Origin of the sequence: Kocuria sediminis (assembly GCF_009735315.1) — a bacterium.
GTDB lineage: Bacteria > Actinomycetota > Actinomycetes > Actinomycetales > Micrococcaceae > Kocuria > Kocuria turfanensis.
Genome location: NZ_WOGU01000009.1, coordinates 109,521 through 164,696, shown reverse-complemented (window position 1 = coordinate 164,696; position 55,176 = coordinate 109,521). Strand labels below are relative to the sequence as shown.

The window sequence follows — 55,176 nt, the reverse complement described above, 5'->3', positions numbered from 1 at the left end:
GACAGAAGGTTTGAACCCCATGAAGACTGACATCCACCCGGACTACCACCCGGTCCTCTTCCGCGACCTGGCCTCCGGCAAGACCATCCTGACCCGTTCCACCGCCACCTCGCAGAAGACCGAGACGTGGGAGGACGGCAACGAGTACCCGATCATCGAGGTCGAGATCTCCTCGGAGTCCCACCCGTTCTACACGGGCAAGCAGCGCATCATGGACTCCGCCGGCCGCGTGGAGCGCTTCAACGCCCGCTTCAAGAACTTCGGCAAGTCCGGCAGCTGACGCCCCTCCCGCACGCGGGACCCCGCAGCGCCGCACGCAGGCCCGGACCGGATCGGTCCGGGCCTGCGTCGTGCCCGGGGCCGGCTCGCCCCCTCCCGGGACCCGGGTGCCCTCCGGGCGACCGGCGTAGGCTGGCCCGGGACCAGCGGCACGCAGGACGGGAGAGCACGGATGGAGCAGCACGAGCGGCGGCACGGGGAGTTCAAGGTGATGGGCGGCAAGCTCGTGGTCGCCGACCTGAGCGTCGTCGACGGCCGCCTGGCCGACGTCTCCGTCAACGGGGACTTCTTCCTGGAGCCCGACGAGGCCCTCGAGGACATCAACGCGGCGCTCACCGGGCTGGAGGAGGACGCGACCCCGGAGCGGATCGCCGGAGCCGTGCGGGCGGGCCTGGCGGACGACGTCGTCCTGTTCGGCTTCTCCCCGGAGGCGATCGCCACGGCGGTGCGCCGCGCCCTGGCCCGGGCCACCACGTGGGACGACCACGTGTGGGAGGTCATCCCGCCCGCGGTCCGGCCGACCGTGGAGAACCTGGCCCTGGACGAGGTGCTGGCCCGGGAGGTGGGGGCCGGCCGGCGCCGGCCCGCCCTGCGGCTGTGGGACTGGGACGAGCCGTCCGTGGTGATCGGCTCCTTCCAGTCCCTGCGCAACGAGGTGGACGCGGAGGGAGCCCGGCGGCACGGCATCTCGGTGGTGCGGCGCGTGTCCGGCGGCGGCGCCATGTTCATGGAGGCCGGCAACTGCATCACCTACTCCCTCTACCTGCCCCAGACGCTCGTGGACGGGCTGAGCTTCTCGGAGTCCTACCCGTTCCTCGACCAGTGGGTGATGCAGGCGTTCCAGGAGATGGGCCTGCAGGCCTTCTACGTCCCGCTCAACGACATCGCCACGGAGCACGGCAAGATCGGCGGCGCGGCGCAGAAGCGCTTCGCCGGCGGCGGCATGGTCCACCACGTGACGATGAGCTACGACATCGACGCCCAGAAGATGACCGAGGTCCTGCGGATCGGCCGGGAGAAGCTCTCGGACAAGGGACACCGCTCGGCCAAGAAGCGTGTGGACCCGCTGCGGCGCCAGACCGGCATGGCGCGGACCGACGTCGTGGACAAGCTGATGGAGGTCTTCACCGGGCGCTACGCGGCCGTGCCCGGCGCGGTCGGCGAGGACGAGCTCGCCGCGGCCCGCGAGCTCGTCGCCACGAAGTTCGGCACCCCGGAGTGGCTCACCCGCGTCCCCTGAGCGGCGGCGCCCCCGCTCCCAGGGATCCCGCAGCGGCGGGGGCCTAGCATGGGCGGCGGGGGAAGAGGCGCCGCCCGGCGCGGCACCCCCGCCCGCCGTCCCGCCGATCCCGGAGCAGCCCATGTCCCGCGCCGACCACGACCGCGCCCCCGCGCCCCCGCGCCCGTCCCGCCCCCGGCACACCGTGCGGCGGGTGCTGCTCGTGCTGCTGGGCCTCGTGCTCGTGCTGGCCCTGGCCGCCGCACTGTTCCTGTGGAACCTCGGGCGGACCTTCGACGCCCGGAAGCAGACCCTGGAGGACGCCTTCCCGGCCGAATCCACCCGGCCCGCCGTGGGCTCGGCCCAGGACCGCGGCACCACCGTGCTGGTGCTGGGCGCCGACACCCAGCCCGGCGGACGGGCGGACGTGGGCGTGGAGGGGCAGCGGGCGGACACCATCATGCTCGTGCACCTGCCCGAGGACGGCGGCGAGGCCTACGTGCTCTCGATCCTGCGGGACACCTGGGTGCCGATCCCCGGGGCCGGGGAGGCCAAGATCAACGCGGCCCTCGACATCGGCGGAGTGCCCCTGATGGTCGAGACGGTCGAGGAACTCGTCGGCACCCGGGTCGACCAGGTCGCCGAGGTGGACTTCGCCGGCTTCCAGGCGCTCACCGACGCCCTGGGCGGGGTCACGGTCGACGTGCCCCAGGACTTCGTCTCGAACGAGGGCATGACCTTCCAGCAGGGCCCCGAGCACATGGACGGGGAGCGGGCCCTCGAGTTCGTCCGCGAGCGCAAGGCCTTCGCCGACGGCGACTTCCAGCGCGTGGCCAACCAGCGCACCTACGTCCGGGCGGCGCTGGAACGGGCCCTGGCCCCGCAGACGCTGCTCAACCCCCTCCGGCTGCACGCCGTGGTCGACGACTTCTCGCCCTACCTGGTGGTCAGCGAAGGACTCGACGCCCGGTGGATCACCGGGCTGGTGCCCGACCTCGTCGGCCTCTCCGCCGGGAGCCTGCACATGGCCACGGCCCCGCAGCAGGGCCTCGGCTGGTCCCCGGACGGGCAGTCGGTGGTGGTGCCGGACCTGGAGGCGATGGCCGGCGTCGGCGAGGCCATTTCGGAGGACAATCTGGGCGGATATCTTGCTACGCTGAGCCCCGACGATCAGTAGTGCCCCGCCGGATCCCCCGCTCCGGCGGGTTCTCCTTCCCCGCCCGCAGCACGCCCCGTGATCGACCGGGACGGCCCCTCTTGACCCCCACGAGAGAGCCATGCCGCACACCCCCCGCCCCCTTCCCCCGGACGACGGGACCGCGCCCCCACGGCGGTCGGCCGCCCGTCTGCTGACCACCCTCGCCGCCCGGCCGGCCGCCCGGGCGCTGCTGCGCAGCCCCTGGCCCGAGGCCGGTGCCGCGGTGGCCCGCGGCCCGGCCGCGGGCCCGGGCATGGACCGGCACCTCGCGGCCCGGCTGCGGCGCGCCGAGCGCGGCCGGCCCACGCCGCGCGCGGCCCACCGGCTCGCGGAGCTCGCCCTCGCGGCGGGCAGGGTGGCCGAGGCGGACCGCTACCTCGCCCTCGTGCCCCCCGGCACCCGGGGCCTCGCCGGGACGCGGGGCCGGCGGCACCGGCACGTGGGACGGGTCTCCGAGGCGGTGGTCGGGCTGCGCCGCGCGGTGTCCGCCGGCCGGGCCACTGCGCGCGAACGCCGGCAGCTGCACCGCTACGAGGACGAGCTGCGGTTGCTCTCCGGCTGGCGTCCCGCCCTGACACCGGTGGTCGGCTACCGGCCGGACCCGGCCTCGGTGCTGCACGTGCTCGCCGGGGCCCGGCCGCACCGCCGCGCCCCGCGGGCCCACTCCCTGCTCACCGCGACCGCGGCCGCAGGCTGGCACGTGACCGCCGTGGTCCGCCCCGGCCCGTTCCCGGACTCCGCTGCCCGGCGCCCCGCGGGCGCATGGACCGTGGACGGCGTCGCCTACCACCGCATCCTCCCGGCGGACCGGACGGGCACGGCCACGGGCCGGCTGCAGCAGGAGGCGCAGGCGCTCCTCGAGCTGGCGCTGCGGGCCAGGCCCGCGGTGCTGCGCACCACCAGCCACGCCGGCAATGCCCTCCTCACCCGGGCGGTCGCGGAGGCCCTGGGGATCCCGTGGGTGTACGAGGTGGGGGAGCTGCCGGCCGACCGGTGGGCGGCCACCCGTCCCGCCGAGGCCGCCGCGAGCGAGCGCTTCCGGATGTGCTGCGCCCGGGAGGCGGAGCTCCTGTCCGCCGCGGACGACGTGGTCGCCCCGAGCCGGGCCATGCAGGAGAGGGTCCGGGAGCTCACGCGCGCCCTGCCGGGCGGCCCGGTCCCGGCCCGCGTCGCGTCCCCGGCCGTGGACGGGCCCTACCTCGCCGACCCGCGCCCCGGGCCGGAGGCCCGCAGGATCCTCGGGCTGCCCGCGTCCGTCCCGGTCGTGGGCGCCGTCGCGGACCTGATCGAACGCGAGGGCCTCGACGACCTGCTGCGCGCCGCGGCGCTGGTGGCCGAGCGGGTCCCCGAGCTGCTCGTGGTGATCGTCGGCGACGGCCCCGCCCGGGCGGAGCTGGAGGCCCTGGCCCGGCGGCTGGGGCCGGCCGGGCGCGTGCGGTTTCCCGGGCGGCTCACCGACGAGGAGGTGCTGCTCCACCACCAGGCCTTCGACGTGTTCGTGGTCCCGCGCAGGGACGGGCCCGTCACCCGCTCCGCGGTCCCGACCGCGGCCGTGCAGGCCCTGGCCACCGGGACCCCGGTGATCGCCTCCCGGCTGCCGGCGCTCGCCGAGACGGTGGCCGACGGGATCACCGGGCTGCTGACCCCGGCGGGGGACCCGGAGACCCTCGCCACGGTCCTGCAGATGATGCTCGAGTGTCCCGCGGTGCGCCGGTGCCTGGGCGGGGAGGCCAGGCGCCGGGCGGTCCCGGGGCGTACCTGGCAGGCCGTGGCGGCCGACGCCGCCGAGGTCTACGACCACCTGACCGGCCGGGCCGGGCCGCAGGAGGCCACCGCCTGAGCCACGGCCCGAGCCGCGGCGTGAATCGCCGACGGGATCACGGCCGGGCTCGCGCCCGGGGGCACGGTGCGGTCATAGCAGGCCCAGGCGCCGGAGCCGCCGCCGGGCGGCGGCCTCGCTCGGTCCGGTCTGCCCGAGAGCCCGGCCGACGACCGCGAGGGTGAGCCCGGCGGCCCCCCGGGTGGGCAGGGGGACGGGGCCGAGCCGGGGACGGCGCAGGCCCAGCAGGGCCAACCGCTCCTCGGGCAGGGAGTCGACGACGGCCGCGAAGAGCGCCCGGTAGCCCGGCAGGAGCAGGGGGTCCAGGGGCGGGCGGCGCAGGAACCCCACGACGTCGTCCACCCGTGGTCCGCCCGCGAGCTGGGGGCCGAACGCGCGCATCCGGGCCTCGAGCGCCGCCTCGGTCCGCGGCGGGTCCACCACGCCCATCAGCCGCCCGGCCACCGCCCACTCCCGCACGTAGGCGTCCGGGCCGCCCGGGATCGGCCCACCCCATCGCTGGTGGGAGCGCAGGAACGCGTCCGTGAACGCCAGGTGCACCCACTCGGTGAGGTCGGGGTCGTTGGCGCAGTAGGGCCGCCGGACGCCGTCGGCACCGGTGTAGGTGCCGCGCACGCTCTCGTGCAGCCTCCGCACGTGGCCGGAGGCGCGCTGCGCGGCCGTCGTGTCCCCGTAGGTGACGGTGAAGATCCAGCGGATGGTCCCCGCCAGGCGTCCCAGCGGGTCCCGCCGGTAGTCGGAGTGCTCCACCACGCCCGCCAGCGCGCCCGGGTGCAGCGCCTGGGTGAGCAGCGCGCGCACTCCGGCCGGGATGGTGGCCATGGAGCCGTGCACCGCCCACACCGCCGAGCCCGGCCGGAAGTGGCCGGCGTCCTCGCCGTCGGCCAGCGCCAGCTCCCACGCGGGGACGCCCTCCGCCTGGCCCGCGAAGGTGGTCCGCAGCCGCTCCTGCAACGGCGCCATCAGTCCCACGTGCGCGTCCTCCCGTCCCGTGCGGTGCCTCGGCCCCAGTATGCGCCCCGGCTCCGACACCCGGTGCGCCGGACCCGGGCGTGCACCGGGGTGGGCGCGGGAGCGAACGGCGTGCCACCGACGGGTCCGGCCCCGTCCGGCGCGCAACCCGTGCTCGAGGCCCGTGGGACGGTGCGGCGGCCGGGGCAGGCGGTCAGCTCCGCTGCGGGTCGGCGCCGACCGGCGGCGCGCCCTCCAGGAAGCGCAGCAGGGCGGGGGAGCGGGAGACGACCGACTCGTGGTAGCGGCCCAGCATCTCCGGGTCCCTGCCGATCACCAGCCGTTCCACGTCGTCGTCCAGGAACATCACCAGCACTCCCCGCAGCGACTCCAGGGCGGCCTCGTCCCGGAGCAGCGTGCGCACGGCGGCGGGCACCCGGACGGTGTGCACGCCGTCGAGCTCGACGTCGGCGAAGTCCGGGTTGTCGCTGTCGGTCCACCGCGCCTCGGCCGCCGAAGAGAGCACCCCCAGGGTGTCCACGGCGCCGGCCACCACGAGCGCCGCCTGCGTCAGCGCGGTCTGGCTGTCCCGGGCGCGGCCCCGGGCCCGGCGCCGGCCGCGGACCCCGCGGCGGGGCCGGGCGCGGTCCACCACCAGGTACTCCAGCTGCAGGCTCCCGTCCTGCTCCTCGAGGAAGGACACCGTCAGCTCCTCGGTGGGGGCGTCGCCGCGGACGCCCGTGTAGGCCCTGCGGAGCAGGTCCTGCAGCTGGGTGGAGGAGCGGCTGAGGGTGCGCCCGGAGAGGCTCACGGGGCGCCCGTGGGCGTCGAGGCAGCGCACGACGCGCGGCAGGCCGGCCACCGCGGTGACGAGGGGAGTGTCCACGGTGGGATCGTGCCTTTCTGCCGGGACGGGGGATGATCCCCATTCTAGATGCGCATGCATCCGCCGCGCCGCGGGATCTGTGGTCGGTTGTGGGGACAACACCCGTCTCATCAGCGGCGATGCGGCGGCCGCAGGGCACAGGGGAGCGTGCCCCGGACCCGGCGGCCGCCGCACCGGCTCAGCCGGTCACGGCCAGGAGCCCTCCTCGGCGTGGGCGATGAACAGCTCGCGGATCTCGCAGCCGGCCGGCTGGGCGAGGGCGAACAGGACCGCGTTCGCCACGTTCTCCGGGTCGTTGAGCTGGGAGTCGTCCTGGGGCTTGTACTGCTCGTCGCGGTCGTCGAAGAACCGGGTCTTCATGCCCCCCGGGATGAGCTGGGTGACGCCCACCTCGCCCTTGAGCTCGGCGGCCAGGGCCTGGCTGAAGCCCAGCACCCCGAACTTGGACGCGCAGTAGGCGGTGGCGTCCGAGACGCCCTTCAGCGCCAGGGTCGAGGCGACCGTGATCACCCGTCCGCGCGACTCCCGCAGCGCGGGCAGCGCCGCCCGGACGGTGGACACCGTGCCGAAGAGGTTGACCTGGACGACCTTCTCCCACTCGGAGGTCTCCACGTCCTCGAGCCGGCCGCAGCGGTCGATGCCGGCGGCGGTGACGACCGCGTCCAGGCCCCCGGCCTCCTGCACGGCCCGCTGGACCGTCGCGGTGACGGCGGCGGTGTCGGCGACGTCGACCTCGTAGGCGGTCACGCCGCTCAGCGCGCTGATGTCCCGGTCCAGGACGATGGGGGTGCCGCCGTTGTCGCGGACCGCCTCGGCCACCGCGGCGCCGAGCCCGGAGGCACCACCGGTGATCAGGACGCGCCCGGGGTTGGTGGGCTGGAAACTCATGCAACTTCCTCTCTGCTGGGCACTGCTCCGCCCGCGGACGGCGCCGCGGGCGGACGTGCTGCTCCTCGTCGGAACAGGGGGCAGGCCCCCGCGGGTGCGGCGGCCTGGTCACTGCTACCGTAACCGGTCCCGGGCCGTCGGTAAGTATGCTCATCGGGACAGCCCCGGACCCCCGGCTCCTTCGCGGCCGGAGGGCGTCCGCCCGACGGAACAGGAGATCCATGACCACCGCAGCACCCACCACCGACCCCACCACCGACCCGACCGCCGAGCTCACCGTGCTGGACCCGCGGGACGGGTCCGTGGTCGGCACCGTGGCCGCGGCCACCGAGGACGAGGTCCGCGCCGCGGTCGCCGGCGCGCGCGCCGCCGCCCGGGACTGGGCGCGCACGGCCCCCGAACAGCGCGGCAAGGCCCTGCGCGCGGCCGCGGACCACCTGGCCGAGCACGCCCGGGAGCTCGCCGAGCTGAACACCCGCGAGACCGGCAAGCCCTTCGAGGAGGCCCTGGGCGGGGTCGAGGCCGGGATCGGCACCCTCTACCAGTACGCCGAGCTCGGTCCCGTGCACCGGGGCCGCAGCCTGCGCGGCGACGTGCTGGCGTCGGACTACACCGTGGCGGAGCCGCGCGGCGTCGTCGTCGCCCTGACCCCCTGGAACGACCCCGTCGCCGTGGCCGCGGGCCTGCTCGGGGCCGCGCTGGTCTCGGGCAACACCGTGGTGCACAAGCCCAGCGAGCGCTGCCCGCACGTCGGCGCCCGGCTGGGGGAGATCCTCGCCGAGGCCCTGCCGGCCGGGGTGCTGGGCACCGTCAGCGGCGGGGCGGCCGTCGGTCAGCTCCTCACGGGTCTGCCGGACGTCGACGTCCTGGCCCACGTCGGCTCCACCGCCACCGGGGAGGCCATCGCCCGCGCCGCCGTGGGGACCGGGGCCCACGTGATCCGCGAGAACGGCGGCAACGACGCCCTCGTGGTCGACGACGACGTCGACCCCGCCTGGGCCGCCGAGCAGGCGGCCCTCGGGGCCTTCGCCAACGTGGGGCAGATCTGCGTGGCGGTCGAGCGCATCTACGTCCACCGCGCCGTGGCCGAGCCGTTCCTCGCGGCGCTCACCGAGCAGGCGCGCCGGCGCAACGCCGAGGGCTCGCTCGCGCCGCTGGTGGACGAGCGGATGCGGGAGGAGGTCCACCGCCAGGTCGCCGAGAGCGTCGCCGCGGGCGCCGTCGTGCTGGAGGGGGCGCGGGTGCCCGAGGGGCCCGGGGCCTTCTACCCCGCCACCGTGCTGCGCGAGTGCGGCCCGGGCATGACCGTCATGGCGGAGGAGACCTTCGGGCCCGTGGCCCCCGTCCAGGTGGTGGACAGCTTCGCGGAAGGCCTGCGGCTGGCCGCGGCCGACCGCTACGGGCTGGCCGCGACCGTCCTGACCGGCCGGATCGCCCACGCCCAGCAGGCCGTGGCGGAGCTGCCGGTCGGCACGCTGAAGGTCAACAACGTCTTCGGCGGCGCCCCGGGCGGTGCGGCGCAGCCGCGGCGGGCCAGCGGTGCGGGCTTCGGCTACGGGCCGGAGCTGCTGGACGAGATGACCCAGGTGAAGGTCGTGCACATCGAGATGCCCCCGGCCCGCGGCTGAGCCCGCGGGCGGTCCCGGGGCGGGAGCGTCACGGTAGCTGCGGACGGCGCCCCGGGCACACCCGTGCCCGGGGCGCCGGGGCGTCAGCCCCGGCGCAGCGGCTGGAGCAGCCCGCGGACGCGGTCGGAGGGCTGCTCGCCCAGCTCCCGCGCCACGAGCGCGCGGTAGCCCTCGAACGTCCGCCGCGCCTCGGTCTCGTTGCCCAGGACCAGGTGCGCGCGGATCAGCAGGCACACGGCGCTCTCCCGCAGGGGAGCGGCGTCACCGGCGGTGCGGGCCAGGGCGAGGGCGTGGTGGACGTCGCCGTGCGCCAGGCAGAACTCGGCCCGCTCCTCCACGGCGTTGACGTAGAGCTCCTGCAGCCGCGCCTGCTCGGCCAGGACCCAGTCGTCGTACCAGCCCGGCAGCAGCTGGACCCCGGGGCGGTCCAGCACCCACGCGTCGTCCCGTGCCGCGGACCAGGAGGCCACCGGGCGCACCACCAGCTCGAGCAGGCGGTGCAGGTCCACGTCCACCGTCTCCGACAGCGACAGGGCGCCTCCCTGGCACACCACCGCCCCCGGCAGGCGGCGGGACAGTGTGAAGACGGCCGCCCGCAGACTGCCCAGCGCGTGGTCCTCCGGGACCTCCGGCCACAGCAGTCCGGCGAGGTAGGCCCGGGACCGGGGGCCGTGGATCGCCAGGGCCGCCAGCAGCCGCTGCTGCCGCGACCCGGTCTGCACCCGGGTGCCCCGCACCGTGGCGTCCCAGTTCCCGAGCAGCCGCAGCGCGATCGTCCCCCGCTCGGCCATGAGCTGTCTCCCCCCGGCTGACCAGGCGCGATGTCCGCGCCGTGGGCTCACCGCCATGCTGGGCCGCGGTCCCGGGGGAAGTCAACGACATGTCGCGCCCCGCATCGAGTGCGACCGGCCCGGCCCGGGCCCCGCGGGCGGGGCCCGGGCCGGGCCGGTCAGGAGGAGTCAGTCCCACCACTTGTGGTAGAGGCGGTCGTCGCTGCCGATCGCGCACACGTCGACCCGGTCGCGGGCCCAGGAGACCGCCGAGGGGTTGTGCTTGACCCGCCCGCCGAGGCTCTCCCAGCCGCTCCAGCCGCGGTCGTACCACTGGTGCCACACGGCGTCGTCGGTGCCGACCACGAAGCAGTCGAGCCGGCCCCTGGCCCAGGACGAGGCGCCGGTCCCGCCCCGGCAGTCGCCGCCGAGGCTCTCCCAGTTGCTCCAGCGGCGCCCGTTCCACCACTTGTGCCACAGGGCCCGGTCCGTGCCGATGCCGAAGCAGTCGATCCGGTCCCTGCCCCAGGACACCGCGGAGGGGTTGTACCGCAGCCGGCCGCCGAGGCTCTCCCAGTTGCTCCAGCGGCGCCCGTTCCACCACTTGTGCCACAGGGCGTCGTCCGTGCCCAGCACGAAGCAGTCCAGCCGGTCGCGGCCCCAGGAGGAGAGGCCCACGCCGCCGCGGCACCGCCCGCCCAGGCTCTCCCAGTTGCTCCAGCGGCGCCCGTTCCACCACTTGTGCCACAGGGCGTTGTCGCGGCCGATGCCGCAGACGTCGATCCGGTCCCGGCCCCAGGAGACGGCCGCGGGATTGGACTTCAGCCGGCCGCCGAGGCCCTCCCAGTCGCTCCAGCCGTCTTCGTACCACTTGTGGTAGAGCGCCTCGTCGGTGCCGACGACGAAGGCGTCGAGCCGGCCCCGCGCCCAGGAGGACACGCCGGTGCCGTACCGGCAGACCCCGCCCAGGTCCTCCCAGCCCGACCAGGCGGTGGTGGTGACGGTCGCGGCGGAGCTGGCCGGGGCCGGGCCCAGGGCCACTCCTGCGCCCAGCACCGCCCCGGCCGTGATGAGGTTCCTCCGTGAGACGCCGCCGGGGGCTGCGGCAGCGGTCCGGTCGTGCGGAAGGTCCCGTGTGGTCATGGTGTGCTCCTCGACGCGGGGCGGGGCCGGCCGGTGGCACGGCGCTCCCGCCACGGTGGACGGTGGCCGCGACCGGGACGGGACGTCGGGTCCGTCCGCCGGGGCGGGCCCGGGGCCGCCGGTCGCACGGCCATGATCCGGCCCGCGGTGTTATCCCGGTGTGACTACCGCCGGGACACTTCACCGGGCCCCGGCCGGCGCCCTGCTGGGGCCCGTCCGGGCGCGCCGGCCGGTGGGTGATCCCGGAGGCGGCCGTCCGGGCCGGCCGGGCTCAGAAGCGGCGCCGGACCCGGATGGTGTTGGCCAGGCGCCGGACCTTGGGCACGTTGGTGGAGAGCACCAGGTAGCCGGTCAGAGTGCCCACGGTGGTCGCCCCGCCGGCGATGAGCGGCGTGTGGTACCGGCGCCACCGCTCCGGGTCCGAGGCCAGGATGTGGGCCATCCCGTTGATGGACGCGGCGATCACCGCCCCGGCGATCACCTGGTGGCCGATCTTCTCGCCGCGCTTGAGCAGCGGCTCGAACTCGTCGGCGCGCAGGTGCACGTCGAAGCCGCCCCGCTCCAGGACCACGATCAGCCGGCGCAGGTACTCCGGGGCCTCCACGCCCATCTGCACGGCGTCCTCCACGGTGTCCCGCAGCCGCTTGACGAGGACCTCGGGGGAGAGCCGGTGCAGGACGAAGCGCTGGGCGTAGGGGGTGAGCACCGTGACCAGGTCGAAGTCCGGGTCCAGGCCCGTGCCCACGGACTCGGCCGTGACGAGCATCCGCAGGAACAGGGCGGACTCGCGCGGCAGGTGCATCCGGTAGCGGCGCAGCAGGCCGATGAGGTCGCCCATGAGGTGGCCCACCCGCACCTCCTGCAGCGGCTTGTTGGCGTAGCGGCGCAGCAGGATCCCCACGTCGCGGTCCAGCTCCCGCTTGTTGACGTCCTCCTCCTGGGACGTCATGCCGAGCAGCCCGGCCGCCGCGCGCCGGGGGTTCTGCTGCACCACCCCGAGCATGAGGGTGACCAGGTGGTCGCGGAACTCGTCGGTCAGGGTGCCCATCATGCCGAAGTCGATGATGCCGATCCGCCCGCCGGCCTCCACGAAGAGGTTGCCCGGGTGCGGGTCGGCGTGGAAGAAGCCGTGCTCGAAGATCATCCGGCAGATGGCCTCGGTCGAGTCCACGGCCAGCAGGTGCCGGTCGAGGCCGGCCGCCTCGAGCGCGGGGTAGTCGTTGATCTTGATCCCGCGGACCCGCTCCATGGTGAGGATCCGGGAGGTGGAGGCCTCCCAGAAGATCTCCGGGATGTGCACCCGCGGATCGCCCCGGAAGTTCTCCGCCATCCGCTGGGCGTTGCGGGCCTCCGTGAGGTAGTCCAGCTCGTCCCGCAGGGACTGCGCGAACTCGTCCGCCAGCCCCGCGAGGTCGAAGTGCTCCACGGCCGGCCAGTAGGTGGACAGCAGCTTGGCGAGCTCCGCGAGGATCTCCAGGTCCCGGTTGACCTCCTCGACGACGCCGGGACGGCGCACCTTCACGACGACGTCGACGCCGTGGTAGACGGCCGCGTGGGCCTGGCCGATCGAGCCGGTGGCCAGCGGGGTGGGGTCGATCTGGGCGAGGATCTCCTCCGCGGCGGAGTCCGGCTCGGACTCGATCATCGCGCGGATCTGCTCCGGCGGCACCGGCGGCGAGTTGTCCTGCAGCCGGGTGAGCTCCTGCACGTAGCGCGGCGGCAGGAGGTCCGGGCGCGTGGAGACCAGCTGCCCCAGCTTCACGAACGTGGGACCGAGCTCCTCGAGGGCCTGCCGCAGGTGCACCGGCTGGCTGTAGAGCTTGTTCGGGTCGATCAGGCGCACCCGGGCCAGCGGCGCCCGCCACTCCTCCTTGATCCCGCCGAGGGCGAAGCCGAAGCCGTGCTTGGAGAGCACCTCGAGGATCTGCAGGAAGCGTTCGCGGCGGCTGATCATCGGCCGGCCACTCCGGTGCTCATCCGGGCCAGGTAGAAGGACATGAAGCCGGTGGCGACCGCCACGATGAAGCACAGCGCGCTGACCAGCGGCTCGATCCCCAGGAACACCGCCCCGACCCCGGCCAGCAGCACGGTCACCGCCAGCAGCGCCCAGACGGCCACGCCGACCCGCCCCGCGGCGCCGGAGCGGGGCCGGGCGGAGGAGCGCTGGGCGGAGACGGCCTCGTCCTGCCCCGGGCGCTCGGCGCCGGCGGCCCCCGACCCGGACACGGTCAGGCCCTTGCGCCACTTCTTGGCGTTGCGGGAGCGGTCGGCCTCGGCCGGGACGTAGGCGTCAGGCACCGGGTGGGTGTCCGCGGGCGGGAGCAGCTCGGGGACGTCGTTGGGCAGCCGCTCGAACCACTCCGCCGGGATCTCCTCCGGGCGGGCGGCCTGGATGGTCATCGACACCTCGAAGGCGGAGCCGCGGATCGTGCCCCACACCGCGGTGAGCAGCTCGTGCTGGAACGCGTGGTTGATGATCGGGATGAACTGCTGGGACATCTGGGTGGAGAGCCGTCCCACCTGCCGGCGCTCGTAGAGCACGTCCACGGTGTCCACGACCTGCCCGTGGTGGTTCTTGACCTTGTTGGCCTCCAGGGTCAGCATCACCCGGCCCTCGCCCGACGGCGGCACCACGCTGTGCAGGTACTCGGCGAACTCCTGCTCGTCCAGGACCTTGATCGAGGGCCCCTGCGGCAGCACGGTCGCGTGCGTCGGGGGCGTGTTGAGCGGGAACAGCAGGTCGGGGGCCGCGATCGACAGCCGCGCCGTCGCGTCGACCTCCGCCTGCCCGTCCTGGCGCAGCACCGTGGCGTCGAGCTTGAGCGGGGCCACCGGCGTGAACCCGGAGGCGATCACCCGGGCCAGGTAGGGCCAGTACCGCTGCGCGTCCTGCTGGGCGAGGTGGCCGACCTTGTTGGGGCCGATCCGCACCGAGACCGTGTGCGGGTCGAAGGGGTTGTCCGGCTCCGGCACCAGGGCCGCGTTGCCCGTCCAGGTCCGCAGCTTGCCGAAGGACAGACCGCCGAACACCCGCATGATCTCGGTGTCGTAGAAGTTCTCCGTGACGATCTCCAGAGAGCCGCGGTCGTTGAGCGCGTAGTCGGTCATGGTCTCCCTCGGTGGAGCTGGGGCGGCAAGTCGTCAATAGCTTCTCACGATTCCCGGATCGGCCGGTTCATCCCCCGGCCCCTACGGTGTCCGGGCCGACTGGTGCAATGAGCACTGATCAGGACACCGATCAGGGCACCGGGACGGGCCCCGGTGCCCGCCCCGGGACGAGAGCCGGACCGGGGCCGGAGAGGAGGTGCGGATGCCCCAGGGCCAGGTCCCCCCGCCCGAGCCCGCCCGCACGGCCGTGGACGTCGACGTGCTCCGCACGCTGTTCCTCAGCCCCGGCGGCTGGATCCACCGCCGCGTGGAGTCCGTGCTCATGAGCCCCGACGGCGTCACCCGGCGGAAGGTCTCCCTCGACGTGGACCTCGCCGCCCACGACCCGTGGCCGGCCGACGCCGCCGGCCGGCTGCTGGTGCCGGTCACCATCCAGGCCAAGCAGCCCCTGCGCAACTTCGACGCCGTCTGCGAGGGGGAGCCCGCCCCCGTGCTCGGCACCGAGGACAACGGGGCGCTCGCCGAGCTGCTGCTGCGCGGGCTCATCCCGGAGCAGCTGCCGCTGGCCGAGGCCGCCCTGCTGGCCGAGCAGCACGTGCCCGCGATCGTGCACGTGCCGGAGCTGCTCGTGGAGGACGCCCTCGACCGGTTCTGGGCCCACTGCGAGCACCTGCGCGCGGTCGTGCACGAGCTGATCGCCCTGGGCCGGCTCTCGGCCGAGGACGCCGAGAACTGGGACGGCGACTTCGCCCTGTTCACCACGGTGGCCGATCAGCTGGCCCGCGGGTTCCTGCTGACCTTCGCGCTGCCGGCCGAGCTCGCGGGCCGGCGGCTGGTGCTCAAGTACGCCATGGACGAGCAGTACGCCGCCGGCCGCCGGCCGCGGGCGCGGGACCGGCTGCGGCACTGCTGGAAGCCCTGGGTCGGCCGGGTGGGCCTGCACGACCTCGCCTCCTGCCGCAGCTTCCACCTGGAGCTGACGGTGCCCGCGGAGGTCCGGCTGCACGAGTTCACGGTCCTCTCCGCCGAGGACGACCGGAGCGGCCCGGGCCCGGACCGGGCGGTGGACCGTGTCCTCGCCGAGGACCGGATCGTGCAGCGGTGGCCCGGCGCCGTCCGCGGTCACCTGGCGCTGCGGCCCACGTCCCGGTTCGACGACGCCTTCTGCGAGATGGTGATCCTGCCGGCCCGGCAGGGCATCACGGCGTTCGCGTCCGTGGCGGTGAGCCTGATCACCGCGGTCCTGCTGCTCGTGGGCGTCGTGGCGGCCGTGCCCGACCGGGTGCTGGGCCCGGGCTGGCAGGTGCCGTCCGCGGCGGCGTCGATCGTGATGTCGGTGGTCGCGGTGCTGCTGTCCTGGATCAACCGGCAGCCCGAGCACGACCTGTCGGTGCGGGTGATGCGCCCGCTGCGCTACGCCCTGAACCTGGAGGCCTTCGTCATGCTGATGCTCGCCGGCGCGGCGTCGGTGCCCTTCACCCCGGGGGCGGCCGGGGCCTACTGGGCCCTGCTGCTGCTCCTGCACGCGCTGTCCCTCGTGCTGGTCGTGCGCACCTGGTGGGTGCGCCGGTCCGTGGACCGCGGCCGCTACACCGCCCGGGCGCGGCGGCGCGGGCCGTGACCGGCGGCGCTCTGTTCAGTGGGACGGTGGCCTCCTACACTGGAGAGGTCACGGAAAGGATCCACCATGGCCTATGACGCACGGACCGGCCCGCAGGAGCCCCAGCCGCGCCGCACGCGCCCCAACGACTCCAAGGTGAACGTGCTGCAGATGGGCAACTCGTCGATGTCCCTCGGTCAGAGCCTGGACCGGCGGGTCTTCAAGTCCAACGAGGACGCCCAGCGCGCGGTGGAGCGCGTGCTGCGCCGGGCCGCCCGCCGCGCCGGCTGAGGCGCCGCCGCCGGACCGAGCGCACACCGGGCGGCGGGCCTCCGGGTCCCTGCCCGTCGAGATCCTGACTCCGCAGCCCCTCCGCCCGCGGGACCCTGTCCCAGGGATGGCCGATCAGCGTGTCCGTGGAACCGCCCTCAGAGCGCAGCGCCGCCGGCGGAGGGGTCCTTGCCGGTGCCCGGCGCCGAGAGGGCCGGGGCGTGCAGCGGCAGGGTGAGCGTGGGGTTCGGGCGCCAGGGCACGTCGATCACCGCGCGCAGGGCCCACCGGATCCGCAGCCCCGGCAGCCGCAGGGTCGGGGCGGGCAGCCGGTCCGGCACCGGCAGCGTGAACGCCACCTCCCGCACCTGCCCGCCCGGGATGTCCCCGCCGCGGACCACCGTGCGGGACACGACGGTCTCCACCTCCCGGCCGTCGTCGGCGGGGCTGCGCGCCGGGTCCGCCCCCGCGCCGGGGCCGTGCGCCACGCGCTCCTGCAGGACGAGCTCGACGCGGAAGGAGCGGGCGGGCACGCCGGTGAGCGCGGCCAGGCGCAGGGTTCCGGTCAGCGGGCGTCCCGGGACGAGGGTGCGCGAGGAGAGCCGGTCGAGGTCCATGGCCGCGTAGGCCCGCGAGCTCTCCTGCGGCGGCGTGTGGGCGTCGGCGATCCCCTCCCGCGCTCCGGCGCGGACCTCCACGGGCCGTTCCCGCACGACGTCGCGGCGCCCTCGGCGCGGCAGCCGGACCCGCACCGCCCAGCGGACCTGGATCAGCTTGCCCTCGGCGCTGCCCGGCGCCCCGGCCGGGACCGTGAGCTCCGCGCGGAGGGCCTCGGGCTCGCCGGGGTCCGCCGTGACGGCGTCCAGGGCGGCAACGTCGAGGGCGGCGGCGTCCACGGTGACGGTGTCCTCCGCCCAGGCGGTCTGCACCGCCCCGTAGAGGTTGCCGCGGCGGTAGCCGTAGCGCAGCGTGCGCAGCAGCTCCACCACGGCGCCGTCGCCCGCCGCGTGCCCGTCCGCCGTACCGCGCACCCGCACGACCACCCCCAGGTGCGCGCCCGCCTCGACGGGCCCGCCGGGGTCCACGAGGAGCTCCACGTCGAGTCCTGCCCGGGTTCCGGTGCCGGTTGCCATGCCGTCATGGTCGGGATCCGGCGCGGGCGGTGTCAACGCCCGGGCCGGACCGGGACGGTTGATGACGCGACGGGCCGGGGCGGGCCGTCAGGGGCGAGCGGCCGCCTGGGCGCGCAGGGCCCGCAGCAGGTGGTCCTGCTCCTCGGCCAGGATCCGGCGCAGCGCGGCCGGCGCCCCGGCGTGGTTGTTCAGCCACAGCGCCGTGCGCGCCACCACGGGGTGGTGCCGCGGGTCGCGGCCCGGCTCCAGATCGGCGTCCGAGGGGTAGAGGCCCTCGACCGTGCGGGTGGCCATCCCGATGGACCGGCGCGCCCAGACCTCCTCCAGCATGGCGAAGTAGGGCTCCCGGTAGGGCTCCACAAGCTCCTCCGGGCCGAGCCGGAACCCGGCGATCGTGGCCGTCAGCAGGTCGTTGGACAGCCCCTCCCCGGTGATCGCCTCCCACGCCTCGGCCTTGGCCTCCGGGGTGGGCCGGGCGGCGCGGGTGCGGACCCACCCGATCTGCCCGGTGCGGGTGCGGTCGGCGGTGTGCTCCCGCTGCACGGCGGCCTCCAGCTCCGGGTCCGGGCCGTGGGCGGTGGCCACCAGCGCCGTCCACAGCGCCCAGCGCAGCTCCGAGCCCAGGGCCAGCCCGGGCAGGGCGTCCGCCCCGGTGAGCAGGTCCCGCAGCCAGCCGTCGTGGGAGCGGTCGCGCCGGGCCAGGCGCGCGGTCTGCCGGGCGAGGGCGAGCTGACGGTCGCTGCCGGGGTCCGCCCGGCGCAGCTCGCGCACGGCGACGTCGAGCAGCCGCCCCCGCAGCCGGTCCCGCCGCGCCGGCGGGGTGAAGCGCTCCACCGCCTGCACGGCGTGCTCCACGGCGTTGGCGAACATCCCCGGCTGCGGCTCGGCGAACCCGTGGTCCAGGACGGCCCCCACCCAGTCCCCGGGGTCCAGCTCGGCGTCGCGGGCGGCGTTCCACAGCCCGGACCACAGCTGGGCCCGGGCCATGGCGTCCTCCACGGAGGACAGGGAGCTCAGCGCCGTGGTCAGCGACAGCGGGTCCAGGCGGGTCTTGGCGTAGGTCAGGTCCTCGTCGTTGACCACCAGCAGCGTGGCGGTCGAGCCCACGAGCTCCGGGACCTCCACGCAGGCCGCCGCGGGCAGGTCCACGCTGACCGTGCCGGTGCGCACCAGCACGTCCCCGGGTCCGCGCTCGTAGCCGCCGAGCAGCAGCCGGTGCGGCCGCAGCACCCCGGGGCCGGGCTCCTGCAGCAGCGCGGCGAAGGTCACCACCCCGTCGTCGTCCCGGGCGAGGTCCAGGCTCAGGGTGCCGACCCCCGAGGTGGCCAGCCAGGAGTCCGCCCATCCGCGCACATCGCGACCGGAGGCCTCCTCGAGCACGGCCAGGAAGTCCTCCAGCGTGGTGGACCCGTAGGCGTGGCGGCGGAAGTAGGCGCGGCACGCGTCGACGAACGGGCCGTAGCCCACGAACGCGACGAGCTGCTTGAGCACCGCCGCGCCCTTGGCGTAGGTGATGCCGTCGAAGTTCTGCCGGGCGGCCTCGAGGTCCGGGATGTCGGCGACCACCGGGTGCGTGGTCGGGAGCTGGTCCTGCTGGTACGCCCAGGCCTTGCGCCGGTCGGCGAAGGCGATCCACGCCTCCTCGAAGTCGGTGGCCTGCACCGACGCGTGGGCGCCCATGAACTCCGCGAAGGACTCCTTCAGCCACAGGTCGTCCCACCAGCTCATGGTCACCAGGTCCCCGAACCACATGTGGGACATCTCGTGCATCAGCGTGTTCGCCCGGCCCTGGAACTGGGCACGGGTCGCCCCGTCCGGGAACAGGTACTCCTCGGTGAACGTGACCAGCCCCGGGTTCTCCATGGCCCCGAGGTTGTACTCGGGCACGAACGCCTGCTCGTACTTGCCGAACGGGTACGGGTGGTCGAAGAGCTCGGTGAAGAACGTCAGCCCCTGCCGGGTGAGGTCGAACAGCTCGCGGGCGTCGAGGTGCTCGGCCAGCGAGGCCCGGCAGTACAGGGCCAGCGGCACGGTCATCCGGCTGCCGTCCTCGAAGGAGTGCCGCCACTCGCTCGCCACCCGGTGGTAGGGACCGGCCAGGACGGTGGTGATGTACGTGGAGATCCGCTCGGTGGGGGAGAACTCGTGCCGCAGCGCCCCGCCGCGCTCCGCCTCCGGGGCGGGGGAGGCCGCCATCCGCACCCCGTTGGACGAGACCTCCCAGCCCTCCGGGGCCAGGACGGTGAACCGGAACGACGCCTTGAGGTCGGGCTGCTCGAAGCCGGCGAAGACCCGGCGGGCGTCCGCCGGCTCGTACTGCGTGTAGAGATAGGTGCGCCCGTCGGCCGGGTCCACGAACCGGTGCATGCCCTCGCCCGAGCGGGAGTAGCGGGCCCGGCCGGCCACGGTGACCTCGTTGCGCGCCGCGAGCGAGGGCAGCCGGATCCGGGAGCCCTCCACGACGTCGTCCGGGTCCAGGGCCTGGCCGTTGACCGTCACCGCGTCCACCGAGTGACCGATGAAGTCCAGGAACGTCTGCGCGCCCTCCTCGGCGCGGAAGCGCACCGTGGTCGCCGACCCGAACGAGTCCTCCGCCGGGTCCTCGGCGGCGGAGAGGTCCAGCAGCACCTCGTAGTCCTCCACGGTGATCAGCGCGGAGCGGTCGGCGGCCTCACGGCGGGTCAGGTTGTCGTTGCGCACGGTGCCATTGAACCATCCGGGCCGCCGCCCCGCCCTGGACAGCAGGCTGACGGTGCCTAGGCTGGAGGCGACCGCCGCCCTCGACGCCAGGAGGCCCCCCATGGCCGACGCCCCCGCCGCCCGCAGCGGGCGCGCCCCCGAGCCGGTGGGTCCCGCCGGGCAGGACCGCCGCACCGTGCTGGCCGGCGCGCTGCTGGGCGCGGGCATCGCCGCCTCCGTGGTGGACCTCGCCGTGTTCCACCTCATCCTGCACTGGCACCACTTCTACGACCTGTCCACCACCGGCGTCGCGCTGTTCTCGGACGGGCTCTTCCACGCCTTCGGCTGGTTCGTGACCGTCGGCTCGCTGTTCCTGCTCGCCGACGTGCGGCGCCGCGGGCCCCTGTCCTGGGGGCGCTGGGCCGGGGCCCTGCTGATAGGCCTGGGCGGCTTCCAGCTCGTCGACGGCGTGGTGCTGCACAAGGTGCTCCGGATCCACCAGATCCGCTACGACGTGGACCTGCTGCTCTACGACGTCAGCTGGATCGGCACGGCCGTGCTCGCGCTCGCGGCGGGGCTGGGTCTGCTCCACCGCGCCCGGCCCGTCCGGGCCGCCCGGTGAGCCCGCACCACGGCGGCCCGGGCTGGGCCGCCGTCGAGGCCGCGGCCGTGCTCGTCCTGCTGGCAGGCGCGGCCGGGTACGCCGCGGCGCTGTGGGCGGCGCGGCGCCGCCGCCCGTGGCCGGCCCGGCGGACCGTCCTGTGGGTCGCCGGGCTCGGCTGCGCCGGGGTGTCCCTGACGGGCCCCCTGGCCGCCGCCGCCCACGGCAGCTTCCCCGCCCACATGGTGGTGCACCTGCTCCTGGGGATGGCGGCGCCGCTGCTGCTGGTCCTCGGCGCGCCCGTGACCCTGGCGCTGCGGGCGCTGCCCGTGGCCGGCGCCCGGTCCCTGAGCCGGCTCCTGCGCAGCCGTCCGGTCCGGGTGGTGAGCCACCCGGTGCCGGCGGCGGCGCTGAACGCCGGGGGCCTCTGGGCGCTGTACGGCACCGGCCTGTACGCCGCCATGCACTCCTCGGCGCCGGTGCACGCCGCCGTGCACGCCCACGTCCTGCTCGCCGGATACCTCTTCACCGCGGCGGTCGTCGGCGTGGACCCCGACCCGCACCGGGGATCCCTCCGCCTGCGCGCGGCGGTGCTGGTGGGGTTCCTGACCGTGCACGCGGTGCTCGCGAAGCGGCTCTACGGGGATCCGCCCGCCGGGGTGGGCGCCGCCGACGCGCAGCTGGGGTCCCAGATCATGTACTACGGCGGGGACGCCGTGGACGTGGCCCTGCTCGTGGTCTTCTTCGCCCAGTGGTACGCCGCCGGACGGGCACGGACGGCTCCGGCGGCGGCGTGAACGGCCGGGCTCAGTCCGCCGGCGCGGAGCCGCCCCGGGCCTCGAGCTCGGCGACGAGCTCGTCGTGCCGGTCCTGGGTGACCGGGTGCGGGCCGTCCGGGCCGGTCAGGTACTCGTGTTCGAGCTGGCACACGACCCGGCTGTGCAGCACCTGCAGCTCCACCAGGGACAGCGCGGAGAGCTCGGCGGGGAAGGCGCAGTCCGGGCCCAGGCACGTCTCGCACCCGGGCGTTCCCCCGGCGGCGGGGCCGGCCGGCGACGGGACGGTGTCGAGGCCGCTCATGCCGCCACCCCCTGCGGGTCGGCGCCGACGGCGGGCCGGGCGACGGGGACGAGGGCGGCTCCGGTGCGGCACCGGGCGACCGGGTCGATCGGCACGACGACGGTCAGCTGGGAGTCCATGGAGGATTCCTTCCACAACGGGATGACGTGGCCGGCTGCTTGACCCGTGAGATCGAGCTTAGACCGGTGCGTCGCCTCCGACCAGGGGGGATGCGCGATCGTGCTCGGGCCGGGGAGGGAACGCCCCCACTCCGCGGTGTGCCGGACGGGGACCCGCCGCCCGGTAGCCTCGGGGACATGCACACACTCGTGGTCGGTTGGTCCAGCGTCCTGCACGGCGAGGCGACGGCCGGTGACGTCCTCGCCATGGACGCCGTCGCCGACGCCCTCGGCGCGGCCGGCATCCCGCACGACGTCGCCTGGAGCGCGGTGATGTGCCCGCCCGGCGGGCTGCGCCTCGACGACGCCGACCCGCGCCGGTACACCGACCTCGTGTTCGTCTGCGGGCCGGCCACCGGCCGCTCGATCGCCGAGCTGCACGAGCGCTTCGCCCACTGCCGCCGGATCGCGGTGGGGGTCAGCGTGCTCGACCCCGGAGACCCGGTGACCGCCGGGTTCCACCGGGTGATCGCCCGCGACCGTCCTGGGGCCGGGGCCCACCGCGACCTGGCGGCCCGCCCGGTGCCGCAGGCGGTGCCCGTGCTGGGGGTCTACCTCACCTCCGGGCAGCAGGAGTACGGTGCGCGCCGCCGGCACGAGACGACCCGGGCCGGGCTCGAGGCCTGGCTGGGCGGCCTGGACGCGGCCCGGCTGCCGCTGGAGACCCGGCTGGACCCGCGCGACTGGCGGCTGCCCGCCACCGCGGCGCAGGTCGGCTCCGTCATCGCCCGGCTCGACGCCGTCGTGACCATGCGCATGCACGGTCTCGTCCTGGCCCTGCGGGCCGGGGTCCCCGTCCTGGCCGTGGACCCCGTCGCCGGCGGCGGGAAGGTCACGGCCCAGGCGCGGGCCTGGGACTGGCCGGCCGTCGTCGGGCCCGAGGAGCTCGGTGCCGGCCGCCTCGAGGAGCAGCTGCACTGGTGCCTCTCGGCGGAGGGACGCAAGGCGGCCCAGGCGCGCTCCGCGAAGGATCCCAGCGGGACCGAGCAGCTGCACGACCTCGTCCGGGAGCTGGGCGGCACGCCCCGTCCCGACCCCGCGGGCCGACTCGGCGCCGAGGCCTCCGAGGGGCTCCTCGAGAGCGCCGGAACCCCCGCGCACCAGCGGTGACACGCCCCCAAGATCAGCCGCCTGATCAGTCTGTGTAATACTCCGCACTATGAACTACCTGGGCATCAACGCGATTTTTCACGACCCCGCGGCGGCTCTCGTCGTGGACGGCAAAGTGGTGGCGGCGGCGGAGGAGGAGCGGTTCTCCCGGCGCAAGCACGGCAAGCGGCCCGTGCCGTTCTCCGCGTGGGAGCTGCCCGAGCAGGCGATGCGCTGGTGCCTCGCCGAGGCCGGGCTGACCCCGGCGGACCTGGACGCCGTCGGCTACTCCTTCGACCCGGCGATCGCCGCCGAGATGCCGGACGACCCGTACGACCCGGTCCGGGTGGACTACGCCCGCCGCGCCCCGGGCTTTCTCGCCGAGGCGCTGCCCGGCCTGGATCGGGACAAGGTCCGCTTCGTCGAGCACCACGTCGCCCACGCGGCGTCGGCGGGCCTGGCCGCGCCCTCCCGCACCAGCAGCGTGCTGGTGGTCGACGGCCGCGGCGAGGCGCACTCGCACCTGGCCGGCCGCTACCGCGACGGCGAGCTGGAGATCCTGCACCGCCAGGCCCTGCCGGAGTCCCTGGGCCTGCTCTACGAGTCCCTCACCGACCACCTCGGCTTCCTGCGCTCCTCCGACGAGTTCAAGGTCATGGCCCTGGCCTCCTACGGCGAGCCCCGCTTCCTGCCCGAGCTGCGCGAGATCGTCCGCGCCACCGGCGACGGCGGGTTCACCGCCCAGGCCCCGGACTGGACCCGCTTCGCCCCCCGCCGGATCGACGACGGCACCTGGGGCGGCGACCACGCCGACCTCGCCGCCTCCGTGCAGGCCGTGGTCGAGGAGGTCCTGGTGGACCTCGCCACCTGGCTGCACGGGCAGACCGGCGACCGGGTGCTCACCATGGCCGGCGGCACCGCCCTGAACTGCGTGGCCAACTCCCGCATCTGGCGGGACACCCCCTTCGAGGAGGTCTGGGTCCAGCCCGCCTCCGGCGACTCCGGCACCGCCCTCGGCGCCGCCCTGCACCTGGCCCAGGAGGCCGGTGACCTCGGGGAGCCGCAGCCCACCGCCGCCCTCGGGCGCAGCTGGTCCGGCGAGGAGCTCGCGCAGTGGCTGCGCACCGCCCAGGTGCCCTTCACCACGCCCGAGGACCTCGCCGGGGAGGTCGCCGACGTCCTCGCGGACAACGGGGTCGTCGCCTGGTTCGACGGCCGCAGCGAGTTCGGTCCCCGCGCCCTGGGCCGCCGGTCCCTGATCGCCAACCCGATGCACCCGGACAACCTCGAGCGGCTCAACGACGTCAAGGGCCGGGAGCAGTTCCGCCCCGTGGCGCCCATGGTGCTCGAGGAGCGCGCCGCCGAGATCTTCAGCGGCGGGCCGATGCCCAGCCCGTTCATGCTCTTCGTGCACGACGTGGCCCCGGAGTGGCGGGAGAAGATCCCCACGGTCACCCACGTGGACGGCACCGCGCGCATCCAGACCGTCACGGACGAGGACAACGCCGGGATCGCGGCGCTTCTGCGGGCCTTCGACGAGCGCACGGGCGTGCCCGTCGTCGTGAACACCTCGCTCAACACCGCCGGCCGCCCCATGGTCGACGACCCCCGCGACGCCCTCGAGCTCTTCGGCTCCGCCCCCGTGGCCGCGCTCGTGCTGGGCCCGCACCTGGTCCGCCGCGCCTCCTTCTTCCAGGAGGCCCGATGACGCCGGCGCCCACCGAGCCCGCCACCTACGCCGTCGTCATCCCCTCGGTGGGCCGGCCCACCCTGCAGTGGCTGCTGGACACCCTCGCCGCCCAGGACGTCGACGCCCGCCACCCCGGCCCGCTGGAGGTCGTCGTGGTCGACGACCGCCGCGGGGACGTGGCGCCGCTGCGGCTGAGCGTCCCGGACACCGTCGCCTGGACCGTGCGCACCGTGCGCGGCTACGGGCGGGGACCCGCCGCGGCCCGCAACCGCGGCTGGCGCGCCGCCCGGCGCTCGGGCGCCGAGTGGATCGCGTTCCTCGACGACGACGTCGAGCTGCCCGCCGGCTGGGCGCAGCGCCTGGCCGAGGACCTCGCCGCGTGCGGACCGGAGATCGGCGCGACCCAGGGCCGCATCGACGTGCCGCTGCCGGACACCCGCCGGCCCACGGACTGGGAGCGCAACACCGCCTCCCTCGAGGACGCCGACTGGGCCACCGCCGACATGGCCTACCGCGTGGCGGCCCTGGAGGCCGTCTCCGGCTTCGACGAGCGGTTCCCGCGCGCCTACCGCGAGGACGCCGACCTCGCCCTGCGCGTGCGCCGGGCGGGCTGGCAGCTCGTGCGCGGCGAACGGCGGATCACCCACCCGGTGCGCCCGGCCGACGACCTGGTGAGCCTGCGCGTGCAGGCCGGCAACGCCGACGACGCCCTGATGCGCCGGCTGCACGGGCCGGACTGGCGCGTCGCGGCCGAGGCGCCCCGCGGCGGCTTCGCCTGGCACGTCGCCACCGTCGGCGCCCTGGGGGTCACCGCCGCCGGGGCCGCAGCGGCCGCCGGGGCCGCGGCCCTCGGCCGGCGCTCGGGCGCCCGCACCGCCGTGGCCGCGGCCGGCACCGGCGCCGCGGCCTGGAGCTGGCTCACCGGCCGGTTCCTGATGCTGCGCATGGGCCCGGGCCCGCGGCCCGGGGACCCCGAGTTCCTGCCCGAGCTCAGCCGCATGGCCCGCACCAGCGCCGCGATCCCCGTGGCCGCCGTGCGGCACAAGCTGCGCGGCCGGTGGCGGCACCGGGGCACCGGCCCGTGGCCGGTCCCGGTGCGGGCGGTGCTCTTCGACCGGGACGGCACCCTCGTGCACGACGTGCCCTACAACGGCGACCCGGCGAAGGTGGAGCTGGTGCCTGGGGCGCAGGAGGCCGTGGCCGCCGTGCGCGCGGCCGGGCTGGCCGTGGGCGTGGTCTCCAACCAGTCCGGCATCGGCCGCGGCCTGCTCACCCGCGCGCAGGTCGACGCCGTCAACGCCCGGGTGGCCGAGCTGCTCGGCCCGTTCGACACCTGGCAGCTGTGCCCGCACGCCCCCGAGGACCGCTGCGCGTGCCGCAAGCCGAGCCCCGGCATGGTGCTCGCCGCCGCCGCGGAGCTGGGCGTGGACCCCGGCGAGTGCGTGCTGATCGGTGACATCGGCGCCGACGTCGAGGCCGCCCAGGCCGCCGGGGCCCGCTCCGTGCTGGTGCCCACGCCCGTGACCCGCGAGGAGGAGGTCGCCGCCGCCCCCGCGGTGGCCGCCACCCTGACCGAGGCGGTCGCCTCCGTGCTGGGTGCTCCGACCGACCGCCCGGCCGTGCCGGCCGGGGCCCGGGGCTGAGCGTGGGCCGCATCCTCGCCGTCCGCCTCGACTCGGACGGGGACGTCCTGCTGACCGGCCCCGCGATCCGGGCACTGGCCCGGACCGGGAGCCCGGTGGACCTGCTGGCCTCGCCCTCCGGGGCGGCCGCGGCCCGGCTGCTGCCGGACGTGGAGCACGTCCTCGAGCACGCGGCGCCCTGGTCGGGCTTCCGGCCGCCGCCGGTGGACCCGGAGGCCACCCTCGGCCTCGTCGCGGAGCTCGCCGCCCGCGGCTACGACCTCGCCGTGATCTTCACGTCCTTCCACCAGAGCCCCCTGCCCATGGCGCTGCTCGCCCGCCTCGCCGGGATCCCCCGGGTGGTGGCCACCAGCGAGGACTACCCGGGGTCCCTGCTCGACGTCCGGCACCGCCGCGCCGACCCGCCCGGCGGCGGGCACGAGGTCGAGGCGGCCGTGGAGCTCGCCGTCGCCGCCGGCGCGCCGCCGGCCACGGGGGACGAGCTGCGCCTGGCCGTGCGCCGCCCGCTGCCCCCGCTGCCGCCGGAGCTCGCGGCCGCCGTCCCCGGCGGGGGACACGTGGTGCTGCACCCGGGCGCCTCCGTCCCCTCCCGCGGTCTGACCCCCGAGCACGCCGGGTCCCTGGCGGCCGGTCTCGCGGCCGCGGGGCACACCGTGGTCCTCACCGGCGGGCCGGGGGAGCGCGAGCTCACCGCGGCGACCCGGGCCGCGGCGCTGCGCGCGGTGCCCGGGGGCGCCGTGCTGGACCTCGCCGCCCGCACGGACCTGGCGGGCCTGGCCGCCGTGCTGGACGCCGCGGCCTGCGTCGTCGTCGGCAACACGGGCCCCGCCCACCTCGCCGCGGCCGTGGGCACCCCGGTCGTGTCCCTCTTCTCCCCGGTGGTCCCGCCCGAGCGGTGGGCCCCCTACGGGGTGCCGGTCGTGCTGCTCGGGGACCAGACCGCGGCCTGCCGCGGCTCCCGGGCCCGCGACTGCCCCGTCCCCGGGCACCCGTGCCTGTCGGAGGTCCCGCCCGCGGCCGTGCTCGCCGCCGTCGAGGACCTCGTGCGCCGCCCCGCGGGCGCCCCCGCCCCTGTTCCCGCACCGGAAGGAGGACCCCGATGCGCGTCCTGATCTGGCACGTCCACGGTTCGTGGACCACCTCGTTCGTCCACGGCCCCCACACCTGTCTGCTGCCCGTGGTCGAGGACCGCGGCCCCGACGGCCGGGGCCGGGCCCGCACCTGGGACTGGCCCGCCTCCGCCGTGGAGCTCGGCCCGGCGGAGCTGGCCGACGCCGACATCGACGTCGTGGTGCTCCAGCGCCCGCACGAGCTCGAGCTCCTCGAGCGCTGGACCGGGCGTCGGGCCGGGACCGACCTCCCGGCCGTCTACGTGGAGCACGACACCCCGCGCGGGCCCGCCGTGGCCACCCGCCACCCGCTGGCGGAGCGCTCCGACATCCCCGTGGTGCACGTGACGCACTTCAACCGGATGATGTGGGACAACGGGCAGGCGCCCACCGAGGTGGTGGAGCACGGCATCCTCGACCCCGGCCCGCTCTACACCGGGCGCACCGCGAGCCTCGCGGCCGTGGTCAACGAGCCCGTCCGGCGCGGGAGGATCGCGGGCACCGACCTGCTGACCGCCCTGGCGCGGGAGCTGCCGGTGGACGTGTACGGGATGGGCATGGACCAGTTGGCCGAGCACGCGCCCCACATGGCCGGGCGGTTGCACGAGAACTATCCTCAGGAGAAGCTGCACGGGGCCCTCGGCGAGCACCGGGCCTACTTCCACCCCTACCGGTGGACGAGCCTGGGGCTGGCGCTGCTCGAGGCCATGACCATCGGCATGCCGGTGCTCGGGCTCTCGACCACCGAGGCGCCGCGCGCGGTGCCGCCGGGGGCGGGGCTGCTCTCCAACGACCCGGAGGCCCTCGCCGCGCAGGCCCGGCACTGGCTGAACGACCCCGACGCGGCGGCCGCCGCGGGCACCGCCGCCCGCGAGCACGCCCTGAGACACTACGGTCTGGACCGCTTCCTCGCGGACTGGGACCGCATCCTGGAGAAGGTGACAGCATGAGAATCGCAATGGTGTCCGAGCACGCCAGCCCCCTGGCCGCACTCGGCGGGGTCGACGCCGGGGGGCAGAACGTCTACGTGGCCGCCCTCGCCACGGGCCTGGCCCGCCGCGGCCACGAGGTCGTCGTCTACACGCGGCGAGACGCCGTGCGGCTCCCCGACGTCGTGGAGCTCGCCCCCGGCGCGCGCGTGGTGCACGTCCCGGCCGGGCCCCCGAGCCCGCTGCCCAAGGACGACCTCGCCCCGTACATGGACGAGTTCGGCCGCTGGCTCGCTCGGGACTGGGCGCGCACCGGCGCCCCCGACCTCGTGCACGCGCACTTCTGGATGTCCGGGATCGCCGCCCGCCGGGCCGCCGAGGCCCTGCAGATCCCGGTGGTGCAGACCTTCCACGCCCTCGGCGCCGTCAAGCGCCGGCACCAGGGCGCGGCGGACACCAGCCCGGTCGGCCGGCTCGCGGCGGAGAACGAGATCATCGCCGCGGCGGACCTGGTCCTGGCGACCTGCCGGGACGAGCGCGCGGAGCTGCTCGCCCTGGGCGGGGACGACTCCCGGATCGACGTTGTGCCCTGCGGCGTGGACCTGGACGCCTTCGCCCCGGCCCCGCGGCCTCCAGGCCGGCGCCGGCCCCGGATCGTGGCCCTCGGCCGGCTGGTGGAGCGCAAGGGCGTCGACGTCGTCGTGCGGGCCCTGGCCGAGCTGCCCGAGGCGGAGCTCGTCGTGGCGGGCGGCCCGGACCGCGCCGACCTCGACCGCGACCCCGAGGCCCTGCGGCTGCGCGCCCTGGCCCGCGAGCTCGGCGTGGACGGCCGCCTGGAGCTGCTCGGCCGCGTGGACCACGACGACACCGCCGCCCTGCTGGCCACCGCGGACGTCGTGGCCTGCACCCCCTGGTACGAGCCCTTCGGCATGGTCCCGCTCGAGGCGATGGCCTGCGCCCGCCCCGTGGTCGGCACCGCCGTGGGCGGACTGCTCGACAGCGTGGAGGACGGCGTGACCGGCCTGCACGTGCCCCCGCGCGACGTCGCCGGCACCGCCGCGGCCCTGCGCGCCCTGCTGGAGGACCCCGAGCTGGCCGCCCGGATGGGCCGCGCCGGCCGCGATCGCGTCGAACGGCTCTTCGGCTGGGAGCGGGTCGCGGAGGAGACGGAGCGCTCCTACGCCCGGGTGCTCGAGCGCCACCGGCGCGAGCACCCGCCGTTGCGCGAGCAGACCGAGCTGTGGCTGGAGACGCATGCGCACGAGCTCGCCGTCGCGGCCCGCGAGGCCGCCCGGCACGCCGACGTGGTGGACCGCTGGGGCGCCCGCCTGGCCGGGCTGCTCACCGACGGCGGGCGCGTGCTCGCCGCCGGCAACGGCGGCAGCGCCGCGGAGGCCCAGCACTTCACCGCCGAACTGGTGGGCCGCTTCGTCGACGAGCGCCGCCCGCTGTCGGCCCTGTGCCTGTCCGCCGAGACCTCCAGCCTCACCGCGATCGTCAACGACTACGGCGCGGAGGAGGTCTTCGCCCGCCAGGTGGGCGCGCACGGGCGTCCCGGGGACGTCCTGGTCGTGCTCTCCACCAGCGGGCGCAGCCCCAACGTGCTGGCCGCCGCCGAGCGGGCGCGCGAGCAGGGGATGCACGTCTGGGCGCTCACCGGCCCGGGACCCAACCCGCTGACCGAGCGGGCGGACGAGTGCCTCACGGTGCCCGCCGCCAGCACCTCGGTGATCCAGGAGGTGCACCTGATGCTGCTGCACGCCGTGTGCGCGGCGGTCGACGCCCGGCTCGTCCCCACCGAGGAGGAGCCACCGCGCGGGGACGAGCGGACCGGCGAGCTCGCGGCGCGCGACGCCGTGCGGGCGGGGGTCGCATGAGCGCGGCACGCATCGTGGTGGTCGGCGACGCCCTGCTGGACCGGGACGTGGCCGGCACCTCGACCCGGCTCAGCCCCGACGCCCCGGTCCCGGTGGTGGACGTGGACGCCGTCTTCGCCAGCCCGGGCGGGGCCGGCCTGGCCGCCCTGCTGTGCGCGGAGCCCCCGGCGGTCGGGGCCGTCCCGGCCCGGGTGACGGTGACGCTGCTGGCGCCGGTGGCCGAGGACGACGCCGGCCGGCAGCTGGCCGACGCGCTCGGGGACGTCCGCCTGGAGCGGCTCGGCCACGAGGGCGGGACCCGCACCAAGACCCGCGTCCGCAGCGCGGGCCAGACCCTCGTGCGCGTGGACGAGGGCGGGCCCGGCACCCCGGTCGGCGTCACCACCGCGCAGGTCGCCGCCGTCCTGGCGGAGGCCGACGCCGTCCTGGTCTCCGACTACGGGGGAGGCACCACCACCGACCCCGCCGTGCGGGCGGCGCTCGAGGAGCACGCCCGCACCGGCGTGGTCGTGTGGGACCCGCACCCGCGCGGCGGCGCCCCGGTGCCGGGCTGCACCCTCGTCACCCCCAACGCCGCCGAGGCCGCGGCCGCCCTCGGCGCCCCGGGCACGCCCCGGGACCTCGCCGGCGGGCTGCGCCGGCACTGGGCCGCCTCCGCCGTGGCCGTTACGGCCGGGGCGGACGGCGCGTACCTGGCCACGGCCACCGGCGTGGAGCTGGTGCCGGCGGCGCCGGTGCAGAACACCGACCCCTGCGGCGCGGGGGACCGGTTCGCCTCCGCGGCGGCGCTGGCGCTGGGCGGCGGCGCCCACGTGACCGCGGCCGTGGAGACCGCCGTCGAGGCCGCGGGCCAGTGGGTCGCCGCCGGCGGCGCGGCCACCTACCGCACCCGCCGCGCCGCCGGGGTGCACGCCCGCCCGGCCCTGCACCCGGGCGCCGAGCGGCTGCCCCGGGAGGTGCAGGAGCTGCTGAGCGAGGTGCGCGGGCGCGGCGGGACCGTGGTCGCCACCGGCGGCTGCTTCGACGTGCTGCACGCCGGGCACATCGCCTCCCTGGACGCCGCGCGCCGCCTCGGCGACGCCCTCGTGGTGCTGCTGAACGCCGACGACTCCGTGCGCCGGCTCAAGGGACCGGGCCGGCCGGTGGTCGGCGAGGCCGACCGCGCCCGCGTGCTGGGCGCGCTGCGCAGCGTCGACGCGGTCGTGGTCTTCGACGAGGACGACCCCCGCGCCGCCCTGAACCTGCTCCGCCCCGACGTGTGGGTCAAGGGCGGGGACTACACCCCCGAGCAGCTGCCCGAGGCCGCCGACGTGCGCGGCTGGGGCGGGCGGGTCACCGTGCTGCCCTACCTCTCGGGGCGCTCCACCACGGCCATCCTGCAGAAGGCCGGCCGTGAGGGCTGAGCCGGCCACCGCGCAGGACCGTCCCGCACCGGAGCGGTGGACCGTGGATCCGGCCACGATCGGGTCCGGGGACGTGCTCGTGCTGCGGGCGCTGGGCCTCGGGGACACGCTGACCGCGGTGGCCCCGCTGCGCGGCGTGCGCCGGATGCTGCCCGGCCACCGGATCGTGCTCGCCGCCCCGGAGCCCCTGGGCTCGTGGATGGCCGAGCTGGGCGTCGTCGACGGAGTGCTGCCCCAGTCCGGGCTGGTCCCGCTGCCGCCGGTGCGCGGCGGGCACGTGGCCGTGAACCTGCACGGGCGCGGCCCGCGCAGCCACGAGCTGCTCCTGGCCTCCGGGCCCGAGCGGCTCGTCGGGTTCGCCGCCCCGGAGGCCAGGCATCCCGGCCCGGCCTGGCGGCGGGACGAGCACGAGGTGCACCGCTGGTGCCGCCTGCTGAGCGAGGCCGGCGGCCCCTGCGGGCCGGAGGACCTGCTCCTGCGCCCCCACCGCCCCGCGCCCGCCGGGGCCCCCGTGATCATCCACCCGGGCGCCGCCTCCGGCTCCCGCCGCTGGCCCGCCGCGCGCTGGCGGGAGGTCGCCCGGGCGCTCGTCGCCGACGGCCACCGGGTCGTCGTCACCGGCTCCCCGGCCGAGTCCGAGCTCGCCGCCGCCGTGGTGGACGGCGTGGACGGCGCCGAGGACCGCTGCGGCACCCTGAGCCTGGCCGGGCTGGCCGCGGCCGTCGGGGACAGCGCCGCGGTGCTGAGCACGGACACCGGCGTGGCGCACGTGGCCACCGCACTGGCCGTGCGCTCCGTGGTGCTGTTCGGCCCGACCCCGCCCGCGTGGTGGGGCCCCGCCGTGGACCCCGGGCTGCACACCGTCCTGTGGCACGGCGACCCGTCCGCGCCGGCCTGGGGCGACCCGCACGCGGCGGAGCTCGACGAGCGCCTCGCCGCCGTCACCCCGGACGAGGTCCTGGCCGCGGCCCGGACCCAGCTGGCCGCCGCCCGCCCCTGAGCCCGGCCGGCGCCGGCCCCACCACCCCTTGTCGATCCAGAGGAGCACCGTGAACCCCACGCCCGACGTGACCACCCGCCCGATCCGCCGCGCCGTCGTGACCGGCGGCGCCGGCTTCCTCGGCAGCCACCTGTGCACCGAGCTGCGCCGCCGGGAGGTCGAGGTGGTGTGCCTCGACAACTTCCTGACCGGCTCCGCGGGCAACATCGAGCACCTCGTGGGCGACCCCGGGTTCCGGCTCGTCCAGTGCGATGTCACCGACTACGTGCACGTGCCCGGCGACGTGGACCTGGTCCTGCACTTCGCCTCCCCGGCCTCCCCGATCGACTACCTCAAGCTGCCCATCCACACCCTCAAGGTCGGTTCCATCGGCACCCACCACGCCCTGGGCCTGGCCAAGGACAAGGGCGCGCGCTTCGTGCTCGCCTCCACCTCCGAGGTCTACGGCGACCCGCAGGTCCACCCCCAGCCCGAGAGCTACTGGGGCCACGTCAACCCGGTCGGCCCGCGCGGGGTGTACGACGAGGCCAAGCGCTTCGCCGAGGCCCTCACGGTGGCCTACCGCGCCGAGCACGGCGTGGACACCGGGATCGTGCGGATCTTCAACACCTTCGGCCCGCGCATGCGGCCCTTCGACGGCCGGGCCATCCCCACCTTCATCCGGCAGGCCCTCGCGGGGGAGCCGCTCACCGTGGCCGGCGACGGCGAGCAGACCCGCTCCGTCTGCTACGTCTCGGACTTGGTGCGGGGCATCCTCGCCCTGGCCCAGAGCGGGCACAGCGGGCCGATGAACATCGGCAACCCGCACGAGCTGTCCGTGCTGCAGATCGCCCGCGACGTCATCGCCGCCACCGGGTCCTCCTCGGCCGTGGAGTTCGTCGACCGCCCGGTCGACGACCCCAAGGTGCGCCGGCCCGACACCGCGCTGGCCACGGACGTGCTCGGCTGGGCGCCGGAGGTGCCCTGGAGCGAGGGCCTCGAGCGCACGGTCGAGTGGTTCCGGCAGAGCGCCGCCGCCCGCCCGGTCTCCGCCGCCCCGGGTCTCGGCTGAGCCGCGCCCGGACCGCTCCGACCCGGGTGCCGGGCACCGGGCGCCTCCCAGCGCGCCTGCGACCGGTGTCCGGCGTGCGCGCCCGGGGCGCGGAGCAGGGGCCGCCGGGGCGCCTACGGCCGGGCGCGCAGCTGGATCCGCCCGTTCTGGACGCGGGTCTCGTAGCTCGGCTGCGGAAAGCTCGCCGGCCCGCGCACGACCCCGCCGTCCGCCAGGCGGAAGACGCTGCCGTGCCAGGGGCACGTCACGCACCCCTCGGCGATGCCGCCCCGCTCCAGCGGGCCGCCCAAGTGGCTGCACACGCTGTCCAGGGCGTGGATGCGGTCCCCCTCGCGGACCAGCAGCACCGAGACCCGCCCGGCCGGCACCCGCCGGGGCTCGCCCTCGGCGAGCTCGGCCTCGGCGAGGACGTCCGTCCACTCGGCGGGGCCCCGGCGCCAGGCGGTGCGGTTCACGTTGACCCCCATCGCGAAGCTGAGGTGGCCGCCGAGGAAGCCGCCGCCCGAGAGCGCGCCCAGCCCCGCCAGCGCGAGCGCCTTGCCCGCCCCGCGGTGGCCGCGGCGGCGGGCCAGCAGCGAGGCCGCGTACAGGCCCAGGGCGGTGCTGTTGGCGGCGGCGTGCACCAGGCCCACCCGGCTCGCGGCGCCCTGGGTGTCGGACCAGTCGTGCAGGCCGGTCGCGGCGGTGGGGACGGCGGCCGCGAGCCCGGTGGCGATCAGCAGATCGGCGGCCGGCTCCGCGGCCGGGCCACCGGCGAGGTCCAGCAGCGTGGCCATGCTCCACGCGCCGATCGGCACGTCCGTGAGCGGCGGGTGCAGCGGATGGCCGACGGCGGCGCCGCCGAGCAGGTTGCGGACCGGGCGCGGGCGCACCGCGCGTCCCACCCCCGCGGCCAGGGGACGGGCCAGCGTGTCGAGGGCCTCCCAGTTCTCCAGCCGTCCCGTCAGATTCCTCAGCGCGCTCATGCCGGCCTCCCTCACAGGACCACGGTGCCCGCCCGCGGCGCCGGCCGGTGCCGGGCGTCGCACCCGGCGGGTGTGACCGGCCGGGCCCGGGCCGAACAGTCTCCCACCGTGGTGCTCCCGCTCACAAGACCGGACGGGTTCGTGTCGGCGCCCGCGCCCCGCGCGGGCGGGCGTCCCGGGGCCCCGGCCGGAGCGCGTCCCCGGGCGGTGCGGCCCCGCCCGGGGAGCGCCGCTCAGCTGACGTAGCGGCGGGCGGCGCTGCTGCGCTGGGAGTCCTCCAGTGCCAGGAAGCGCCGTTCCACCCGCTCGGGGAGGGGGCGCCGCTCGCGCAGCACCCACGGTGCCCCGCGCAGCGCGTCGAGCAGGGCCAGGGCCGTCACCCGGTCCCGCGGCGCGCCGCCGACGACGTCCCGGGTGCGGCGCAGCGCGGCCCGCAGCGGCCGGCGCAGCCAGATGAACCAGAGCGTGTTGCGCAGCCCGTGCCGGCGGCGCAGGTGCGGGTCCCGGACCGTGGAGGCCTGGTGGTGGACCACCACGTCGGGCAGGTGCACGAGCTCCCAGCCGGCGGTCGCGAGGTCCGCGGCCAGCAGCTCCTCCTCGCCGCCCAGCCACAGCCGCTCGCTGAAGCCGCCGACCTCCTGGAACGCCGTGCGGCGCACCACGGAGGCGCCGGCCAGGAAGCTGCCCAGCGCCGGGCCCGGCAGCCAGGCGGGGCCCTGCACGGGGGAGTGCAGCAGCTCCGCGTTGATCGCGTCCTCGCGGGCGCCGGGCTCCACCAGGATCCGGCCGGTGACCACACCCAGGCGCGGATGGGCCTCCAGGGCGTCGGCGGCCCGGCGCAGGGACCCCGGCTCCCACCAGGTGTCGTCGTCGCAGAAGGCCACGTACGGGGTCCGCACCCGCTCCATGGCCACGTTGCGGCCCACCGCCCCGAGGTTCACCGGGCTCGCCACCAGCTCCGCCCACGGGTGCTGCTCGCGGATCGCCTCCGCGGTCCCATCCTGCGAGCCGTTGTCGACCACCACCACGTGCGGGCGCTCGGGCAGCTCGTGCAGCCGCGCCAGCGCCAGCAGCGCCTCGTCCCGGCGGTTGTAGGTGATCATCACCACCGCCACGCGCTCGTCGGGGCCGGCGCCGGTCGCGGGGGTGGGGGCGGTCTCGGTCACGGGCTGTCCTCCGGTGCAGTGGAATCGGTGGTGGCGGGATCGGTGGTGGTCGGGTCGGTGGTGGTGGGGTCGGTGGTGTCCTGGTCGGTCACGGTCCGCCCGGTGCCGGCGGGTCCGGGGGCCGGGGCGTGCAGCAGCGCGAGCGCGGCCTCCGTGGTGGGGGAGACGCGGCGGCGGGCCCGCAGGGCGGCCGGGGCCCGGCGCAGGGCCCCGAGCGCGCCGCGGCGCCCCGTGCGCCCGGCGCGCAGGGCGTCCCGCAGCTCCCGGCCCACGGCGCGCCAGGGCCGGCGCATCAGCGCGGTGAGCAGGCGGCTGCGCACGAGCTCGGTCCGGCGGCGGTCGCTGGTCTCCCGGTGCGGGGAGGGGTGGTGGTGGGCCCGGATCTCCGGGACGTAGGCCAGCCGCCAGCCGGCGTCGAAGAGGTCCAGGGCCACCCGCTCCTCCTCGCCGGGGAAGCGCACGACGTCGTCGAAGCCGCCGACCTCCAGGAACGCCGAGCGGCGCACGATCGCCCCGCAGCCCACGAAGCCGAGCAGCGCGGGGCCCGGGCACCCCGGGGGGATGCCCAGCGGGGACGCCGCCAGCACGGCGTTGAGCGGATCGGGACGCTCCTCGGGTCCCACGGCGATCGACCCGGCGAGCAGGCCGAGCCGGGGATGGGCGTCGAACACGGCGGCCGCGCGGGCGAGGGCGCCCGGGGCCCACCAGGAGTCGTCGTCGGCGAAGGCCACGTAGGGGGTGCGGGCCAGGCGCACGCCCACGGTCCGGGCCACCGCGCCGACGTTGCGCGGCAGAGGGACGACCCGCACGTGCGGGTGCGCCGCGCGCACCGCCTCGACCGAGCCGTCCGTGGAGGCGTTGTCGACGACGATCACGGGCCCCTCGTGCCGTCCCAGGTGCTCGACGAGCTCCTCCCGCCGGTTGCGGGTGGCCACGACCACGGTGACGCGGTGCTGGGGGTCCGGGGCGTCCATCGGTTCCTCTCCGCTCGGGCCCGCCGCGCCCGGCGGCCGGGGCGGCGTCGCGTCCGCGTCGGGCGGGCGCGCCATCCCATCGTAGGGGTACGTCCTGCCGGGTCCTGCGGCACGGCGCGTGACAGAATCGGAAGCACGCTCGGCAGCCCGGTTACCACTGCGAAATACGGCGCGTCCATACTGCGGGTACAGACCGCCACGATCCCGAAAGGCGTGTGATCGCCCGACATGCCCGACCTGCCCGACCTGTTCGACCACTACGCCGCCGACATGTCCGGCGCGGCGGCCTACGACGAGATGTTCACCGAGGATCAGCGGGCGCGGCCCGGCTACGAGCGGGTCGGCGGCGTGCTGGGCGAGCTGTCCCTCAGCGACGTCAACACTCGGGCCGATTCGATGGCCCGGTCCTTCCTCGACCGCGGCGTGACCTTCGACTTCGCCGGGGAGGAGCGGCCCTTCCCCCTGGACATCGTTCCGCGCGTGCTCACCGCCGAGGAGTGGGACGTCATCGAGCGGGGCGTGAAGCAGCGGGTCCGGGCGCTGGAGTGCTTCCTCGACGACGTCTACGGGGAGCAGCGGGTGGTGGCCGACGGGATCGTGCCGCGGGCGCTGATCACCTCCTCCGCGCACTTCCACCGCGCGGTGTGGGGCTTCCGGCCGCCGGGCGGGGTGCGGATCCACGTGGCCGGCATCGACGTGGTCCGCGACCAGCAGGGTGTGTTCCGGGTGCTCGAGGACAACGTGCGCGTGCCCTCCGGGGTCTCCTACGTGATCGAGAACCGGCGGGCCATGGCCAAGGGCCTGCCCGAGGCCTTCATGTCCCAACCCATCCGCGCCGTGGAGGCCTATCCCCGGCACCTCTACCGGGCGCTGCGGGCCACCGCCCCCGAGGCGGCCGAGGACCCGGTGGTCGTGGTGCTCACCCCAGGCGTGTTCAACTCCGCCTACTTCGAGCACACCCTGCTGGCCGGGCTGATGGGCGTGGAGCTCGTGGAGGGTCGCGACCTCGTGGTGCGCGGGGACAAGGTCTACATGCGCACCACCGACGGCGAGCAGCGCGTGGACGTGATCTACAAGCGCATCGACGACGACTTCGTGGACCCCCTGCACTTCCGCTCCGACTCCGCGCTGGGCTGCTCCGGGCTGGTCAACGCGGCCCGGGCCGGCAACGTGACGATCGCCAACGCCATCGGCAACGGCGTGGCCGACGACAAGCTGACCTACTCCTACGTGCCCGAGCTCATCCGCTACTACCTCGGCGAGGAACCGGTGCTGCCCAACGTGGACACCTACCGGCTGGAGGAGGACGAGGCCCGCGCCTACGTCCTGGACCACCTGGACGAGCTCGTGGTCAAGCCCGTGGACGGCTCCGGCGGCAAGGGCCTGGTGATCGGCCCCCAGGCCACCGCGGCCGAGCTCGAGGAGCTGCGGGCCAAGGTGCTCGCCGACCCGCGCGGGTGGATCGCCCAGCCCGTGCTGCAGCTGTCCACCGTGCCGACGTTCGCGGACGGGGAGTTCAGCCCCCGCCACGTGGATCTGAGACCCTTCGCGGTCAACAGCGGCGAGGACGTGTACGTGCTGCCCGGCGGGCTGACCCGCGTGGCGATGCAGAAGGGGTCGCTGATCGTGAACTCCTCCCAGGGCGGCGGATCGAAGGACACCTGGGTGCTGGGCCAGCCCCAGACCCAGGACCTCGACCCCGGCCAGGCGCCGCCGCCGGACGTGGATGCCTCGGTGCACACCTGGCCGGTGTCCGCCTCCTGGCAGGACGAGGCGGACAGCGGCCAGCAGCAGCAGCAGCAGCAGGGGCGGGCCGCCGCTCCCACGACCCGCACCGGAGAGGAACCCGCATGCTGAGCCGGATCGCCGAGTCCCTGTTCTGGATCGGCCGCTACGTCGAGCGCGCCGACGGCGTCGCCCGGATCCTGGACGTCCACCTCGAGCGCATCACCCAGCTGCCCGTGGGCGAGCAGGAGGCCGAGGTGCGGCGCATCATGGCGGTCATGGGCGTGGAACCCGCCGACGGGGACTACAGCGTCCGGTCGATGATCCACGAGCTCGCCTGGAACAAGGACTGCCTCACCTCGATCTCGGGCTCCCTGCACGCGGCCCGGGAGAACGCCCGCCGCGCCCGGGAGACCGTCTCCTCGGCCATGTGGGAGTCGCTGAACTCCACCCACTACGGCCTGGGCCAGCACCGCCGGGACGTGGTCGGCACCTTCCGCGTCTGCCACTGGACCGTGGAGCGGATGGCGACCGTGCGCGGGCAGGTGCAGATGACCATGTCCCACGACGAGTCGTGGATGTTCCTGTCCCTCGGCGCCGCGATCGAACGGGCGGACATGACGTCCCGGCTGCTGTGGACCCGCTCCACCTCCGCCTCGGGCATGTCCTGGGTGTCGATCCTGCACTGCGCCGGGGCCTACGAGGCGTTCCTGCGCACCCGCTACGGGACGTTCAGCGACGAGTCGGCCACGCAGTTCCTGCTGCTGGACCGGCTCTTCCCGCGCTCCATCCTGCACGCCCTCACCACGGCGGAGGAGATCCTCGTGAACCTGGAGCCGGGCATCCAGCGGGTCGGGTTCAAGGACGACGCCCGGCGGATCATCGGCGAGGCGCGCACGGCCCTGGAGTTCCACCACGCGGAGGACCTCATCGCGGTGCTGCCCGAGCACCTGAACAACGTCCAGGCCGCGTGCGCGAGGGCGTCGGAGTCCGTGGGCGCCAAGTACTTCTCGCACGCCCTCGAGGCGTCCTGGTTCGGAGGCATGCTGTGACCCGGCTCAAGATCGACCACGTCACCCGCTACGACTACAACGACAGCGTCTCGAAGTCCTACAACGAGGCCCGGATGACGCCCATCACCGACGACGAGCAGATCGTCCTGGAGGCGGAGCTGACGCTGAGCCCGGGCATCGCCACGGTCAGCAACTACCGGGACTACTGGGGCACCCGGGTGGCCGCCTTCGACATCCAGGGCCGGCACCGCCACCTGGAGATCCGCTCCTCCGCCACCGTCGAGGTCAACCGCCGCCCCGGGGACGAGGCCGCCGACGGACTCAGCTGGGAGGAGCTGGCGGTGCCCGAGGTGCTGGACGCGGTCTCCGACCACGTCCCGCAGACGCCCCTGACCCGGATCGGGCCCGAGCTGGAGAAGGTCGCCGAGCAGATCCGCGCGGAGGCCCCGGACCCGGCCGCGGCGGCCGCGGCGGTCTTCGCCGGGATCGCCACGCACATGAAGTACGTCCCGGGCGTCACCGGGGTGCAGACCGACGCGGAGGCCGCCTGGCGGGAGGCGAAGGGCGTCTGCCAGGACCTCGCGCACGTGGCCATCGGGATGATGCGGCACATCGGGATCCCCGCCCGCTACGTCTCGGGCTATCTGCACCCGGACTACGAGGCCGGCATCGGCCGGACCGTGCCGGGGGAGTCCCACGCCTGGATCGAGTGGTGGAACGACCGCTGGTACGCCTACGACCCGACCAACCACACGCGGCTGACCGACTTCCACGTCACGGTCGCCCGCGGCCGCGACTACACCGACGTCACCCCGCTCAAGGGCATGGTCACCGGCGGGGGCGGGACCTCCGGGCTCGACGTCACGGTCGAGGTCACCCAGACCGCCTGAGCACGACGCAGCCGCCGACCCCGAGGGGGCGGGCGGCTGCGTCGTCGTCGGCGCTACTGCTCGAAGCGGAAGTTCTTCGGGGCGACCGTCAGCCCGGACGGCGTGACCGTCAGGCCCCGCGAGCGGTCCAGGTCGTGGTCCACGCCCACCTGCACGCCCGGGGGCACCACGACGTTCTTGTCGAGGATGCACCGGTCGACCACCGCGCCCTCGCCCACCTGGACGTTGGGCAGCAGGACCGACTGGTTGACCGTGGCGTCGTTGTGGACCAGCACCTTGGGGGAGAGCACCGACTCGGAGACCCGGCCGCCGGTGACCAGCACCCCGGCGGAGAGGATCGAGTCGGTGGTCAGACCGCCCTCCCCGTGCGGGCCGCGCACGAGCTTGGCCGGCGGGGCCTGCAGTTCGTGCGTGTAGATCGGCCACGCGTAGTTGTAGAGGTTGAAGACCGGCAGCGGGCGGATCAGGTCCATGTGCGAGTCGTAGTAGGAGTCCAGGGTGCCGACGTCGCGCCAGTACTGGCGGTCCCGGTCCGTGGAGCCGGGCACGTCGTTGTGCGTGAAGTCGTAGACGGCGGCCTCACCGCGGTCCGCGAACCACGGCATGATGTCCCCGCCCATGTCGTGCTTGGTGTCCTCCTTGACCTCGTCCGCCCGCAGCGCCTCGACGAGGGCGTCGGTGTCGAAGACGTAGTTGCCCATCGAGGCCAGGAACGCGTTGGGGTCGTCCGGCAGGGGCGCGGTGGTCTCCGGCTTCTCCACGAAGCGGGTGATCTTCGTGACGTCCTGCGGGTCGGTCTCGATCACCCCGAAGGAGGTGACCATCTCCATGGGCTGGCGCACGCCGGCCACCGTGGCCCGGGCGCCCGACCTGACGTGGAACTCGACCATCGCCGAGAAGTCCATCCGGTACACGTGGTCGGCGCCGACGACCACCACGATGTCCGGGCGGGCGTCGTCGACGAGGTTCAGCGACTGGAAGATCGCGTTGGCCGAGCCCAGGAACCAGTCCTTGCCGCGGCGCTGCTGCGCGGGCACGGTGGCCACGTAGTTGCCCAGCTGGGTGGACAGCCGCCAGGTCTGGGAGACGTGCTGGTCCAGGGAGTGGGACTTGTACTGGGTGAGCACCACGACCTGCAGGTAGCCCGAGTTCACGATGTTGGACAGGGCGAAGTCGATGAGCCGGTAGCTGCCCCCGAAGGGCACCGCGGGCTTGGCGCGGTCCTCGGTCAGCGGCATGAGGCGTTTGCCCTCGCCTCCGGCCAGGACGATGGCGAGTACCTTCTTACGGTGGGGCATTGAGGACCTCTCTGACTTCGACGGCAACGGGCGCAACCTCTCCGCCTCGCGGTGCGGAACCACTCGACAGGCGCCTTCATTGTGTCTTAACACACGGGATGCCGTGCGATCCCGGCCACAGCCGTGCCGATGTGTCATCAGAACTGGGGATGTCGGCCCCGCGCGGCGGCGTGCCCGTGGCAACGCCGCGATCCTGCAGTACGCTCGGGATCGTGCGAGTCGATATCTTGTCCAAGGAGTTCCCGCCCGAGATCTACGGCGGCGCCGGAGTCCACGTGTCCGAGCTCTCGCGGGTCCTGGCCCCGCTGGTCGACCTGAGGGTGCGGTGCTTCGGTGCGCCGCGCGAGCCGCGGGTCAACGGCGTCGAGGTCCAGGCCTATCCGGTGCCCGCGGACCTCAGCGGCGCCAACGCCGCGATCCAGACCCTCGGGGTGGACCTCGCCATGATCGACGACATCGCCGGCGCGGACCTGGTCCACTCGCACACCTGGTACGCGAACATGGCCGGGCACCTGGCGTCGCTGATGTACGGGATCCCGCACGTGCTCTCCGCGCACTCGCTCGAGCCCCTCCGCCCCTGGAAGGCCGAGCAGCTCGGGGGCGGCTACGCCGTGTCCTCGTTCGTGGAGAAGACCGCCTACGAGGCCGCCGCCGCGATCATCGCCGTCTCCGACGGCATGCGCAACGACATCCTGCGCTCCTACCCCGAGGTCGACCCCGACCGCGTGCGGACCGTGCACAACGGCATCGACGTCAGCCAGTGGGTCCCGGACGAGGACACCGACGTCCTCGAGTCCTACGGCATCGACCCCGCCAAGCCCTCCGTGGCCTTCGTGGGCCGGGTGACCCGGCAGAAGGGCGTGCCCTTCCTGCTGCGTGCCGCCGCCCAGCTGCCCGACGACGTCCAGCTCGTGCTGTGCGCCGGCGCGGCCGACACCCCGGAGCTCGGGGCGGAGGTCAACGCGCTGATCGACGAGCTCAAGGCCACCCGCTCCGGCGTGGTGCTCATCGAGAAGATGCTGCCGCGCCGCGAGATCGTCCAGATCCTCTCCGGGGCCACGGCCTTCGCCTGCCCCTCGGTCTACGAGCCGCTGGGCATCGTCAACCTCGAGGCCATGGCCTGCGGCACCGCCGTGGTCGCCTCGGCCACGGGCGGCATTCCCGAGGTCGTCGTCGAGGGCGAGACCGGCCGGCTCGTGCCGCTCGAGCAGGTCCAGGACGGCACCGGCACGCCCCTGGACCCGGACAAGTTCGTCGCCGACTTCGCCGCCGCGCTCACCGACGTGGTCACCGACCCGGCGCGGGCCCGCGAGATGGGGGCGGCCGGCCGGCGCCGTGCCGAGCAGCACTTCTCCTGGGAGTCCATCGCCGAGCGGACCGTGGAGGTCTACCGCTCCGTGCTGTGAGCCGCGCCGGCGGCGTCGGCGCCGCCGGCCCCGATGTGAACTGCGGGCCGGCATGTGGTAAATTATCTCCTGTTGCGTTCAGGAAAGAACGGCCGGAAACGGCACGACGTTCCTCCTGGATCCACTCGCGCGGGTGGCGGAATAGGCAGACGCGCTAGCTTGAGGTGCTAGTCCTCGTATTAGAGGGTGGGGGTTCAAGTCCCCCCTCGCGCACAGGAACCGGCCCGGTCAGGCCGGAGACGACAGCCCCGTCGTCGACAGGAGCAGGAATCCTGTCGACGACGGGGCTTTTGTCGTCGCCGTGGCAGGCACCGCTCAGCGTGCACGCACGGGCCGACCGTCCGCGTGCCATTCACCGCTTCGCTGAGGCTGGTGATCAGTCGATCGACCCGTACCACCGGACGCTGCCGACCCTGGCCGCGGTGCGCGGCCAGCCCCCGCAGGTCACCCCTGCGTTGCTGATCGACGACCCGGCCCCGGTCCTGGTGTACGGACCGGAGAGGTCGATGGAGTGACTCACCCGCCCCCACCGTGCACGGGTCTGGCGTTCACGGGGGGTTCTCCGACCTCGTGGACGGTATGGCCGCTGCACGCCGTCCTGGTGACGCTGGCCCGCTCGATGCGCGTCACGGTGAACCATCGCATGGCGCTGCGCAGCCGGCACCACCCGACCAGGTACCACTGGCCGTTCGTGGAGGCGAACAGCACGGGTTCGACGTCGCGGGTGGTCGTGGTCCCATCTCTCGAGGTGTAGCGAATGCGGAGGACTCGCTGCTCGGCCATCGCCTCCTCCAACGCCGACCTGATGGTGCGCGAAGAGGACGGAATCGCGTTGACCCAGACCCGGCCGGCCAGCTCGTCGGCTCGTGCGCGGGTTCTGGGATCGAGGACGTCCAGGATCTTGTGGATCCCGGCCGCTGCCAGATCGGCGTAGGGAGCATCGGGTGCAGCCGACACGGCCGCCATGAGCGCCACGGCCTGCGCCGGGGACAGGCTGACGGGTGGCAGGGACGCGCCGGCAGCCAATCCATAGCCCCCGCCCGGACCTGGGCGCGACCATACGGGCGCGCCGCTGTTCTCGAGCGCCGCGAGGTCTCTCTTGACGGTGCGCACGGACACGCCGAACTCCCTCGCCAGCCGTTCGGCGGAGCAGGCCCGTGATCCGTTGCGGCGCAGCATCTCGGACAGGGCATGAAGTCGTTCCGCCCGCTTCACCGTTCAGCTCGTCGCGAGTTCATGACACAAATAGTGACACACACCTGCCCGCAGCACCGAGGACGGTGGAGTCATGACCACCACCACGAGCAGGCCGACCATCGTTCTCGTCCCCGGCCACTGGCTGGGCGCCTGGGCCTGGGACGAAGTCCTCGAACACCTCACCACCGACCACTGCCGTGCAGTCGCGATGACGCTGCCCGGTCTCGACAAGAACGATCCCGAGCGTGCCGACAGGACTCTCGACGATCAAGTGGCAGCGGTCCTGGACCTCATCGCTCGACTCGGAGCCTCCGAGGACGGGCCCGTGACACTCGTCGCTCACAGCGGGGCCAACGCCCCCGTCAGCCTCGTCCTCGACCGGCGCCCCGACCTGGTCCACCGGGTGGTGTGGGTCGACTCCGGCCCTGCGGCAACGGGAAGCGCCTTCGCCCCGGACCTCCCGGAGGGGGTGGAGGAGCTTCCGCTGCCGGCCTTCCACGCCCTCGCGCAGCAGGCGAGCCTCGAAGGCCTGAGCCCCGAGGTCCTCGAGCGTTTTCGCGCCCGGGCCGTTCCCGAACCCGGTCCCGTGCTCCGCCGGCCCGTCGAGCTCACCAACGACGCCCGCCACCAGGTCCCCACCACCCTGGTGTGCTGCTCGATCCCGAGCGCGCAGGTCATGGAGCTGGCCCGAGGAGGCCATCCCGTGTTCGCCGACGTCGCGAACATCGAGCACCTCGACGTCATCGACCTTCCGACGGGGCACTGGCCCATGTGGAGCCGTCCCCGCGACCTCGCCGAGGCCATCCAGTCGGAGGTCGCGCGGACCAGCTGAGCTGCACGGACGACCTGAAGGGGTCGGCCGCCGACAAGGCCAGAAGAACGGCGCCACGACACCCGGCAAACCGCGCCATCGGCACAGCGACCCAGTCCGGGCTACGCCTGCGTCCACACCGTCATCGAGGATTATGTCCGCGTCGCCCACGCCGAGATCCACGCCGTAATCCACGATGACGACACCGCCCAGACAGCTACAGCGGTGCTCGTTCGTGCTGCCGAGAGTTTCCACCGCACCCTGGCCGACGGCCGGGCCTATGCCCGCTGCTGCACCTCCGAGGCTGAGCGTCGTGGGGAGCGGATGGCGGCGCGGTGCCGCCCCGGCATAGCATCCGCACACACAGCATGACCGGCAGCACGGTCGCCGCCGGCGCCGCACGAGCAGAAGAAGGGCCCTCGATGAGCACTCCTCGCGTCACCCCGCGCCCGAAGCCGACCACCCGGCTGAGCAGGACGGGGGAGACCCTGCTGACCCACGCCCTCCGCGCCTGGCCCGGGATCCGCCGGGAGGTGCTGCCGGCGCTGGTCATCTTCTGGGTCAACCTCATCGCCTGCGGCCTGGCGTTCGCCGCCCTGGAATCCGACGACGACTGGTTCCTGGGCCTGTACTGGTCGGCGGTCACCGGCTCCACCACCGGCTACGGCGACGTGCTGCCGCAGAGCACGGCCGCGACCGTGCTGACGATCTACGCGATCGCCTCCTCCTGGCTGCTGAACCTCATCGTGGCCACGCTGCTGATCAAGAACGTCATCCCCGAACCCCACCTGTTCACCGACGCCGAGCAGCGCCACGGCCAGGCCCACGACGCCGTGCAGACCGCCCACGCCCGCTACCAGACCGCCATGCTCGAAGACCTCTACCGGCACCGGCTGGACGCCGACCCGCACATCGGCTCCGCCTACCGCGACCTGCAGGACGCCGAGGAGCGGCTGCACGAAGCCGAAGCGGCCCTGCGCCACGAGCAGCACGAGCGCGGTGAGGCTCCGGCGCCCAGCGCAGACTGACCGGGCACAGGGGTTCGTCTCACACCCGTCCCCGACCTGCGCCGGTGCGTCCAGCTGCGATGGGTCGCGGCAGGGTGTTCGACGTCCGACGAAAGCCGTGCACATGGGGGTTCGTCAGCGCCCGAGTCGGTGTCCTCGTCGGACGATCAGGGGAAGAATCCGAGGAGCACCCGGCCCACCACCCAGCCGTCGGCCGGTGACTACGCCGGCGCGGCGATCACGCTGCAGCGGGGTCACACCGCGGTCCGGGAGAACCCGGGCGACTGTCCGGCGGCGGCGGTGCACAACGCCCGGGGCATGCTCGCCAAGGAGACCGGCCACCATCAGCTCGGCGGCCTCGACCCATGCGGCCGGCGGAGAGCAACTTGTCCCGGAAGTCGTCCACGGCCGGTGATCCTGCGCCGCGGAACATCGCGTCAGGGCAGCCAGTCGAAGGTGGAGACGTCGGGGATCTCCGTGTCCGGAGCCAGGACCTGAAGATCTCGGCCGGCGGCGAAGGTCCTCGTGGTTGCTGGACTCATCCGGGGCGCACCACCCCTCGTGCGTGCGGGGTCGCCTCGTACGGAGAATCACAGCGCGGGACGCGGGACGTTGGGCAGGCCATCAGCGGCAGTAGCGCTCCTCCAGCTCCCGGTCCACGCCGCGGGCGCGGGCGCTCTGCGCCAGGGCGTGGATCACCGGCCCGGCCACCCGGGAGATCCCGGGCAGGCGCATGTCGGTGAGCTCCATGATCCACGCCGCCACCAGCGGGTCGCGCGGCACCCCCTGGGAGGTAGACCGCCCGCTGCCGGCCAACCCGTAGAGGATCGGCAATCCCTTCTCGAACCCCTCGCTGGCCGGAGTGATCTCCGCCAGGACCCGCACCGTGGACGACCCCTGGTTCATCCACCGGTGCACGGTGTTCACCGGCACCGTCGCCTCCTCCCCGGGCAGCACGACATGGGGTTGCCTGGCGACCTCGACGGTCAGGGCGCCCTCGAGGACCTCGAAGTGCTCGGAGGAGTGCAGATGGTAGTGCCGGGGCACGCCGGCCCCGGGCTCGGCCACGAGGTGGACGAGGGTGTACTCCCCACCGGTCTCGGCGCTGGTGCGCAGGAAGGTGACCGCGTCGTTCTGGAACGTGTTCCGGTGGGTGGTGCGCGTCGCGAGCAGCTCGTCGATCTCCACCTGGGTCAGTCGCATGGTGATCCCCGTTCGTGCGCATCCGGTGGTCCCCACGGTACGCCGACCCAAGAACGCCGGGAGGACGCGCCTGCAGGTTACGCCGCAGACAGCAGACGGCCCGCCCCGTGGTGCGCGAAACGGGATGTCGGGCGAGCGCTCGCCGGTCTCAGGCGGCCAGGGCGGAGGTGTGCACGGCGTCCTCGACGCGAGCGCAGAGGTCGGCCAGTCCGCCGTCGTCGACGATCAGGCGGTCGGTCCTGTCCGCGGCTGCTCCGGCGCTCCGGTTGCCCCGGCTGCGGAGGCGTGAGCGTCGGTGTTGGCGCCGAGCCTGGGGCGGTCGATGCCGATGACGAGTCCGTCGGCTGCGAGCTGTCACGGGACGGCGGACGATCACGGTTCCGTCGCTCTTGACCTCCTCCCGTTGCTTCTGCGAACGCTCGGCCCTCACCCTGAGTGCATGTGCACATCACCGGGCCCGAGGCGTGAAGCCGACGGGTCACCACAACGGTGTAACGGCGCAACGGGAGGCTGACATGGGTGGACGAGGACGAGCGGTTCGGGGAGCCGCGGCAGTGACGGCGGCCTTGGCACTGACCGGGCCGGCGCCCGCCCACGCCGTCGGGAACGGCGCGGTCACCGAGGGGAACCAGCCCTACAAGGTGGAGACCTGCTACGACGACATGCTGGGCAACAAGCTGTGCACCACGATGGAAGGCCGGGCCCTGCAGGTCGTGCTGCCGAACGGGCGGCAGCTGAACCGGGACAAGGGCACGCACCTCTCCGAGGGCTACACCTGGGACGGGCTGTACTACCGGGAGGCCGGCTCCCACCACTCGTTCACGGTCTATGAGCAGTACACCTCGCCCTGGGAGTGGGACGACCAGGTGACCCGGGTCGACGCGACGACCACGCTGAGCTTCGAGAACGGGGACGTCTGCGTGATCTCCCAGACCTTCGTGCAGGTCGACGGGTGGGCGCGCAACGGCAGCTCCGAGGTCGTCTGCACCTGAGCTGGGCGCGGCACCGGGCGTGCCACCGGTCGGTCCCACCTCACGCCGACCCCGTCCCGCGTAGCGTTCCGATCCCGTGCCGGACACCGAGACGATCGACACCCGCACCAAGTGGCGCAACGCCCGCCGCGCCGACGACGCCGGCACGACCCCATGGCGCCTCCCCGCGACGTCGCCCGCGCCCAACCTCCCTCCCCATCGACGTCGCCACCGCACCTCGACACCCGTCACACCTCGCCTGCCGAGGCCGATCCGCGCGCCCTGACGGTCGCAGGCGGGGGAGCACTCCGTGCTCGAACACCGGGGCGCAACACCTGCCCTACCGGGCACCGGGTCTACCCTCGGCCGGTGCGCTCGGCGATCATGAGGCATGACCGATCGTGCCGATGAGCAGACACCGCAGGACCCCAAGACCCTGCCGCTGGGACTCCAGCTCGCCGTCGGCCTCACAGCCAGCGTGGTGGTCTTCGCAGCACTCGACCCTGTGCCGGGCGGGCCGTGGAACCTGTGGGGTGGACTCATCCACATCGGCGGCTCAGTCGTCCACCTGCGGCTGGTGCACCAGTCGGTCACCCTCCGGCTGGAAGAGCGCCCCGTGCGCTGAGGCGGACGAGCCGGCACCACCACAAGGGAGAACAACGAGATGAGACCACTTCGATACTCGATCAACGTCACGCTCGACGGCTGCTGCCACCACGAGGCAGGGCTCCCCCCGGACGAGGAGTCGATGCGCTACTGGACCGCCGAGATGGAGCGAGCCGATGCACTGCTGTTCGGCCGGGTGACCTACGAGATGATGGAGTCGGCGTGGCGGAAACCGGCCACGGGCAGGTGGCCTGACTGGATGGACGAGTGGGAGATCCCGTTCGCCGAGGCCATCGACCAGGTGAAGAAGCACGTCGTGTCGAGCACGCTGAGCGGGGTCGACTGGAATGCGGAGCTGGTGCGCGGCGACCTGAGGCAAGCGGTTCAGCGGCTCAAGCAGGAGCCGGGCGAGGGCCTGTGGGTGGGTGGGGTGACGCTCCCGACGGCGTTGGCGGATCTGGGACTGATCGACGAGTACGAGTTCCTGGTGCAGCCGGTCCTTGCCGGGCACGGGCCGACATTGCTCGCCGGTCTGCGCGAGCGCATCCAGCTCGAGCTCGTGGACCGCCATGAGTTCCGGTCGGGGGCGGTCGTCCTGCGATACCGGCCCATGGAAGTTGCCGCTTGACGTGATCGGTCCAGGACCGTTGACCGCTCCCTCGCGACGGGACGACGGCTCAGGGCCTCGTTGCCCCGCGCCGGCCGTGCCGCAGATGCGCGGACATGTCGACGAGGGGCATCGCCTCGAGGTCGCGGCCGCGGACGGCGCAACCGCGAGGAGCCCCCCGATCGGACCCCGGAGGACGTGGAGCACCTTCCGGTGACCGGCACCGTGCGCATGCTCCAGGGGCGGCACTACGCCTTCGACGAGGGACCGAACTTCCGTGAGCTCACCGTGCGGCCCGGCAGCGAAGTGGTGTGGAGCTGGGGGCGGTCCCCGGCGCCGGCACCCAGCTGCCGAGGTGCCCCACCGAGCGCCGGCTGCTGATCTGTCGGGTGCGGCTGGAGGTTCCCGACGACGAGCAGCTGCCGGCCTACATCTCTGGCGGGTGGGCGCGGGTCCGGCGGTAGGGGCCGGTCACGACTCGGTTCGGGCGCGCGCAGTGCGGATGTTCAGGTGCTCCCCGACCGCGTCCGTGCTCAGCGATGCCGCCACGGCCAGAGCCGCCATCCACCGTCGAGGGTGAGCAGCGCCGAGGCGGGTGATACTCCGCTCGAGCGCTGCATCGATGCACAGTGAAGCCGCCTGGAGCCCGCACGTCGCCGCACCGATGAGCACGGGCCCCGCCACGCGCACCGCGACCGGATGACGCTGGGGAAGTGGGTAGGCGTCGTCGGTGGGAACCTCCGTCACGGACTCGACACGGGAGGCGACGGCGGCCTGCCTGTCGACGATCTCGGACAGCAGCACCGCGCTGAAGGCTGCGGCCAGGACGCCGGGCACCACGACGTAGGCGCGCCGCACTCCGGTGGACCAACCGTCCGGAGAGATGAGCGTCAGGGCGCCGGCGGTGGTGGCACCGATCGACGAGAGCAGGAGCTTGTTCATGGCGCCACGCTACCTGCCACCGCGGCGCGGCGGCTCGTCAGCCGGTGCGGTCGGCGGTGTGCGGAGCGCGCAGGTGGACCCAGGAGCGGCGGACGCGGAACGCCATGGCCCCGGTCATCGCCGTCACCGGCAGCAGTGCGGACCACAGGTCCGGAAGGACCAGCGCGCTGAAGGCGATGGCCACGAGCAGGGAGGGGAATCCGATCATCCCCTCGATGCCGGCGCAGGCAGCAACTCCGTCCGCGGTCCGCACCTCGGGGCAGGCCGGTAGCTCTCCGGTTCTCGCAGCGGTCGCGGTCGCCGAAGCCCGCTGTGCCTGACCGATGCACGGATCGAGCCGAGGACGCGGAGGACTCCTGGAGCGCTGGATGATCGCCGACAGTCCGACGGTGGCCGCCAGGATCAGCAACGACCACCACAGGCCGCCGTCACCGGAGACATCGGCCGTGCGGTCGGACCCACCGAGGAGTTCGAGGTCGCCGAGCAGCTCCAGGAACGGCTGCGAGCCATCCTGGATGGTGCTGCGCACCGGGTCCAAGTCCGGGCAGCCGATCCCGGTCTCCCACCTCTACGGACACCGCCAGGCGGGGGGGATCAACGCCCGGGCCGTGCTGGCCCGCGTCCTGCCGCTGGAGCAGCCCGGGGACGAGCACCGGCTCGTCATCGACCTGGAGAGCTGGACGGGCCTGGCCGGGTGGTTCGGCGACACGGGGCACCTGGAGGTGTGGATGCGCGGGTCCGACCTGCACGCGCGGGACTTCCATGCGGCGTGGTGCCTGCTGCGGCCGGGCTGAGGAGATGGGCGGTCCCAGACACGCGGTCTCGAGACCTCCCGAGGGGTGCCGCGTCGACGGGCCGGCGTTCAGGCCCAATCGCCTCCGCCGGTACATTCGACCGAGTCGGCACGACGCTGACGGTGCAGACCTCGAACGGGAAGAAGCCGTCTGCGGCGATGGCGGCACGTCCTGGTGGCGGGGTCCCGGGGGAAGGACTGCTCAGAAGTCGATCGTGCGCTGGCTCGGCGTCGGGACGCCGCGCTGCCTGCGGACGCGCCGGGCGCGGACCTCCGCCCGGGTCAGACGGCCCGTGTAGAGGGCCAAGCCCAGGGCGCCGGCGGTCAGCCACAGGGCTCCCCACAGCGGATCCTGTCCCTGGGAGGTGGGGCCCACCACGAGAGCCACGGAGAACACGACCACGGCCACGAAGAAGACGGTCATGAGGGCCATCCCCGGAGCGCTGGTGACGATGAAGCCCGATCCGGCCGGGACGATGCCGATCTCGTCGCGGGCGTAGCTGTGGAGCCGTCCCTCCCCGGTGCGCATCAGCACTCGCCTCTCGCCGGCGGCCAGCGCCTGGGCGTGACGTGCTCGCACCTCGTCGTCGAGCCGCCGGTCAGGTGCTTCCGGGGTCATGGGATGGTCCTTCCGATCAGGCGGTGGAGCCGGACAGGTGTCAGGGAGTGCGGCCTGACGCCGACGAGCCACAGGAGGATCGTCGAAAAGACCGCGATACGGGGGGTGATCTGAGCGTATCCGGGGCGTGAGAGGGAGCCCGGCACGACTCGGGGAACGGAGCCGGTTCAGTCTTCGGCGCTCGCCTCCAGTATCTCGACCTCCGGGCCGGACGCCGGTGCGTGCCCGCGCCGGCGGGCGCGGAACTGCGGCCGGGTCATCCGGCGGTCCCGGACGGTCTCAGCCGCAGCCTTGTTGGGGGGAGGCGGGGGCGACGTCGAAACGGCCGGGGGTCAGCCGCTCCTCCTCGCTCAGACGCCGGCCACGGCCGCGGTGCGGGCGCGCAGCGGCAGCGGTGGGTGCTCGTGGGCGCCACGTGCGCGGCGGCGCCGCGTTCGACGGGCGCGGCGGGCCACCGGCTCCAGCCGGGGAGCCGTCGCGAAGGGAGCCGGTCAGTGCGCGCCGCGAGCGCGGAGGCCGCGGCTGCGCACCCAGGAGCCGACCACCACGCCCGCCAGCGCCCACAGTGCGCCGGCGCCCACCCCGGCGAGCACGATCCAGAAGGGCACACGGAGCTCCTCGGCAAGCGGCGTCTGGTGGCGAGCCGGAGCGGTCACGTTCTTCCTCATGTGCGTCATGGGGGCATGATGGCACGCGTTCCGAGGGTGTTCCAGAGGCGGCCGGTCTGTGACCGGAGCCGGGGGCGGCTGTGACGCGATCAGGGTGCGCGGTGGGCCGGACCGGGAGCCGAGCGGAAGATTCTGGTGGTGTCGACCGTGACCACGGACGGCGTCTCCCGGTTCCCCGGACAGCAGCCGTGTGTACGGTGAAGCCCCGCCCTCCCGGTCCCTGTCGGGCCGCGGAGCGGCGGGGCTTCGTGCTGGTGGAGCCGTGCTCAGCTCTCGCAGGCGACCCCGTCGCCGTCGCGGTCCAGCTTGGGGGCGTAGCCCGGGGAGCCGGCATGGAGCGGGGCCGCTCCGGCGGCCCGGGCCTCCGTGCAGTTCGCGAACCCGACGGCCGGTGCTGCCGGGACCGGCTCGGGCTCGGGGGCGGGAGCGACCGGGGCGGGAGCCACCGGGGCCGGCTCCGGTGCGACGGGCTCGGGTGCCACCGGGGCGGGCTCCGGCTCCGGGGTCTCCTGCACCGGGGCCGGCTCGGGGGCTTCCTCGACCGGCTCCGTGGCCGTGGCGGCAATGTCAGCGAGGACGGCTCCGGTGGGGAGCTCCTGGCCCGCGCAGTCGGCGAGGACCTCGGTCATCGCGGTCTTCTCCGGGGCGGTGACCCACAGGTCGTACTTGGCCTTCACCGCGATCTGGATGGCGACGAACTCGCACCGGAAGTCCACGTTCGGCGGCAGCCACGCATCGGCGGCCTTGTCGGACTTCGCCTGGTTGGTCGGCCCGTCCACCGCGAGCAGGTTCAGCGGGTCGTTGGCCAGCTCCACGCGCTCGTCCGGCGTCAGGTTCCGGGCGCCGGTGATCCAGGCGTTGCCGAGGGAGACCACGTGGTCGATCTGCACGTCGGAGGAGGTGGCCGGGCCGCGGACGAAGTCGATGGTGGTGGCGGTGTAGGGGTCCGGGTCCAGGACCCCGGAGTCGACGGTGCACCCGTCGGCGGAGACGACGTCGTCGAGGTCGCGGTTGAGGATCTCCTGGCGGGTGTCCTCGCAGTCGCCGTCGGCGTCGATCCATCCGCCGAACAGTCCCTCGCGGTCGTAGTCGGACATGGTGCCGCGGGCGGCGACCTTCAGTTCGTCCAGCGCGGTCAGCGCCTCGGAGGACACAGCCGCCGGGGTCGCCGGCGTCGGCTCGGCCGCAGCGGAGGCGGTTCCGGTGGGAGTGCTGGAGGGCGCGGGCGTGGCGGTCGCGCTCCCGGTGGCGGCGGAGTCTGCGCCCGGGTCGGCCACGGAGCTGGAGCATCCGGTGAGCACAGCCAGGGCCAGGGCTGCCGAGGTCCAGGACGCGGCGGTGCGGCCGCGGGCGCGGCGGGATGAGGGGAGGGAGAGGGTCATGTCGCTCCAGGGGGAGGGCGCCGGGCGTCACGAGGATCAGGGGGGCCGGCGCGGGGGGTCGAGACGTCTCCCATCTTCCTACCGGCCGGTCACGAACGCGAACGCGCGCCAGATGTGACGCCTCCGCCCGTCATCCGACACGTGGGACGGGAGGGCGGAAGCCGCCCGGCCCCAGCGGCCGTCGGGTGCACGCGGGACGGCGGCACCGGCCCGTGCCGCGCACGGGCCGGTGCCGTTCGATGCTGTCGAAGCCGGCGAGGTGCAGGGCCAGCAGCGCGCCGGTCGTGGCCAGCAGCCCGGACACCGCGAGCACCGGGAGGCCCACGGCCAGGAGCGCCGTTCGCGCAGGTCTGATGTCGTCGGGGGAGTCGGTGGCGCTCACGAACTCCATGATGTCTCGGACGGCCCGGCGGGATCTTCCAACAGATGCCGGTGCCCGTGGTGGCAGTAGCATCGTGGAAGGCTGCCGACGAGATCCTGGAGACGAGGTGTGGTGATGGACCGGTCCCACCCGGAGTGCTGGTTGACGGACATGGACGGTGTGCTCGTCCACGAGGACACGGCCCTTCCGGGCGCTGCGGACTTCCTGCAGCGCCTCGTCGACCGGGAGCGCCGTTTCCTGGTGCTGACCAACAACTCGATCTACACCCCCCGCGACCTCGCCGCCCGGCTGGACAAGAGCGGCCTGACCGTCCCCGAGGAGTCGATCTGGACCTCGGCGCTGGCCACCGCGGGGTTCCTCGCCGACCAGGTGCCCCATGGGTCGGCGTACGTGGTCGGCGAGGCGGGTCTGACCACCGCGCTGTACGAGGTGGGCTACACCCTCACCGATGTCAGGCCCGACTACGTGGTCCTGGGGGAGACCCGGACGTACTCGTTCGAGGCCATCACCAAGGCGATCCGGCTGATCGAGTCCGGTTCGCGCTTCATCGCGACGAACCCGGACGCCACCGGACCCTCGGCGGAGGGTCCGCTGCCGGCGACCGGGGCGGTCGCGGCCCTGATCACCCGGGCCACCGGGGCGGTCCCGTACTTCGTGGGCAAGCCCAACCCGATGATGTTCCGCAGCGCGATGAACCGGATCGAGGCCCACTCCGAGACCACGGTGATGATCGGTGACCGGATGGACACCGACGTCGTCGCGGGCATCGAAGCCGGGCTGGAGACGATCCTGGTGCTGAGCGGGTCCACCCGGGCCGCGGACGTCACCACGTATCCGTACCGCCCCGGACGGGTGCTGGACTCGATCGCCGACGTCATCGATCTCGTCTGACACGACTCGCCGCCGCTGAGGGGCCGGGTGTGCGGCGCCGACCCGTCCCAGTCCTCCGCGTGACGGGCAGGAGCTCAGCGCGCGCTGCGGTGGCCCCAGTTCAGCGCCTCGGCCAGGTGCTCGGGGCTGAAACCGGGGTGGGCCAGCTGCAGCTCCGCCCGGTCGTCGCGGGCGTCCCGGGCGCCGTACGCCAGGTCCACCGCGTGGGCGAGCAGCTCCTCGGTGCGCAGGATCGCGTCCTCGATCGCCGCCTCGTCGTGGAGATCACCGAGGGCCGCGCGGATGTCGACCGGCTCCTGACCCGGGCGGAACGGGCGGGCGTGGCGGTGGTTGAACAGCACCAGGACGAAGACCCCGTTGAGCAGGTCCTCGTCGCGAGCCCGGGCCACCACCTCGTACCCGGAAATGGTGGTGGAACGGGGCTCCGGCGGCGGCACG

At 74.6% G+C, this 55,176-nt stretch carries 54 protein-coding genes, 1 tRNA gene and 1 pseudogene (1 of these 56 cut by a window edge); 31 read left to right on the top strand and 25 right to left on the bottom strand.

All coding sequences use genetic code 11. The annotated features are described in order from the left end of the window. The first annotated feature begins 19 nt into the window (after positions 1-19). From GMA12_RS12200 to GMA12_RS19325, 4 genes are all read left to right on the top strand, one after another. The gene (locus GMA12_RS12200; protein WP_047802707.1) at positions 20-280 is read left to right on the top strand and encodes a type B 50S ribosomal protein L31; all 261 of its coding nucleotides are present in this window, start codon (positions 20-22) and stop codon (positions 278-280) included. A gap of 171 nt (positions 281-451) precedes the next feature. Further along, entirely contained in the window at positions 452-1,519 is a 1,068-nt protein-coding gene (gene lplAB / locus GMA12_RS12195) for a lipoate-protein ligase LplAB (RefSeq protein ID WP_156269775.1), read from the top strand. Positions 1,520-1,640: 121 nt separating this feature from the next. Further along, complete coding sequence (locus GMA12_RS12190) at positions 1,641-2,675, top strand: LCP family protein (protein ID WP_156269774.1); 1,035 nt, start codon at positions 1,641-1,643, stop codon at positions 2,673-2,675. A 100-nt stretch (positions 2,676-2,775) separates the two neighbouring features. Beyond that, on the top strand, positions 2,776-4,536 hold the full coding sequence (locus GMA12_RS19325) for a glycosyltransferase family 4 protein (protein WP_156269773.1): 1,761 nt from the start codon (positions 2,776-2,778) through the stop codon (positions 4,534-4,536). A gap of 72 nt (positions 4,537-4,608) precedes the next feature. Here the strand turns inward: GMA12_RS19325 and GMA12_RS12180 are convergent, their stop codons facing one another. The 3 genes from GMA12_RS12180 to GMA12_RS12170 all read right to left on the bottom strand — a co-directional run bounded on the left by GMA12_RS12180 (position 4,609) and on the right by GMA12_RS12170 (position 7,261). After that, positions 4,609-5,499 carry an oxygenase MpaB family protein gene (locus tag GMA12_RS12180; RefSeq protein WP_156269807.1) on the bottom strand — a complete coding sequence of 297 codons (891 nt, stop codon included), beginning with the start codon at positions 5,497-5,499 and terminating at the stop codon, positions 4,609-4,611. Positions 5,500-5,701: 202 nt separating this feature from the next. Next, positions 5,702-6,373 carry a hypothetical protein gene (locus GMA12_RS12175; RefSeq protein WP_156269772.1) on the bottom strand — a complete coding sequence of 224 codons (672 nt, stop codon included), beginning with the start codon at positions 6,371-6,373 and terminating at the stop codon, positions 5,702-5,704. A gap of 186 nt (positions 6,374-6,559) precedes the next feature. Next, positions 6,560-7,261 carry an SDR family oxidoreductase gene (locus tag GMA12_RS12170; protein WP_156269771.1) on the bottom strand — a complete coding sequence of 234 codons (702 nt, stop codon included), beginning with the start codon at positions 7,259-7,261 and terminating at the stop codon, positions 6,560-6,562. 221 nt (positions 7,262-7,482) lie between these two features. Between GMA12_RS12170 and GMA12_RS12165 the strand changes: the two genes are divergently transcribed. Next, positions 7,483-8,889 (top strand): aldehyde dehydrogenase family protein, encoded by a 1,407-nt coding sequence (locus tag GMA12_RS12165; protein WP_156269770.1) that lies wholly within the window; start codon positions 7,483-7,485, stop codon positions 8,887-8,889. 83 nt (positions 8,890-8,972) lie between these two features. Here the strand turns inward: GMA12_RS12165 and GMA12_RS12160 are convergent, their stop codons facing one another. From GMA12_RS12160 to GMA12_RS12145, 4 genes are all read right to left on the bottom strand, one after another. Continuing rightward, a complete protein-coding gene (locus GMA12_RS12160; RefSeq protein WP_156269769.1) occupies positions 8,973-9,680 on the bottom strand; it encodes an AfsR/SARP family transcriptional regulator in 708 nt (235 codons plus the stop codon). Positions 9,681-9,848: 168 nt separating this feature from the next. Continuing rightward, positions 9,849-10,802, bottom strand: a complete 954-nt coding sequence (locus GMA12_RS12155) for a PLL family lectin (RefSeq protein ID WP_156269768.1) — start codon at positions 10,800-10,802, stop codon at positions 9,849-9,851. Positions 10,803-11,073: 271 nt separating this feature from the next. Further along, on the bottom strand, positions 11,074-12,756 hold the full coding sequence (locus tag GMA12_RS12150) for an ABC1 kinase family protein (RefSeq protein ID WP_156269767.1): 1,683 nt from the start codon (positions 12,754-12,756) through the stop codon (positions 11,074-11,076). After that, positions 12,753-13,910 carry a hypothetical protein gene (locus GMA12_RS12145; protein WP_156269766.1) on the bottom strand — a complete coding sequence of 386 codons (1,158 nt, stop codon included), beginning with the start codon at positions 13,908-13,910 and terminating at the stop codon, positions 12,753-12,755. Before GMA12_RS12145 ends, GMA12_RS12150 begins: the two co-directional genes overlap by 4 nt. Positions 13,911-14,112: 202 nt before the next feature. Here GMA12_RS12145 and GMA12_RS12140 point away from each other — a divergent pair, with 202 nt between their 5' ends. Both GMA12_RS12140 and GMA12_RS12135 read left to right on the top strand, forming a co-directional pair. Further along, positions 14,113-15,531: a hypothetical protein gene (locus GMA12_RS12140; protein ID WP_156269765.1), complete on the top strand. Its 1,419-nt coding sequence runs from the start codon at positions 14,113-14,115 to the stop codon at positions 15,529-15,531. Between the two features lie 66 nt (positions 15,532-15,597). After that, on the top strand, positions 15,598-15,801 hold the full coding sequence (locus tag GMA12_RS12135) for a hypothetical protein (protein ID WP_156269764.1): 204 nt from the start codon (positions 15,598-15,600) through the stop codon (positions 15,799-15,801). A 137-nt stretch (positions 15,802-15,938) separates the two neighbouring features. Here GMA12_RS12135 and GMA12_RS12130 read toward each other — a convergent pair whose 3' ends face one another. After that, positions 15,939-16,913 carry a hypothetical protein gene (locus GMA12_RS12130; protein ID WP_156269763.1) on the bottom strand — a complete coding sequence of 325 codons (975 nt, stop codon included), beginning with the start codon at positions 16,911-16,913 and terminating at the stop codon, positions 15,939-15,941. An 87-nt stretch (positions 16,914-17,000) separates the two neighbouring features. Beyond that, entirely contained in the window at positions 17,001-19,613 is a 2,613-nt protein-coding gene (pepN, locus tag GMA12_RS12125) for an aminopeptidase N (protein WP_170301049.1), read from the bottom strand. A 100-nt stretch (positions 19,614-19,713) separates the two neighbouring features. Between pepN and GMA12_RS12120 the strand changes: the two genes are divergently transcribed. Together GMA12_RS12120 and GMA12_RS12115 are read left to right on the top strand one after the other, a co-directional pair. Further along, positions 19,714-20,214, top strand: coding sequence for a DUF2243 domain-containing protein (locus tag GMA12_RS12120; RefSeq protein WP_156269761.1), 501 nt, complete (start codon positions 19,714-19,716; stop codon positions 20,212-20,214). Further along, a complete protein-coding gene (locus GMA12_RS12115; RefSeq protein WP_162459780.1) occupies positions 20,211-20,990 on the top strand; it encodes a cytochrome c oxidase assembly protein in 780 nt (259 codons plus the stop codon). The genes GMA12_RS12120 and GMA12_RS12115 overlap by 4 nt, the downstream gene beginning before the upstream one ends. 10 nt (positions 20,991-21,000) lie before the next feature. Here GMA12_RS12115 and GMA12_RS12110 read toward each other — a convergent pair whose 3' ends face one another. Together GMA12_RS12110 and GMA12_RS19320 are read right to left on the bottom strand one after the other, a co-directional pair. Continuing rightward, the gene (locus GMA12_RS12110) at positions 21,001-21,273 is read right to left on the bottom strand and encodes a hypothetical protein (RefSeq protein WP_156269759.1); all 273 of its coding nucleotides are present in this window, start codon (positions 21,271-21,273) and stop codon (positions 21,001-21,003) included. Then, positions 21,270-21,392, bottom strand: coding sequence for a hypothetical protein (locus GMA12_RS19320; RefSeq protein ID WP_276607401.1), 123 nt, complete (start codon positions 21,390-21,392; stop codon positions 21,270-21,272). Before GMA12_RS19320 ends, GMA12_RS12110 begins: the two co-directional genes overlap by 4 nt. A 177-nt stretch (positions 21,393-21,569) precedes the next feature. Here GMA12_RS19320 and GMA12_RS12105 point away from each other — a divergent pair, with 177 nt between their 5' ends. Genes GMA12_RS12105 through GMA12_RS12065 form a run of 9 tightly spaced genes read left to right on the top strand, consistent with a single transcriptional unit; the run spans position 21,570 to position 33,222 of the window. Then, positions 21,570-22,541, top strand: coding sequence for a polysaccharide pyruvyl transferase family protein (locus tag GMA12_RS12105; RefSeq protein WP_156269758.1), 972 nt, complete (start codon positions 21,570-21,572; stop codon positions 22,539-22,541). A 49-nt stretch (positions 22,542-22,590) separates the two neighbouring features. Then, the gene (locus GMA12_RS12100) at positions 22,591-24,228 is read left to right on the top strand and encodes a carbamoyltransferase family protein (protein ID WP_156269757.1); all 1,638 of its coding nucleotides are present in this window, start codon (positions 22,591-22,593) and stop codon (positions 24,226-24,228) included. Further along, on the top strand, positions 24,225-25,853 hold the full coding sequence (locus GMA12_RS12095; protein WP_156269756.1) for an HAD-IIIA family hydrolase: 1,629 nt from the start codon (positions 24,225-24,227) through the stop codon (positions 25,851-25,853). The genes GMA12_RS12100 and GMA12_RS12095 overlap by 4 nt, the downstream gene beginning before the upstream one ends. A gap of 2 nt (positions 25,854-25,855) precedes the next feature. Next, positions 25,856-26,965: a glycosyltransferase family 9 protein gene (locus GMA12_RS12090; RefSeq protein WP_162459779.1), complete on the top strand. Its 1,110-nt coding sequence runs from the start codon at positions 25,856-25,858 to the stop codon at positions 26,963-26,965. Beyond that, positions 26,953-27,912, top strand: coding sequence for a glycosyltransferase (locus GMA12_RS12085; RefSeq protein WP_156269754.1), 960 nt, complete (start codon positions 26,953-26,955; stop codon positions 27,910-27,912). Before GMA12_RS12090 ends, GMA12_RS12085 begins: the two co-directional genes overlap by 13 nt. After that, positions 27,909-29,768 (top strand): glycosyltransferase, encoded by a 1,860-nt coding sequence (locus GMA12_RS18980; protein WP_156269753.1) that lies wholly within the window; start codon positions 27,909-27,911, stop codon positions 29,766-29,768. Before GMA12_RS12085 ends, GMA12_RS18980 begins: the two co-directional genes overlap by 4 nt. Then, positions 29,765-31,171: a PfkB family carbohydrate kinase gene (locus GMA12_RS12075; protein WP_156269752.1), complete on the top strand. Its 1,407-nt coding sequence runs from the start codon at positions 29,765-29,767 to the stop codon at positions 31,169-31,171. The genes GMA12_RS18980 and GMA12_RS12075 overlap by 4 nt, the downstream gene beginning before the upstream one ends. After that, positions 31,161-32,171: a glycosyltransferase family 9 protein gene (locus GMA12_RS12070; RefSeq protein ID WP_370831399.1), complete on the top strand. Its 1,011-nt coding sequence runs from the start codon at positions 31,161-31,163 to the stop codon at positions 32,169-32,171. Before GMA12_RS12075 ends, GMA12_RS12070 begins: the two co-directional genes overlap by 11 nt. Positions 32,172-32,220: 49 nt before the next feature. Next, positions 32,221-33,222 carry a UDP-glucuronic acid decarboxylase family protein gene (locus tag GMA12_RS12065; protein ID WP_162459778.1) on the top strand — a complete coding sequence of 334 codons (1,002 nt, stop codon included), beginning with the start codon at positions 32,221-32,223 and terminating at the stop codon, positions 33,220-33,222. A gap of 113 nt (positions 33,223-33,335) precedes the next feature. On the opposite strand, the gene GMA12_RS12060 is transcribed toward GMA12_RS12065, so the two are convergent. The 3 genes from GMA12_RS12060 to GMA12_RS12050 all read right to left on the bottom strand — a co-directional run bounded on the left by GMA12_RS12060 (position 33,336) and on the right by GMA12_RS12050 (position 36,327). After that, positions 33,336-34,187 carry a Rieske (2Fe-2S) protein gene (locus GMA12_RS12060; protein WP_156269750.1) on the bottom strand — a complete coding sequence of 284 codons (852 nt, stop codon included), beginning with the start codon at positions 34,185-34,187 and terminating at the stop codon, positions 33,336-33,338. A 233-nt stretch (positions 34,188-34,420) separates the two neighbouring features. Beyond that, on the bottom strand, positions 34,421-35,353 hold the full coding sequence (locus tag GMA12_RS12055) for a glycosyltransferase family 2 protein (protein WP_162459777.1): 933 nt from the start codon (positions 35,351-35,353) through the stop codon (positions 34,421-34,423). Further along, a complete protein-coding gene (locus GMA12_RS12050) occupies positions 35,350-36,327 on the bottom strand; it encodes a glycosyltransferase family 2 protein (protein WP_156269749.1) in 978 nt (325 codons plus the stop codon). Before GMA12_RS12050 ends, GMA12_RS12055 begins: the two co-directional genes overlap by 4 nt. Positions 36,328-36,564: 237 nt before the next feature. On the opposite strand from GMA12_RS12050, the gene GMA12_RS12045 reads away from it, so the two are divergent. The 3 genes from GMA12_RS12045 to GMA12_RS12035 are packed head-to-tail and all read left to right on the top strand — an operon-like array spanning position 36,565 to position 39,955. Further along, positions 36,565-38,184, top strand: coding sequence for a circularly permuted type 2 ATP-grasp protein (locus GMA12_RS12045; protein WP_156269804.1), 1,620 nt, complete (start codon positions 36,565-36,567; stop codon positions 38,182-38,184). Beyond that, a complete protein-coding gene (locus GMA12_RS12040; RefSeq protein ID WP_156269748.1) occupies positions 38,178-39,104 on the top strand; it encodes an alpha-E domain-containing protein in 927 nt (308 codons plus the stop codon). The genes GMA12_RS12045 and GMA12_RS12040 overlap by 7 nt, the downstream gene beginning before the upstream one ends. Beyond that, positions 39,101-39,955 (top strand): transglutaminase family protein, encoded by an 855-nt coding sequence (locus tag GMA12_RS12035; RefSeq protein WP_162459776.1) that lies wholly within the window; start codon positions 39,101-39,103, stop codon positions 39,953-39,955. Before GMA12_RS12040 ends, GMA12_RS12035 begins: the two co-directional genes overlap by 4 nt. A 53-nt stretch (positions 39,956-40,008) precedes the next feature. Here the strand turns inward: GMA12_RS12035 and glgC are convergent, their stop codons facing one another. Beyond that, a complete protein-coding gene (gene glgC / locus GMA12_RS12030) occupies positions 40,009-41,253 on the bottom strand; it encodes a glucose-1-phosphate adenylyltransferase (protein WP_156269747.1) in 1,245 nt (414 codons plus the stop codon). A 212-nt stretch (positions 41,254-41,465) separates the two neighbouring features. Between glgC and glgA the strand changes: the two genes are divergently transcribed. Both glgA and GMA12_RS12020 read left to right on the top strand, forming a co-directional pair. Further along, complete coding sequence (glgA, locus tag GMA12_RS12025) at positions 41,466-42,659, top strand: glycogen synthase (protein ID WP_162459775.1); 1,194 nt, start codon at positions 41,466-41,468, stop codon at positions 42,657-42,659. A gap of 127 nt (positions 42,660-42,786) precedes the next feature. Continuing rightward, positions 42,787-42,872 (top strand) — tRNA-Leu (locus tag GMA12_RS12020). Between the two features lie 163 nt (positions 42,873-43,035). On the opposite strand, the gene GMA12_RS18295 is transcribed toward GMA12_RS12020, so the two are convergent. Together GMA12_RS18295 and GMA12_RS12010 are read right to left on the bottom strand one after the other, a co-directional pair. After that, positions 43,036-43,179, bottom strand: a complete 144-nt coding sequence (locus GMA12_RS18295; RefSeq protein ID WP_162459774.1) for a hypothetical protein — start codon at positions 43,177-43,179, stop codon at positions 43,036-43,038. Continuing rightward, positions 43,176-43,874 (bottom strand): helix-turn-helix transcriptional regulator, encoded by a 699-nt coding sequence (locus tag GMA12_RS12010; protein ID WP_162459773.1) that lies wholly within the window; start codon positions 43,872-43,874, stop codon positions 43,176-43,178. Before GMA12_RS12010 ends, GMA12_RS18295 begins: the two co-directional genes overlap by 4 nt. A 73-nt stretch (positions 43,875-43,947) precedes the next feature. Here GMA12_RS12010 and GMA12_RS12005 point away from each other — a divergent pair, with 73 nt between their 5' ends. The 3 genes and pseudogenes from GMA12_RS12005 to GMA12_RS12000 all read left to right on the top strand — a co-directional run bounded on the left by GMA12_RS12005 (position 43,948) and on the right by GMA12_RS12000 (position 45,695). Continuing rightward, entirely contained in the window at positions 43,948-44,688 is a 741-nt protein-coding gene (locus GMA12_RS12005) for an alpha/beta fold hydrolase (protein WP_156269744.1), read from the top strand. Positions 44,689-44,710: 22 nt separating this feature from the next. Next, positions 44,711-44,988, top strand: a pseudogene (locus GMA12_RS18975) (IS481 family transposase); the annotation flags it as partial. A 47-nt stretch (positions 44,989-45,035) separates the two neighbouring features. Further along, positions 45,036-45,695, top strand: a complete 660-nt coding sequence (locus tag GMA12_RS12000; protein ID WP_156269743.1) for a potassium channel family protein — start codon at positions 45,036-45,038, stop codon at positions 45,693-45,695. A gap of 603 nt (positions 45,696-46,298) precedes the next feature. Here the strand turns inward: GMA12_RS12000 and GMA12_RS11995 are convergent. Next, positions 46,299-46,877: a cupin domain-containing protein gene (locus tag GMA12_RS11995; RefSeq protein ID WP_156269742.1), complete on the bottom strand. Its 579-nt coding sequence runs from the start codon at positions 46,875-46,877 to the stop codon at positions 46,299-46,301. Between the two features lie 566 nt (positions 46,878-47,443). Here GMA12_RS11995 and GMA12_RS11990 point away from each other — a divergent pair. The 3 genes from GMA12_RS11990 to GMA12_RS11980 all read left to right on the top strand — a co-directional run bounded on the left by GMA12_RS11990 (position 47,444) and on the right by GMA12_RS11980 (position 49,082). After that, positions 47,444-47,869 carry a hypothetical protein gene (locus GMA12_RS11990; RefSeq protein WP_156269741.1) on the top strand — a complete coding sequence of 142 codons (426 nt, stop codon included), beginning with the start codon at positions 47,444-47,446 and terminating at the stop codon, positions 47,867-47,869. 370 nt (positions 47,870-48,239) lie between these two features. Beyond that, positions 48,240-48,473 carry a hypothetical protein gene (locus GMA12_RS11985; RefSeq protein WP_156269740.1) on the top strand — a complete coding sequence of 78 codons (234 nt, stop codon included), beginning with the start codon at positions 48,240-48,242 and terminating at the stop codon, positions 48,471-48,473. 39 nt (positions 48,474-48,512) lie between these two features. Further along, the gene (locus GMA12_RS11980) at positions 48,513-49,082 is read left to right on the top strand and encodes a dihydrofolate reductase family protein (RefSeq protein WP_156269739.1); all 570 of its coding nucleotides are present in this window, start codon (positions 48,513-48,515) and stop codon (positions 49,080-49,082) included. Between the two features lie 450 nt (positions 49,083-49,532). On the opposite strand, the gene GMA12_RS11975 is transcribed toward GMA12_RS11980, so the two are convergent. After that, positions 49,533-50,003 (bottom strand): hypothetical protein, encoded by a 471-nt coding sequence (locus tag GMA12_RS11975; protein ID WP_156269738.1) that lies wholly within the window; start codon positions 50,001-50,003, stop codon positions 49,533-49,535. 37 nt (positions 50,004-50,040) lie between these two features. Further along, a complete protein-coding gene (locus GMA12_RS18970) occupies positions 50,041-50,541 on the bottom strand; it encodes a hypothetical protein (protein ID WP_240898804.1) in 501 nt (166 codons plus the stop codon). On the opposite strand from GMA12_RS18970, the gene GMA12_RS18965 reads away from it, so the two are divergent. Next, positions 50,519-50,797, top strand: a complete 279-nt coding sequence (locus GMA12_RS18965; RefSeq protein ID WP_240898803.1) for a DUF1963 domain-containing protein — start codon at positions 50,519-50,521, stop codon at positions 50,795-50,797. The genes GMA12_RS18970 and GMA12_RS18965 overlap by 23 nt on opposite strands. Before the next feature lie 201 nt (positions 50,798-50,998). On the opposite strand, the gene GMA12_RS11960 is transcribed toward GMA12_RS18965, so the two are convergent. From GMA12_RS11960 to GMA12_RS11945, 4 genes are all read right to left on the bottom strand, one after another. Next, positions 50,999-51,415 carry a hypothetical protein gene (locus tag GMA12_RS11960; protein ID WP_156269735.1) on the bottom strand — a complete coding sequence of 139 codons (417 nt, stop codon included), beginning with the start codon at positions 51,413-51,415 and terminating at the stop codon, positions 50,999-51,001. Positions 51,416-51,906: 491 nt separating this feature from the next. Beyond that, the gene (locus GMA12_RS11955) at positions 51,907-52,092 is read right to left on the bottom strand and encodes a hypothetical protein (protein WP_147017581.1); all 186 of its coding nucleotides are present in this window, start codon (positions 52,090-52,092) and stop codon (positions 51,907-51,909) included. 257 nt (positions 52,093-52,349) lie between these two features. Continuing rightward, complete coding sequence (locus GMA12_RS19315) at positions 52,350-53,465, bottom strand: excalibur calcium-binding domain-containing protein (protein WP_156269734.1); 1,116 nt, start codon at positions 53,463-53,465, stop codon at positions 52,350-52,352. A 130-nt stretch (positions 53,466-53,595) separates the two neighbouring features. After that, a complete protein-coding gene (locus tag GMA12_RS11945) occupies positions 53,596-53,847 on the bottom strand; it encodes a hypothetical protein (RefSeq protein WP_156269733.1) in 252 nt (83 codons plus the stop codon). A 114-nt stretch (positions 53,848-53,961) separates the two neighbouring features. Between GMA12_RS11945 and GMA12_RS11940 the strand changes: the two genes are divergently transcribed. Next, a complete protein-coding gene (locus tag GMA12_RS11940) occupies positions 53,962-54,738 on the top strand; it encodes an HAD-IIA family hydrolase (protein WP_156269732.1) in 777 nt (258 codons plus the stop codon). A 74-nt stretch (positions 54,739-54,812) separates the two neighbouring features. Here GMA12_RS11940 and GMA12_RS11935 read toward each other — a convergent pair whose 3' ends face one another. Beyond that, a protein-coding gene (locus GMA12_RS11935; protein ID WP_156269731.1) for a hypothetical protein crosses the window boundary here: on the bottom strand, positions 54,813-55,176 show its 3' portion. The gene runs 479 nt beyond the window's last position; 364 of the gene's 843 nt are visible here — the last part of the coding sequence; the start codon falls outside the window, past its right edge; its stop codon occupies positions 54,813-54,815.

Bases quoted from the DNA above. Each gene is read 5' to 3' on its own strand.
- GMA12_RS12130 (WP_156269763.1), bottom strand. From the start codon at position 16,913: ATGGCAACCGGCACCGGAACCCGGGCAGGACTCGACGTGGAGCTCCTC.
- GMA12_RS11975 (WP_156269738.1), bottom strand. From the start codon at position 50,003: ATGAACAAGCTCCTGCTCTCGTCGATCGGTGCCACCACCGCCGGCGCC.
- GMA12_RS12120 (WP_156269761.1), top strand. From the start codon at position 19,714: ATGGCCGACGCCCCCGCCGCCCGCAGCGGGCGCGCCCCCGAGCCGGTG.
- lplAB (WP_156269775.1), top strand. From the start codon at position 452: ATGGAGCAGCACGAGCGGCGGCACGGGGAGTTCAAGGTGATGGGCGGC.
- GMA12_RS12155 (WP_156269768.1), bottom strand. From the start codon at position 10,802: ATGACCACACGGGACCTTCCGCACGACCGGACCGCTGCCGCAGCCCCC.
- GMA12_RS11940 (WP_156269732.1), top strand. From the start codon at position 53,962: ATGGACCGGTCCCACCCGGAGTGCTGGTTGACGGACATGGACGGTGTG.
- GMA12_RS12075 (WP_156269752.1), top strand. From the start codon at position 29,765: ATGAGCGCGGCACGCATCGTGGTGGTCGGCGACGCCCTGCTGGACCGG.
- GMA12_RS12005 (WP_156269744.1), top strand. From the start codon at position 43,948: ATGACCACCACCACGAGCAGGCCGACCATCGTTCTCGTCCCCGGCCAC.
- GMA12_RS11995 (WP_156269742.1), bottom strand. From the start codon at position 46,877: ATGCGACTGACCCAGGTGGAGATCGACGAGCTGCTCGCGACGCGCACC.
- GMA12_RS12105 (WP_156269758.1), top strand. From the start codon at position 21,570: ATGCACACACTCGTGGTCGGTTGGTCCAGCGTCCTGCACGGCGAGGCG.
- GMA12_RS18965 (WP_240898803.1), top strand. From the start codon at position 50,519: ATGGTGCTGCGCACCGGGTCCAAGTCCGGGCAGCCGATCCCGGTCTCC.
- GMA12_RS19320 (WP_276607401.1), bottom strand. From the start codon at position 21,392: ATGGACTCCCAGCTGACCGTCGTCGTGCCGATCGACCCGGTCGCCCGG.
- GMA12_RS12150 (WP_156269767.1), bottom strand. From the start codon at position 12,756: ATGATCAGCCGCCGCGAACGCTTCCTGCAGATCCTCGAGGTGCTCTCC.
- GMA12_RS12135 (WP_156269764.1), top strand. From the start codon at position 15,598: ATGGCCTATGACGCACGGACCGGCCCGCAGGAGCCCCAGCCGCGCCGC.
- GMA12_RS12165 (WP_156269770.1), top strand. From the start codon at position 7,483: ATGACCACCGCAGCACCCACCACCGACCCCACCACCGACCCGACCGCC.
- GMA12_RS11980 (WP_156269739.1), top strand. From the start codon at position 48,513: ATGAGACCACTTCGATACTCGATCAACGTCACGCTCGACGGCTGCTGC.
- GMA12_RS12060 (WP_156269750.1), bottom strand. From the start codon at position 34,187: ATGAGCGCGCTGAGGAATCTGACGGGACGGCTGGAGAACTGGGAGGCC.
- GMA12_RS12050 (WP_156269749.1), bottom strand. From the start codon at position 36,327: ATGGACGCCCCGGACCCCCAGCACCGCGTCACCGTGGTCGTGGCCACC.
- GMA12_RS12100 (WP_156269757.1), top strand. From the start codon at position 22,591: ATGAACTACCTGGGCATCAACGCGATTTTTCACGACCCCGCGGCGGCT.
- GMA12_RS12110 (WP_156269759.1), bottom strand. From the start codon at position 21,273: ATGAGCGGCCTCGACACCGTCCCGTCGCCGGCCGGCCCCGCCGCCGGG.
- GMA12_RS18980 (WP_156269753.1), top strand. From the start codon at position 27,909: ATGAGAATCGCAATGGTGTCCGAGCACGCCAGCCCCCTGGCCGCACTC.
- GMA12_RS19325 (WP_156269773.1), top strand. From the start codon at position 2,776: ATGCCGCACACCCCCCGCCCCCTTCCCCCGGACGACGGGACCGCGCCC.
- GMA12_RS12145 (WP_156269766.1), bottom strand. From the start codon at position 13,910: ATGACCGACTACGCGCTCAACGACCGCGGCTCTCTGGAGATCGTCACG.
- GMA12_RS12200 (WP_047802707.1), top strand. From the start codon at position 20: ATGAAGACTGACATCCACCCGGACTACCACCCGGTCCTCTTCCGCGAC.
- GMA12_RS12085 (WP_156269754.1), top strand. From the start codon at position 26,953: ATGCGCGTCCTGATCTGGCACGTCCACGGTTCGTGGACCACCTCGTTC.
- GMA12_RS12140 (WP_156269765.1), top strand. From the start codon at position 14,113: ATGCCCCAGGGCCAGGTCCCCCCGCCCGAGCCCGCCCGCACGGCCGTG.
- GMA12_RS12095 (WP_156269756.1), top strand. From the start codon at position 24,225: ATGACGCCGGCGCCCACCGAGCCCGCCACCTACGCCGTCGTCATCCCC.
- GMA12_RS12180 (WP_156269807.1), bottom strand. From the start codon at position 5,499: ATGGCGCCGTTGCAGGAGCGGCTGCGGACCACCTTCGCGGGCCAGGCG.
- GMA12_RS12170 (WP_156269771.1), bottom strand. From the start codon at position 7,261: ATGAGTTTCCAGCCCACCAACCCCGGGCGCGTCCTGATCACCGGTGGT.
- GMA12_RS12160 (WP_156269769.1), bottom strand. From the start codon at position 9,680: ATGGCCGAGCGGGGGACGATCGCGCTGCGGCTGCTCGGGAACTGGGAC.
- GMA12_RS12040 (WP_156269748.1), top strand. From the start codon at position 38,178: ATGCTGAGCCGGATCGCCGAGTCCCTGTTCTGGATCGGCCGCTACGTC.
- glgC (WP_156269747.1), bottom strand. From the start codon at position 41,253: ATGCCCCACCGTAAGAAGGTACTCGCCATCGTCCTGGCCGGAGGCGAG.
- GMA12_RS19315 (WP_156269734.1), bottom strand. From the start codon at position 53,465: ATGACCCTCTCCCTCCCCTCATCCCGCCGCGCCCGCGGCCGCACCGCC.
- GMA12_RS11985 (WP_156269740.1), top strand. From the start codon at position 48,240: ATGACCGATCGTGCCGATGAGCAGACACCGCAGGACCCCAAGACCCTG.
- GMA12_RS11955 (WP_147017581.1), bottom strand. From the start codon at position 52,092: ATGACGCACATGAGGAAGAACGTGACCGCTCCGGCTCGCCACCAGACG.
- GMA12_RS11960 (WP_156269735.1), bottom strand. From the start codon at position 51,415: ATGACCCCGGAAGCACCTGACCGGCGGCTCGACGACGAGGTGCGAGCA.
- GMA12_RS12000 (WP_156269743.1), top strand. From the start codon at position 45,036: ATGACCGGCAGCACGGTCGCCGCCGGCGCCGCACGAGCAGAAGAAGGG.
- GMA12_RS12190 (WP_156269774.1), top strand. From the start codon at position 1,641: ATGTCCCGCGCCGACCACGACCGCGCCCCCGCGCCCCCGCGCCCGTCC.